The 53,949-nt window shown below is 52.2% G+C and carries 68 protein-coding genes and 2 pseudogenes (1 of these 70 only partly in view); 11 read left to right on the top strand and 59 right to left on the bottom strand.

What is annotated here, in order from left to right; all coding sequences use genetic code 11:
* From traH to traM, 28 genes are all read right to left on the bottom strand, one after another.
* Positions 1–584: the start of a conjugal transfer pilus assembly protein TraH gene (gene traH, locus NWP14_RS26725; protein WP_064361006.1), read on the bottom strand. It extends 787 nt beyond the left edge of the window; the window shows 584 of its 1,371 coding nt (coding positions 1–584); its start codon is at positions 582–584; its stop codon lies beyond the left edge, outside the window.
* The gene (locus NWP14_RS26720) at positions 571–999 is read right to left on the bottom strand and encodes a hypothetical protein (protein ID WP_064361005.1); all 429 of its coding nucleotides are present in this window, start codon (positions 997–999) and stop codon (positions 571–573) included. The genes traH and NWP14_RS26720 overlap by 14 nt, the downstream gene beginning before the upstream one ends.
* Entirely contained in the window at positions 992–1,558 is a 567-nt protein-coding gene (gene trbB / locus NWP14_RS26715) for a type-F conjugative transfer system pilin assembly thiol-disulfide isomerase TrbB (protein ID WP_064361004.1), read from the bottom strand. Before trbB ends, NWP14_RS26720 begins: the two co-directional genes overlap by 8 nt.
* Complete coding sequence (traQ, locus tag NWP14_RS26710) at positions 1,533–1,769, bottom strand: type-F conjugative transfer system pilin chaperone TraQ (protein WP_064361003.1); 237 nt, start codon at positions 1,767–1,769, stop codon at positions 1,533–1,535. The genes trbB and traQ overlap by 26 nt, the downstream gene beginning before the upstream one ends.
* A 10-nt stretch (positions 1,770–1,779) precedes the next feature.
* Entirely contained in the window at positions 1,780–2,532 is a 753-nt protein-coding gene (gene traF / locus NWP14_RS26705) for a type-F conjugative transfer system pilin assembly protein TraF (protein ID WP_064361002.1), read from the bottom strand.
* Between the two features lie 22 nt (positions 2,533–2,554).
* On the bottom strand, positions 2,555–2,881 hold the full coding sequence (locus NWP14_RS26700; RefSeq protein WP_064361001.1) for a hypothetical protein: 327 nt from the start codon (positions 2,879–2,881) through the stop codon (positions 2,555–2,557).
* Positions 2,882–2,893: 12 nt separating this feature from the next.
* Entirely contained in the window at positions 2,894–3,154 is a 261-nt protein-coding gene (gene trbE / locus NWP14_RS26695; RefSeq protein ID WP_227629323.1) for a conjugal transfer protein TrbE, read from the bottom strand.
* Positions 3,111–3,491 (bottom strand): hypothetical protein, encoded by a 381-nt coding sequence (locus NWP14_RS26690; RefSeq protein WP_064360999.1) that lies wholly within the window; start codon positions 3,489–3,491, stop codon positions 3,111–3,113. Before NWP14_RS26690 ends, trbE begins: the two co-directional genes overlap by 44 nt.
* Before the next feature lie 16 nt (positions 3,492–3,507).
* Positions 3,508–5,463, bottom strand: coding sequence for a type-F conjugative transfer system mating-pair stabilization protein TraN (gene traN, locus NWP14_RS26685; RefSeq protein WP_064360998.1), 1,956 nt, complete (start codon positions 5,461–5,463; stop codon positions 3,508–3,510).
* On the bottom strand, positions 5,463–6,092 hold the full coding sequence (gene trbC / locus NWP14_RS26680) for a type-F conjugative transfer system pilin assembly protein TrbC (protein ID WP_064360997.1): 630 nt from the start codon (positions 6,090–6,092) through the stop codon (positions 5,463–5,465). The genes traN and trbC overlap by 1 nt, the downstream gene beginning before the upstream one ends.
* A gap of 12 nt (positions 6,093–6,104) precedes the next feature.
* Positions 6,105–7,064, bottom strand: a complete 960-nt coding sequence (traU, locus tag NWP14_RS26675; protein WP_233428435.1) for a conjugal transfer pilus assembly protein TraU — start codon at positions 7,062–7,064, stop codon at positions 6,105–6,107.
* A 40-nt stretch (positions 7,065–7,104) separates the two neighbouring features.
* A complete protein-coding gene (gene traW / locus NWP14_RS26670; RefSeq protein WP_064360996.1) occupies positions 7,105–7,734 on the bottom strand; it encodes a type-F conjugative transfer system protein TraW in 630 nt (209 codons plus the stop codon).
* Positions 7,731–8,123 (bottom strand): type-F conjugative transfer system protein TrbI, encoded by a 393-nt coding sequence (gene trbI / locus NWP14_RS26665; RefSeq protein ID WP_064360995.1) that lies wholly within the window; start codon positions 8,121–8,123, stop codon positions 7,731–7,733. Before trbI ends, traW begins: the two co-directional genes overlap by 4 nt.
* Positions 8,123–10,762 (bottom strand): type IV secretion system protein TraC, encoded by a 2,640-nt coding sequence (traC, locus tag NWP14_RS26660; protein ID WP_064360994.1) that lies wholly within the window; start codon positions 10,760–10,762, stop codon positions 8,123–8,125. The genes trbI and traC overlap by 1 nt, the downstream gene beginning before the upstream one ends.
* 84 nt (positions 10,763–10,846) lie before the next feature.
* Positions 10,847–11,245, bottom strand: a complete 399-nt coding sequence (locus tag NWP14_RS26655) for a hypothetical protein (RefSeq protein WP_371823029.1) — start codon at positions 11,243–11,245, stop codon at positions 10,847–10,849.
* Positions 11,242–11,580 (bottom strand): hypothetical protein, encoded by a 339-nt coding sequence (locus tag NWP14_RS26650; protein ID WP_064360993.1) that lies wholly within the window; start codon positions 11,578–11,580, stop codon positions 11,242–11,244. The genes NWP14_RS26655 and NWP14_RS26650 overlap by 4 nt, the downstream gene beginning before the upstream one ends.
* Positions 11,577–11,981: a hypothetical protein gene (locus NWP14_RS26645; RefSeq protein WP_375216243.1), complete on the bottom strand. Its 405-nt coding sequence runs from the start codon at positions 11,979–11,981 to the stop codon at positions 11,577–11,579. The genes NWP14_RS26650 and NWP14_RS26645 overlap by 4 nt, the downstream gene beginning before the upstream one ends.
* Positions 11,978–12,199, bottom strand: coding sequence for a hypothetical protein (locus NWP14_RS26640; RefSeq protein WP_064360991.1), 222 nt, complete (start codon positions 12,197–12,199; stop codon positions 11,978–11,980). The genes NWP14_RS26645 and NWP14_RS26640 overlap by 4 nt, the downstream gene beginning before the upstream one ends.
* A 24-nt stretch (positions 12,200–12,223) precedes the next feature.
* Entirely contained in the window at positions 12,224–12,439 is a 216-nt protein-coding gene (locus tag NWP14_RS26635; RefSeq protein ID WP_241723817.1) for a hypothetical protein, read from the bottom strand.
* A 429-nt stretch (positions 12,440–12,868) separates the two neighbouring features.
* Entirely contained in the window at positions 12,869–13,438 is a 570-nt protein-coding gene (gene traV / locus NWP14_RS26630; protein WP_072351833.1) for a type IV conjugative transfer system lipoprotein TraV, read from the bottom strand.
* 62 nt (positions 13,439–13,500) lie between these two features.
* The gene (gene traB / locus NWP14_RS26625; RefSeq protein WP_064360990.1) at positions 13,501–14,925 is read right to left on the bottom strand and encodes an F-type conjugal transfer pilus assembly protein TraB; all 1,425 of its coding nucleotides are present in this window, start codon (positions 14,923–14,925) and stop codon (positions 13,501–13,503) included.
* The gene (traK, locus tag NWP14_RS26620; RefSeq protein WP_064360989.1) at positions 14,925–15,662 is read right to left on the bottom strand and encodes a type-F conjugative transfer system secretin TraK; all 738 of its coding nucleotides are present in this window, start codon (positions 15,660–15,662) and stop codon (positions 14,925–14,927) included. Before traK ends, traB begins: the two co-directional genes overlap by 1 nt.
* Positions 15,649–16,215: a type IV conjugative transfer system protein TraE gene (gene traE / locus NWP14_RS26615; RefSeq protein ID WP_064349707.1), complete on the bottom strand. Its 567-nt coding sequence runs from the start codon at positions 16,213–16,215 to the stop codon at positions 15,649–15,651. Before traE ends, traK begins: the two co-directional genes overlap by 14 nt.
* Before the next feature lie 17 nt (positions 16,216–16,232).
* Positions 16,233–16,538: a type IV conjugative transfer system protein TraL gene (gene traL, locus NWP14_RS26610; protein WP_064349709.1), complete on the bottom strand. Its 306-nt coding sequence runs from the start codon at positions 16,536–16,538 to the stop codon at positions 16,233–16,235.
* A 13-nt stretch (positions 16,539–16,551) separates the two neighbouring features.
* Positions 16,552–16,920, bottom strand: coding sequence for a type IV conjugative transfer system pilin TraA (gene traA / locus NWP14_RS26605; protein ID WP_064360988.1), 369 nt, complete (start codon positions 16,918–16,920; stop codon positions 16,552–16,554).
* A 74-nt stretch (positions 16,921–16,994) separates the two neighbouring features.
* Positions 16,995–17,354: a TraY domain-containing protein gene (locus tag NWP14_RS26600; protein WP_077266358.1), complete on the bottom strand. Its 360-nt coding sequence runs from the start codon at positions 17,352–17,354 to the stop codon at positions 16,995–16,997.
* A gap of 80 nt (positions 17,355–17,434) precedes the next feature.
* Positions 17,435–18,133: a conjugal transfer protein TraJ gene (locus NWP14_RS26595; protein WP_227629319.1), complete on the bottom strand. Its 699-nt coding sequence runs from the start codon at positions 18,131–18,133 to the stop codon at positions 17,435–17,437.
* Positions 18,134–18,331: 198 nt separating this feature from the next.
* Positions 18,332–18,733, bottom strand: a complete 402-nt coding sequence (gene traM / locus NWP14_RS26590; RefSeq protein WP_064360986.1) for a conjugal transfer relaxosome DNA-binding protein TraM — start codon at positions 18,731–18,733, stop codon at positions 18,332–18,334.
* A gap of 436 nt (positions 18,734–19,169) precedes the next feature.
* Between traM and NWP14_RS26585 the strand changes: the two genes are divergently transcribed.
* Positions 19,170–19,646: a transglycosylase SLT domain-containing protein gene (locus NWP14_RS26585; RefSeq protein WP_064349718.1), complete on the top strand. Its 477-nt coding sequence runs from the start codon at positions 19,170–19,172 to the stop codon at positions 19,644–19,646.
* 37 nt (positions 19,647–19,683) lie between these two features.
* On the opposite strand, the gene NWP14_RS26580 is transcribed toward NWP14_RS26585, so the two are convergent.
* From NWP14_RS26580 to NWP14_RS26560, 5 genes are all read right to left on the bottom strand, one after another.
* Positions 19,684–20,214, bottom strand: a complete 531-nt coding sequence (locus NWP14_RS26580) for an antirestriction protein (protein ID WP_064360985.1) — start codon at positions 20,212–20,214, stop codon at positions 19,684–19,686.
* Between the two features lie 776 nt (positions 20,215–20,990).
* Complete coding sequence (locus NWP14_RS26575) at positions 20,991–21,269, bottom strand: helix-turn-helix transcriptional regulator (protein WP_077265715.1); 279 nt, start codon at positions 21,267–21,269, stop codon at positions 20,991–20,993.
* The gene (locus NWP14_RS26570) at positions 21,259–21,579 is read right to left on the bottom strand and encodes a type II toxin-antitoxin system RelE/ParE family toxin (protein WP_064349725.1); all 321 of its coding nucleotides are present in this window, start codon (positions 21,577–21,579) and stop codon (positions 21,259–21,261) included. Before NWP14_RS26570 ends, NWP14_RS26575 begins: the two co-directional genes overlap by 11 nt.
* Positions 21,580–21,774: 195 nt before the next feature.
* Entirely contained in the window at positions 21,775–21,984 is a 210-nt protein-coding gene (locus tag NWP14_RS26565; RefSeq protein WP_064349726.1) for a hypothetical protein, read from the bottom strand.
* 126 nt (positions 21,985–22,110) lie between these two features.
* Positions 22,111–22,425 carry a hypothetical protein gene (locus tag NWP14_RS26560; protein WP_064349727.1) on the bottom strand — a complete coding sequence of 105 codons (315 nt, stop codon included), beginning with the start codon at positions 22,423–22,425 and terminating at the stop codon, positions 22,111–22,113.
* 643 nt (positions 22,426–23,068) lie between these two features.
* Here NWP14_RS26560 and NWP14_RS26555 point away from each other — a divergent pair.
* Positions 23,069–23,554 carry a cytoplasmic protein gene (locus NWP14_RS26555; RefSeq protein ID WP_115191621.1) on the top strand — a complete coding sequence of 162 codons (486 nt, stop codon included), beginning with the start codon at positions 23,069–23,071 and terminating at the stop codon, positions 23,552–23,554.
* A 273-nt stretch (positions 23,555–23,827) separates the two neighbouring features.
* Here NWP14_RS26555 and NWP14_RS26550 read toward each other — a convergent pair whose 3' ends face one another.
* From NWP14_RS26550 to NWP14_RS26495, 12 genes and pseudogenes are all read right to left on the bottom strand, one after another.
* Positions 23,828–23,986, bottom strand: coding sequence for a type I toxin-antitoxin system Hok family toxin (locus tag NWP14_RS26550; protein ID WP_115191630.1), 159 nt, complete (start codon positions 23,984–23,986; stop codon positions 23,828–23,830).
* A 242-nt stretch (positions 23,987–24,228) separates the two neighbouring features.
* Positions 24,229–24,468 (bottom strand): hypothetical protein, encoded by a 240-nt coding sequence (locus tag NWP14_RS26545; protein WP_187305456.1) that lies wholly within the window; start codon positions 24,466–24,468, stop codon positions 24,229–24,231.
* On the bottom strand, positions 24,465–24,695 hold the full coding sequence (locus tag NWP14_RS26540) for a hypothetical protein (protein WP_115191622.1): 231 nt from the start codon (positions 24,693–24,695) through the stop codon (positions 24,465–24,467). Before NWP14_RS26540 ends, NWP14_RS26545 begins: the two co-directional genes overlap by 4 nt.
* Positions 24,692–25,423: a plasmid SOS inhibition protein A gene (locus NWP14_RS26535; RefSeq protein ID WP_375216242.1), complete on the bottom strand. Its 732-nt coding sequence runs from the start codon at positions 25,421–25,423 to the stop codon at positions 24,692–24,694. The genes NWP14_RS26540 and NWP14_RS26535 overlap by 4 nt, the downstream gene beginning before the upstream one ends.
* Entirely contained in the window at positions 25,420–25,851 is a 432-nt protein-coding gene (psiB, locus tag NWP14_RS26530) for a conjugation system SOS inhibitor PsiB (protein ID WP_064349758.1), read from the bottom strand. The genes NWP14_RS26535 and psiB overlap by 4 nt, the downstream gene beginning before the upstream one ends.
* Positions 25,852–25,894: 43 nt before the next feature.
* The gene (locus tag NWP14_RS26525) at positions 25,895–27,889 is read right to left on the bottom strand and encodes a ParB/RepB/Spo0J family partition protein (protein WP_064349739.1); all 1,995 of its coding nucleotides are present in this window, start codon (positions 27,887–27,889) and stop codon (positions 25,895–25,897) included.
* Between the two features lie 67 nt (positions 27,890–27,956).
* Positions 27,957–28,199 carry a DUF905 domain-containing protein gene (locus tag NWP14_RS26520; RefSeq protein WP_064349741.1) on the bottom strand — a complete coding sequence of 81 codons (243 nt, stop codon included), beginning with the start codon at positions 28,197–28,199 and terminating at the stop codon, positions 27,957–27,959.
* 50 nt (positions 28,200–28,249) lie between these two features.
* Complete coding sequence (gene ssb / locus NWP14_RS26515; protein WP_115191624.1) at positions 28,250–28,807, bottom strand: single-stranded DNA-binding protein; 558 nt, start codon at positions 28,805–28,807, stop codon at positions 28,250–28,252.
* Between the two features lie 29 nt (positions 28,808–28,836).
* Positions 28,837–28,976, bottom strand: a pseudogene (locus NWP14_RS26510) (single-stranded DNA-binding protein).
* A 718-nt stretch (positions 28,977–29,694) separates the two neighbouring features.
* Positions 29,695–30,258: a trans-aconitate 2-methyltransferase gene (locus NWP14_RS26505; RefSeq protein ID WP_064360964.1), complete on the bottom strand. Its 564-nt coding sequence runs from the start codon at positions 30,256–30,258 to the stop codon at positions 29,695–29,697.
* 48 nt (positions 30,259–30,306) lie between these two features.
* Positions 30,307–31,689, bottom strand: coding sequence for a DUF3560 domain-containing protein (locus NWP14_RS26500; protein ID WP_375216241.1), 1,383 nt, complete (start codon positions 31,687–31,689; stop codon positions 30,307–30,309).
* Positions 31,690–31,739: 50 nt separating this feature from the next.
* On the bottom strand, positions 31,740–31,970 hold the full coding sequence (locus NWP14_RS26495) for a hypothetical protein (RefSeq protein WP_064360962.1): 231 nt from the start codon (positions 31,968–31,970) through the stop codon (positions 31,740–31,742).
* Positions 31,971–32,437: 467 nt separating this feature from the next.
* Here NWP14_RS26495 and NWP14_RS26490 point away from each other — a divergent pair.
* The 3 genes and pseudogenes from NWP14_RS26490 to NWP14_RS26480 form a co-directional block, all read left to right on the top strand.
* Positions 32,438–32,549: pseudogene (locus NWP14_RS26490) on the top strand (hypothetical protein); the annotation flags it as partial.
* A 461-nt stretch (positions 32,550–33,010) separates the two neighbouring features.
* A complete protein-coding gene (locus NWP14_RS26485; RefSeq protein ID WP_072351860.1) occupies positions 33,011–33,886 on the top strand; it encodes a Shedu anti-phage system protein SduA domain-containing protein in 876 nt (291 codons plus the stop codon).
* A 450-nt stretch (positions 33,887–34,336) separates the two neighbouring features.
* Positions 34,337–35,032: an SLATT domain-containing protein gene (locus NWP14_RS26480; RefSeq protein ID WP_064360960.1), complete on the top strand. Its 696-nt coding sequence runs from the start codon at positions 34,337–34,339 to the stop codon at positions 35,030–35,032.
* A gap of 229 nt (positions 35,033–35,261) precedes the next feature.
* Here NWP14_RS26480 and NWP14_RS26475 read toward each other — a convergent pair whose 3' ends face one another.
* The 9 genes from NWP14_RS26475 to NWP14_RS26435 all read right to left on the bottom strand — a co-directional run bounded on the left by NWP14_RS26475 (position 35,262) and on the right by NWP14_RS26435 (position 40,154).
* Positions 35,262–35,579: a hypothetical protein gene (locus NWP14_RS26475; RefSeq protein ID WP_064349935.1), complete on the bottom strand. Its 318-nt coding sequence runs from the start codon at positions 35,577–35,579 to the stop codon at positions 35,262–35,264.
* A 28-nt stretch (positions 35,580–35,607) separates the two neighbouring features.
* Positions 35,608–35,853, bottom strand: a complete 246-nt coding sequence (locus NWP14_RS26470; RefSeq protein WP_165370645.1) for a DNA polymerase III subunit theta — start codon at positions 35,851–35,853, stop codon at positions 35,608–35,610.
* Positions 35,854–36,037: 184 nt separating this feature from the next.
* Positions 36,038–36,229, bottom strand: coding sequence for a hypothetical protein (locus tag NWP14_RS26465; RefSeq protein WP_064360958.1), 192 nt, complete (start codon positions 36,227–36,229; stop codon positions 36,038–36,040).
* Positions 36,230–36,306: 77 nt separating this feature from the next.
* On the bottom strand, positions 36,307–36,732 hold the full coding sequence (locus NWP14_RS26460; RefSeq protein ID WP_064349942.1) for an antirestriction protein: 426 nt from the start codon (positions 36,730–36,732) through the stop codon (positions 36,307–36,309).
* A gap of 434 nt (positions 36,733–37,166) precedes the next feature.
* Positions 37,167–37,949, bottom strand: coding sequence for a hypothetical protein (locus NWP14_RS26455; RefSeq protein ID WP_064349928.1), 783 nt, complete (start codon positions 37,947–37,949; stop codon positions 37,167–37,169).
* 53 nt (positions 37,950–38,002) lie between these two features.
* Positions 38,003–38,422, bottom strand: a complete 420-nt coding sequence (locus NWP14_RS26450) for a DUF1380 family protein (RefSeq protein WP_064349927.1) — start codon at positions 38,420–38,422, stop codon at positions 38,003–38,005.
* A gap of 44 nt (positions 38,423–38,466) precedes the next feature.
* A complete protein-coding gene (locus NWP14_RS26445; protein ID WP_064349924.1) occupies positions 38,467–38,688 on the bottom strand; it encodes a hypothetical protein in 222 nt (73 codons plus the stop codon).
* Positions 38,688–39,368 carry a DNA methylase gene (locus NWP14_RS26440; RefSeq protein WP_064375853.1) on the bottom strand — a complete coding sequence of 227 codons (681 nt, stop codon included), beginning with the start codon at positions 39,366–39,368 and terminating at the stop codon, positions 38,688–38,690. Before NWP14_RS26440 ends, NWP14_RS26445 begins: the two co-directional genes overlap by 1 nt.
* Positions 39,369–39,923: 555 nt before the next feature.
* Positions 39,924–40,154 carry a hypothetical protein gene (locus NWP14_RS26435; RefSeq protein WP_064360969.1) on the bottom strand — a complete coding sequence of 77 codons (231 nt, stop codon included), beginning with the start codon at positions 40,152–40,154 and terminating at the stop codon, positions 39,924–39,926.
* Between the two features lie 184 nt (positions 40,155–40,338).
* On the opposite strand from NWP14_RS26435, the gene umuD reads away from it, so the two are divergent.
* From umuD to NWP14_RS26420, 3 genes are all read left to right on the top strand, one after another.
* Complete coding sequence (umuD, locus tag NWP14_RS26430) at positions 40,339–40,788, top strand: translesion error-prone DNA polymerase V autoproteolytic subunit (protein WP_064360957.1); 450 nt, start codon at positions 40,339–40,341, stop codon at positions 40,786–40,788.
* Positions 40,788–42,062 carry a Y-family DNA polymerase gene (locus NWP14_RS26425; protein WP_064349913.1) on the top strand — a complete coding sequence of 425 codons (1,275 nt, stop codon included), beginning with the start codon at positions 40,788–40,790 and terminating at the stop codon, positions 42,060–42,062. Before umuD ends, NWP14_RS26425 begins: the two co-directional genes overlap by 1 nt.
* Positions 42,063–42,251: 189 nt before the next feature.
* Positions 42,252–42,518, top strand: coding sequence for a hypothetical protein (locus NWP14_RS26420; protein ID WP_064349910.1), 267 nt, complete (start codon positions 42,252–42,254; stop codon positions 42,516–42,518).
* Positions 42,519–43,685: 1,167 nt separating this feature from the next.
* On the opposite strand, the gene NWP14_RS26415 is transcribed toward NWP14_RS26420, so the two are convergent.
* Both NWP14_RS26415 and sopA read right to left on the bottom strand, forming a co-directional pair.
* Positions 43,686–44,657 (bottom strand): ParB/RepB/Spo0J family plasmid partition protein, encoded by a 972-nt coding sequence (locus NWP14_RS26415; RefSeq protein ID WP_064349907.1) that lies wholly within the window; start codon positions 44,655–44,657, stop codon positions 43,686–43,688.
* Entirely contained in the window at positions 44,657–45,823 is a 1,167-nt protein-coding gene (gene sopA / locus NWP14_RS26410) for a plasmid-partitioning protein SopA (RefSeq protein WP_064349905.1), read from the bottom strand. Before sopA ends, NWP14_RS26415 begins: the two co-directional genes overlap by 1 nt.
* Positions 45,824–46,598: 775 nt before the next feature.
* On the opposite strand from sopA, the gene NWP14_RS26405 reads away from it, so the two are divergent.
* Positions 46,599–47,609 (top strand): RepB family plasmid replication initiator protein, encoded by a 1,011-nt coding sequence (locus NWP14_RS26405; RefSeq protein WP_064349902.1) that lies wholly within the window; start codon positions 46,599–46,601, stop codon positions 47,607–47,609.
* Positions 47,610–48,078: 469 nt separating this feature from the next.
* Here the strand turns inward: NWP14_RS26405 and NWP14_RS26400 are convergent, their stop codons facing one another.
* From NWP14_RS26400 to NWP14_RS26390, 3 genes are all read right to left on the bottom strand, one after another.
* Entirely contained in the window at positions 48,079–48,864 is a 786-nt protein-coding gene (locus NWP14_RS26400) for a site-specific integrase (protein ID WP_064360956.1), read from the bottom strand.
* Between the two features lie 51 nt (positions 48,865–48,915).
* Positions 48,916–49,266, bottom strand: coding sequence for a hypothetical protein (locus NWP14_RS26395; RefSeq protein ID WP_064360955.1), 351 nt, complete (start codon positions 49,264–49,266; stop codon positions 48,916–48,918).
* A 152-nt stretch (positions 49,267–49,418) separates the two neighbouring features.
* Entirely contained in the window at positions 49,419–50,357 is a 939-nt protein-coding gene (locus NWP14_RS26390; RefSeq protein ID WP_064360954.1) for a hypothetical protein, read from the bottom strand.
* A gap of 539 nt (positions 50,358–50,896) precedes the next feature.
* On the opposite strand from NWP14_RS26390, the gene NWP14_RS26385 reads away from it, so the two are divergent.
* Together NWP14_RS26385 and NWP14_RS26380 are read left to right on the top strand one after the other, a co-directional pair.
* Complete coding sequence (locus NWP14_RS26385; protein WP_057064681.1) at positions 50,897–51,982, top strand: hypothetical protein; 1,086 nt, start codon at positions 50,897–50,899, stop codon at positions 51,980–51,982.
* A 10-nt stretch (positions 51,983–51,992) separates the two neighbouring features.
* Positions 51,993–53,366, top strand: a complete 1,374-nt coding sequence (locus tag NWP14_RS26380) for a hypothetical protein (RefSeq protein WP_115191625.1) — start codon at positions 51,993–51,995, stop codon at positions 53,364–53,366.
* The last annotated feature ends 583 nt before the right edge of the window (positions 53,367–53,949 follow it).

Raw genomic sequence — 53,949 nt, 5'->3', positions numbered from 1 at the left:
ACCGAACAGCCCTGCCGGGAAGCCGCCCAGTCCGAAAAGATGTTGCTCTCGCCGGCAATGTCCTGGCATACCTTCTGCTGAGCGACCTGGGTTCGAGGAAACAGCCCGCCGACAATCCCCTGCGCGGCCTGGCAGCTGCTGAGATTCATGCTGTTGATGTCGCTGGCCATCTTCTGCAGAAAGTCTTTTGCCGTTTTGATCTCCGGCACGGTCGTCTGCAGTGCCAGGTCAAAGAAGTAGCCCGCGGCGTTGGACATGATTTGTTTGCCGAAGCGCTGCAGCTGTTCGCTGTTGATAAAAGAAAAGGCGCCGAGATAGGCATCGATGCCGCCGCAACCGGCGTTAATATCCGGCAGGGTCATGCTGACCAGCTGGATAGTTTTCACCTGCGTCCTCGCATAAAGCGAACCGCCGGAAGCGTAACCCGCCGCCTGTCCCTGCCAGACCTGAGGCTGACTGGTATTGGAAGCGAACCCCAGCTTATTGAAGAAGTTGTTCATGTCGCCGTTAACATCTGCGGCCGCCGTCAATGACACCCCTAGCAACATTCCACAAAGCACTGATAATGGTTTACGGATGAACATCAGACCCTCCTTCTTTCATGTTATTTTTCCGTCGGAGGTTGCGGTTTAAATATCGCTGGAAGCTTTTTTCAAAGGCATATTCAAACCAGAAAGCCAGTTCGGCCATCAGTACTCCCAGCAAAGCCGTTGCCAGACATCCAATGGAAAGTGAGAAAAGAATAAAGGGAACGAAATACATCAGAACATTCCACAGATTCATGATGTTCTTCGCCGCGCCGATATCTACCGCTGGGGTTAACAGCTCAGTTAACACACTGAAATACGCATGACTTCCCCACCACAGAACTAATCCGGCTGAACCAAACATAAAAGCGAGACAATAATAAATATCGAATCTCTTTTGCCGTGATAGCTTCAGGCGTTTATTTCTTTCCAGTACGGGTAACGAAGAATATATTTTGTTGAGACTATCCATTATCAGGTGCCCCCATCATTTGAAATACCGTATCCATTCTGGCCATAAATCCCGGAGCATCGGTGGCCCCCTGCAGAATCGGATACGCCGCCAGCGTATTCACATTCACCAGAAATGTGGTCGGGGTAGCTACCGGGATATTCGGGAAAAAAGTCTGCATCACGTCAGGCGGTACCGGCAGGGATTCAGGGAACGCCTCGTCCCCCTGCCCGTCGATCGTGTAAGAGAACACCGAGAATCCATATTGTCCGGACAGCTGCTTCAGAACCGGGTCAAACTTATGGCAGTACGGGCAGTGCCCCTGCATAAACAGCACCACTTTCCAGTCGCTGAGATTAACCTGTTGGCCGTTGCTGAGTCGGTACCAGCGGGCCTGAGAGACCGGCTTCACGGGTGCGGACACGCCAGCAGATGGCGCCGGCGTCGTGCCTGTTATGCCCTGTGGGTCCCAGAGGGATTTTACTTCATCGAGCGTACCAGCCCAGGTCACGGGAGAAAGCGCCAACAGCAAAGCAGCCGTTGTGATACCCGCCCTAATTGTCTTCAGGTTGCTTTTCACGGGCCTTCTCCTGTTTTTCAACTTCAGCAATCAGGGCATTGAGAATTCGGTATCCACCAAATATCACCATACCCAACCCCAGAACTTCCCCGGCCTGAATGGCCAGCTCAGGCTGTTTTCTGACGAGCCTGGCAATCAGGTGGAAAAACACGCCCACAGCCAGTACCCACATTCCCGTAATATCTAAATCGGGGAACCGAATCTTTCGCATGACACACTCCTTAAAAATTGGGTTTAAAGTCGCTGGAGACATAGAGGAACTGTTTCGCCAGGTCGTCCTGGCTGATAAAGCCGTAACTGAGGGGTTTAACCTGTCCGCTTTTGGGATTGACCAGCATCATTGCGGGGAAGTACTTCACCCCGAGCTGTTGTGCCTGCCCCTGGTCCATCCGGCTGTCGGGGAGCAAGGGATTCACCACGCCGTCGACGGAGACCGGTATCACGCTCAGACCGTAGGTTTCGCGGAAGTTTTTGATGACCTGGACCAGTTGCCCGTCGATGGCCTCCCGGCCGCGGTAGAAAAACATCACGCCATAGTGTTGGGCCAGGGAGGAGATAGCCTTGCGTTGTTCGGCGTAGTCGGCAGCCAGCTGGTTTTTCACCGTGCCGTTGTAGTGGCTGTACTGCAGGTTGTAATCGAGCTCCGGGTTTTCCAGCATGGCCTTCTTCGCGCTCATCGAGAACAGGCCAGCCTGCTGCGTCCAGTAGTTCTGTAGCCGAAAATACTTCACGAAATTATCAGATGAGGGGTAAAGAATAGCCTCGTAAAGCGAGCGTTTTGTGGCCGTCTGCAGCTGCGCCAGCTTCTCCAGGATGTCCTGCTTTGCCGGCGGTGGCGCAGGCGTGGCTGGCGTTTCCGGGTCTGTTTTTTTTAGCTGCTCGTTATACCACTGCCAGCCTGCATCTTTCGCCCAGGCCGGCATCAGGGTGCAACAAAGGCACCCCGCCAGTATGGCGGCATGTAGTTTTCCCATAATGAATACCTTTATGACTGAATTAATTCGGCAGGCGCGAAATATGTTGATAAACGGTGTATTTATCGAGGTTGACTGTTTTCGTTTCAGGGTCAGTGCGTCCCTCAAACCGGAAACCGTGGCAGTACAGTGTCATATTATTCATTTCTAATGCCGTACGCTCGCCGTTCCTGATAACCCACGCAGCCTGCGAGCTCCTGTCACACTGAATACCCCAGGCCCGGTTGGTGGCCATAAACGCATTAATCTGTTTATCCCGCCACAAGCTGTAAGACATGACGCTGGCCAGAAAAACGACAAACACCGCGACAAACGTCATAACCAGACCGTACGCTTTTTTCTCCTCCATGCTTTCCACTCCCTATTTCGTTTTTTTCAATGGCACCTTAAAGACCGATAAAAACAGATTAAGCAAAAACCAGATAAACCCCGTAGCAAAAATAAAAATGACACTCGCGATATAATCACTGGCCGTGGTCCCAATAACCGCGACCCAGGAAAAGTAAACCACGGGGGAAATAATAACGGCTGTCAGTAGCAACCTTACACAGAAGTCCACGCTAGGATGTTTAGCAAAGCTAACTATCACTTTTATCCTCCTTACCGACGTCGGCCTTTTCATCACTGAACCCCGTGATGAGGACGTAGATGACAATAGAAACGGCACCAAATCCAGCAGCCGCGGATAGGCTGTGCGCGGTAAACAGCGTGACCAGCATGGCGACGGTAACCTGGGTGACCAGCGCACCCAGGAAGAACATCAGCGCCCCACGTGTCATGGCCAGCAAGGCCATCATCAGCGGAGTCGCCAGGATAATAATAAAGAGCACGACGGGTTTTAACGTTGGCATCGCGCCGGTGCTCAGCCACGACATCGCACTTAATGCGATAAAGACCAGGATAAACGGATAAAGTACTTTTCCTTTACTCAACTTATTAAAAAGGTCATGTGTTTTCATGTTTACTTTCCTTTATTTATTTGGATGATGACTGCGTGAGAAGTTCTTTAATTCGCTGTTTTGTTTTCTCTGTCAGTTCCGCATTATCCGGGATTTTTTGGTTATTCATTAAATCCTCCATGAAGTTCGCAAAATCCAGCCGGTTAAAGTTAATGCCCTGGAGTTCAGCCATCGTGATCCCCCGGCAGTTCGGGCTGCTGGCGCCCCCGAAACTAATATGCAGTTGTCCGTTGCGGCCCTGTTCCTGAACGATCTGAGCCAGCTTGGAGTCAAACTGACAGTAGCTGCGTTTCTTCTCCAGGCAGATCCCCAATACCTTCTTCGAGCAAAACTCCCCCACGCTGACCGTCAGCTTGTTCGTTTTTGCTTTGGCCAGTGCCTTCTCTTCGCTGCTGCAGCGTGCCAGGCCAACGTCCTGCCCCCACCCACTGTCTTTGCAGCAGTTACTGAATCCGGCCGCGAATTTTTTGCAGTACTTCGCTTTACCGGTGAACGCCTTCACATCCACGCCGTTCAACTTAGCAACATCCTCCCCTGCCGCCGCCAGCGCCGCGAGCTCAGAAACCGCCTGTCCAAAGCTGTTGTTCGTGCCGCTGACCGCTTTATCGCACTCGCCATCGAGGCAGAACATATCGCCACCACAAACCATCTGCTTTCCGCTGGTCCGGGTTTCGCAGGAGAACGTGACATACTCGTGCAGACAGGTCCCGTCCTCCGCGCTGAACGCGCACTGGCGTGATGACAACGTGCATGCCGCATTACTCATCAGGTTTTCACAGGAGCCGTTATCCGCCGGCTGAGTCAGCCAGGTGTCTTTATATTTCCAGCAGGCCTCCGTAAAGGTGTACTCTTTCCCGCCGAGGTTGAGAGTTTTTGTCCCGCCCGGGCTGATACATTCTTCGCCAGTTTTCGTGCCCTCGTCCTTGCTGAACGGACAGCTTTCAACCCAGACCACCTCTGGTGCAAACACGGTTTCCGTCTCTTCCATAACCAGTATGACCGTCACCTGAATGGACTTAACATTCACTGACGGTTGGGTTTTCGACGTTTTGGTGACCGCAACGGTCTGTCCGGCAGCCACATTGCGGTCCATGCTGAAAGACTGATGAATTTTCCCGGTACCATCGTAGTAATGGTGGGTACAGTGCGTATTCTGACCGCCAGAACACGTCGTCATCGTGTTGGGCCAGGTCATCACGTCGACAGGGAACGTTTTATCAAAGAGGCTGATTTTTTCGCTGACAGCAATCTTGCAGCTATCTCTTACCGTTCCCTCGCTGTCACACTCGTCAATCCAGGGAATGGGAAGAGGTTCTCCATCAATGGAAACGCTTAACAGGCGTCCTGTAGACGGGATCGTCAGTTTCCCGTCCCATCGGTTGCTGTTTCGGGTGAAGGACAGCGGGACGGCCTGCTGATACGTGCGGTTCACCTTTTGCGTCGTGGCGTTGTCTTTCAGCGTCGCCTCCCGTGTGCAGAAGTTCTCTACCTGCAAATCCCGCTCGCACGTCTGGTTCGTAAACTCGCTGCGATTAACTACCTGTGCCTTACAGGCCTGACCGGTATTCCCCACAATCGAATCCGCTCTGGACTCGGTCTCTTTCGCCGCCTGAATGAACGGCGCGTCGGCCGAAATACTGTCCGGGGGACTGTTAGTAAACGACTCCGTGATGCTGTTCCCCACATCACTGTTGGCCCATTCGGCTGCAGAGTCGCTTTTCAGATTACTGTCACCACTGGCTGAGACACCGCCGTAATACTTCGTCTGCGCCGGTTTGCTGGTATACCCTGGCAGCGTGTCAGCACCGTTGAAGTTCTTCAGCGAGTCAGTCCCGCTTCCCTGTATCTGCTTCGCATAATCAGCGCCGGCTTTGTAATCGGACGTGCTGTCAGCGCAGGCTGGTACCGTAAACCAGATAAATGTCCCGAGCACAAACATATGCAGCATCAGGATCAGGGGGAGTGATCTCATCAGGCACCTCCCAGCAATTTTCGGGCTGTGTCTGCACAATCCCCTTTCTCAACGACCTTCTCCAGAGCCTGCTTCAGGCGGATGTTGCCCTGTATAACATCAAAGCCGGCTTTGCAGCGTACAACCAACGCGGGAACACTGCGGATGCCGTACTGTGAATAGAGCGTCGGATCGATTTGCACCCCTTCGGTGATCCCCGCTTTAACCAATCCCATCACCGCATCAGTGGTGGCTTTCATGTCGTTATTGACGAGCCCCCGGAGCGTGGCGGGAATACCGTAGCGGTGGGTTTCATGCAGCATCCGTTTTAACCCCTCGTCCGGTATTGAGAAGGAGATGAAATACACAGCACCTTCCGCTGGTTTATCCCGGGTCGACTCCCGCTGCTGGCTGGCCAGATTATCGATGAACTGCTGATCCGAACGGGTAAGAGGGTTACGGCTAATTTGAGCTTCAAGCTCCTGCTGCAGCGCCTTATCCGGTTGCCGGCGCAACTGCTCGCTGAAATCCTCCTGCTGCTTAAGCCACTGACGATCTGCCGCCATCGGGTCTGACGAGACTGCGCCCTCTGTCGCGGCGACGGTACGGGTCAGTAACAGCATCACCGTCAGTATGTTCAGTAATTTCACAGTAGACTCCTTTCAGTAGACACAGTTACGTTTTCGCCACATCAGATAGCCGAAGTTCTTTCGGGTAATCGGCGGGTTTTTCCCGACCTCCCAGCGCGTGACCGTTCGCCCCAGGGGATGGCACTGCGCGCTGTCGGGGTACATATTCACCATCTGGTACCGCCAGCGCTCCTTGGGAATAATCGGTGACGGGTATTCGTAACAGACCGCGACATCGGCACCAACGGTCTCCAGGATCTGCCCCTGCCGGTGGAGCTTGTAGGCCATGCGTTCACTCAGCAGCAGCGATGACTGCAGCGGACTGGATTCATTACTGACCCAGCCACTAAAGGGGTACATCGAGCCCTGAGAGCCGGCACACCAGAAGAGGATGTCCAGCGGCTTGTTGAATGCGCTGGCAATGGCGTCAGCGGCACAGGCGCCCTGGGCTATCGGGTTCGCAAACAATACGGCTTCGGGGTTCAGAATAGTGGTCAGGCTGCTGTCCACCCAGGTCGGGTCAATTTCCGAAAGGTAGGCAATGTCCATATCTCCGCCCTGCAGGCATCCTGCCGACGTAATGATGCTAAGCCAGCTGGTCAGCGGATATTTGTACCAGTGCACGTGATAGAAGGCCCCGTTGACCTGCTTATCGTCCTTTTTCGCGGTTCCCATCCCGGTTTTGCCCAGGTTTAGGCTAAACCCGCCCATATTCACCATGCAGCCCGGAGAGCGGCTGACATCCGTCATGGCCATTGGCTCCCAGTAACCGATCGCCATCCCGATACGGTAAAAAATGGGCGGCGGCATGGGGCAGGTTTGAATAGGGCTGGCCGGGTTCACCGTGTCCGGGCCGCCACCGGCCGCCACAGAGGCACTGCCGATAGACATCGGGAAAATGCACTGCCAGCACACATCTGAAATCGGATTAACAAAGCGGCCTTCGCAGGACGGGTCGGCAAAGGCATTCAGACTTTGCCCCCACAACAGCACGGCGGTGAAGAAAAGAAGTAAAGGTTTCACGTCAACATCCTTATTGATGAGCGGGGAACGTCTCGATGTTCATCCGCTCACCAGAGGGCGCCGGGGTAATGCGCACCGGCACACTGGTCAGGCCGAACCGTTTTGAAAGCACGCCGTTCTGGTCGAAATAAATTCGGGCATCGAGCGCCACTGACGTATCCGGTACGCTGCCTTTCACCAGAATAATTTTGCTTATCAGGGTGTCGGGGACCTGCCGTTTCATCCAGGCGACCTGGTCCGGATCGTCACCGTCGATAAAGTACAGCGTCTGCATAAAGGGGACCGTTTTCAGCGGATTCAGGACGTCGCCTTTGCGCGCGAATACCCGCCCGTTGTGATCTTTCAGGTCTTCAGTCAGCCGGATACTGGGGTCGAACCAGCGCTGCGCATACTTATCCGCTTTCCCTATCCCCTCAACCGGCGCCGGTCGCTGGCTGTGCTCAATCACGCGGCCTTTGAAAGACGCCATTTCCTGCGCCCATTTCCCCGACTTCTGTAACGCCTCAAGACGCTGAGTAATGAGCGTCAGCATGTCCTGCTCCTGAACCGGCCACAGATCACCCCAGGTTCCGAGGTCAGCCGCCGGCACCCCCGGTGACATCAGGCAGAACGCCAGCAAGGCAATACCGGTGCGTTTCATTCCCGCGCTCCCTTCATTCGGGTGGCAATGTCGGTCTGGATTTTCAGGGTCACATCGGGTGCGCCCTGAACCACGGCCGGTGAAACCAGGATCAGGACATGATTCTTTTTCTGATAGTCGGCCAGGCTTTCCTCCAGCGCAGCGTTAAAACGTTCTGAGAGCGCTTTCGACTGCGCCTCAGACAGCTGTTTCTGGCTGACGCTGTCCATAAAACTGTCCAGCGTTTTTTTCATGTTAAAAGCCACCACCCGCGGTGTGGTGTACGTCAGCATAAGCCGCGTCATGCCGGCGCTTATTGTCAGGACCAGGCTGACCAGCAGAATAAGCACTAGGCTCCGACGAAAAGTGAAGAACGTCGTGCCGGCTTGCTGCTCTGTGTTGTTTTCCATCAGGCTACTTTCCTTACGTTTTCATCAGAAATTCGGGCTTCCAGGATCGCCATCTCCTCCGGGAAATTCCTGCAGGCCAGGTCATACACCGCGTCGTGAATGTCGGTCCCCTCCTTTTTGCGCCCTTTGATGTACTCAAAGTCTTTACCGCTTGAGGAATACATTGCGCGGCTGAGGGGATCGACGAACAGACGATGCCAGGACGTATGTGCCTCCACCTGCAGCATGAAAGAGCTGAACCACTGATCTTTGGCTGAGCCAAAGCTGTTAATCATGTCCCGCTGCATCTGCGCAAACTGATCCGGGTAGAGCTGGTTATATTTGGCAAACTCTTTGGCAGACTGTTTAAGGATGACTTTGTACGAGGAGTTACCCCAGGCCGCGCGGGCCGCACTGGATGCGGTGGGTGAGTCGAAGTCGACGATGTTCTGGGTGATGGTGATATATGACCCCAGGTGGCGGCGCGCGGTGCGGTATCCCTTCTCAATAAAGGTGCCGACTTTTTCGTTTTTGAAGTCCAGCAATCGCCAGCCTTCATCAATCACGTTGAGTTTTTTCAGGCTGCGCGGGGACTGGTACATCCGGTTTTCGATATAGATAATCAGCGAGAACATCACCGCAACCAGCAGAGAAGGCCGCGATTCAAGGCCACCGAGCTCGAGGACCACCATCCGTGCATCATCGTGCAATGACGGTTCATCGGAGTTGAAGTAATCACCGTAAATCCCGCCGACTGTGTACTGGTCAAGCAGGATAATCATTTCATCCAGGCGACTGCGGATGGTCGGTGACTCGGCATACTCCTGACTCTCTTTCGCCGTTTTGAGAAAATCGACCACATCATCGATACGGGCCTTATTGCGCTTACTCAGCCAGGCCGCCTGCACCGCCTGCAGCAGCAGACCTTCATGCACCTCATCCAGGTTGCCGTTCGGGCTCGCCATCACCGACATCTGGTCGCGGATACGCTCTGCCGACAGGTCAAAATTGGCGTCATCCAGAATGTTGGCAAACGGGTTGAATTTCAGAGAGTCACCGTCGAGGTAAACCCCGCCCATGTTCTCGCACAAGGACTTATAGCCATCACCCATGTCGAATACCCAGGCAAAACCGCCTGAGTCCAGCACGCTGCGGATCAGTGGCTGAATAAGGCCGGTTTTACCCGCGCCGGAGGTACCGCAAACTGCCATATTGAAGTTGGTGTTGTTCATTCCCTCATAGAACAGGTCGATGAACGCCAGCTGGTTGCGATAGGTGGGCGCCAGTAATCCGGCTGGCGCTAACGGACTGTCCGCAACAACCGGCAGCAGGTTGGCCACATTAAAGGTTTCTGCCCGCTTGACGACGCCTGCGGCCTGAAGCTCTTTGAAAAGCCCCTCACCGGATTTAAACGGCAGCATGGCCAGGTAGTTTCGCAGGTGGTGGTAACGTGCGGGCAGCAGCTCAAAGCCGCCTTTACGATAACTGTTGAGGATCTGCTGCTCGGTAGCCAGAGAGGCCTCGGCGTTATCGTCGGTGTAAGCAGTGACATTAAAAAAGTAACTCACCAGCGAGGACTGATTGGTTGCCAGCCGCTGGCGGATGTCCCCCCATTCCTGAACCTCTTTTTCCACGGACGGGAAGTATTTCGCATAGGAGGTTTTGCTTTTTTTCTCCAGATCGAGGTACTTCAGGTTGGCCTCGTTCTGGGTCTTCACCTGGTCCTCCACCATTAACGTCAGCGTGATGACAAACGGGCAGGAAATGGAGAGCTCCGGGTTCAGCAGGTTGGCGTAGTTGTCCGCGTTGGTCCAGAGGAAGGCGATCTCCGGATCACGGGCCAGATGATAATTGGTGACCCGGGTGACTTTCTCTTTACCGTTGCGGTCCAGCAGGCCAATTTTCAGGTGGTTTGCGGTGACCTGCATATCAAAACTGTCATCCACACACTGATAATTCAGGTCCTGGTACGGGTCCAGCTTGTAAGGCTTACGGTACATTTCACCTGGATCAGGGTTCACCTGCTCGCGCACGATATCGACAAGCCCCTGGGCATCCAGTATCCGCGTTGGAATTTGCGCCCCCTGCAGGGAAGCCCGGATGATTTTTATCTGGTTCTCCAGCTCAACAATCTGCGCTTTCGAATGTTTCTTTCGGGGCACGCAGCAGGAGATAAATACCCGGTAATTACGCAGGGTCAACGGTAAATCCATACCCGGTGGCAGCGAGAACTGTTTTTCTGCCGCCTGAAGATAGTAAGCCCGGGTAATGGCATTGAATTTCTCTGCCTGTTTACCACTCCAGCTGAACTCCCGTAACCCATACTCAATATCGTCCCCGACCAGCTTGCTCGAGATAAGATTAATGGTCACAGGCACGCCGCGGGGAAGTTTGGTTCGCAGCAGGTTTTCCAGCGAGGCCACGATATGCGCGTTAGCGCCCGGTAAAGGCCGGGCCTCAAACATAAAACCGACGGTTTTAGCATTAATAAACAGTCCGGTCGCAGAGTCATAATCCTTATAGGGCAAAACCCGGCTGAACTGCGGGAAATTCATGCTGCCCAGCATGTCATTGGCTTTAGCGGATTCGTCGGGCAATTTAAGTGCAGACACAAGCGAATTCACGGCCTGAGCAACGGTATCCATCAGGTTATTACTCATGCGAGCGTTCCTTAATGAGGGTGTAAATTAACCATCTAAAATAGAAAACAGATTATCGTGAAAATATCAGCATTAACGATTTAATCACCGCAGAAAAAGGTAAGCAGGGATAAAAAACAGCAATAACATTGAGGCTCCCAATTGCCAGATGAAAATAACACCCCACAAAATCGCCCCTTGCCATAAACAGATAAGAAACGTAATAACTAACGCGGCCACATGAAAACCGATAATAGACCAGAAGAGTACTGCTGAGATTTCACTACCACTGCCTTTAATTCGTAAACAAGCAATATAAAAAACAATTAAACTACAGATAATAAACACACCATCATGACTAATGCTCTTAATGAAATCAGGCGCGTACTCTCCCGCCAGCCCATTATAAGCTAATCTGACGCCAAGATAGATGAGCCAGTACACTGTAGGAACAAGCAGAAACCTATTATTTTTGATAAACACCATTTTCATCCCCTCTTTCATTTAGTGATACCGTTCAGAGCTTTCAGCTGTTTTTCGCGGAATGTAGTCATTTCACCCTCACGGATTTTTTTGCTTTCCATTAGTCTTTCTTTTTCTTTACACCCTGACGCGAGTTCATTTGCGTAACCGAGAGTTAACGGTTCCGATGAATCATCATCGTTAGATTCAAGGGCCAATTGTAATACTTTACCCGCACAGGGTGTTTCTTTCGAAATTTCGCTCAGTTGTTCTGGAGTAGCTGGTTGTGTTTCAAGATAATCCTTGTAAAGGAGTAACGCACCAGGGATGCAAACTAATATAAAAATCAAGGGAAGCTTTAAAAAAAATATCTTCATTTATTTTTAACCTTATACAGCTCCCACTGGCGGATATACTCATCATACTGAATCCTCGGCACATTAATGATGATGCCGACACAGTCCAGTTTGTTTACAGAAGTAGGAGATGAACCTGTCTGGATGTTTACCTCCAGTAGCTTGCAGTCGTTTTTCCAGTGCCTTCCTGCCTCAAGCTCATCCATCGTGAATGACCTACTTAAGAAGACGATAAGCATGGCAAACGCAGCCAACGTTATAAGCACACTAAAGATAAATGTATTACCTCTGTTGACTCGCAAATTAATTTTTTCAGGAATAACAAACATGGCCAGTGCCCCGACAACCCCGATAAGGATAAGCAATAAGCACACACCATTAAGCCAGGCAATATTATTACCCTCCAGATAGTAGGCTCTCATTGCCTGCCTCCTTTTAGTGTATCCATCGCATCATTCAAAGGCTCACTGGTTTTGATTTCAATGCATTCGCCTTTATTGTCCCCTCCCCCACGCCCACCACGGGCCTCGACTGCCTTCAGCATTTTCATACAAACATCAGTATTGGGCATCGGAGTAATGGTCCAACTGCTATGGCCACCAGGCTGCATAATTAACAATAAAAAAATAAATGTATGCATTGTCATTTCCTTATAGAAGGTTATTTATTTTTCTTTATACCAAAGTCTAAATGCATTAAACATGCTAAACGTACTGGCCACACTCCCCCGAACAGTGACCATGGTTTCAACGGTGACCACTTCAATATCATTACTTCCAATCCATTCATTCATATTAACAAGTGCCTGACTTTCGCCATAATCCCAATACCGCCGATCTTTTTCATCTCTGTCGTGTTCAAAGTCTTTAAATTTAACCATTCTTCACCTCTACTATTTTGATTTGTTATAAGCGGATACTGCACTGTCATACTTATCTGTCATCACATTTACAATGACCCCGGAGCAGTCCAGTCGATTAATGTTACTGGTTAAAAACCCGGTAGGAATGTCAACCTCCTTCAGAATGCAGTCAGTCGACCAGTATTTACCCTCCTTAATTAAATCTTCATTGCCAGATTGAGATCCTTGGTAAACAAACAATGCCATTATCAACAACCCTGACAGCCCAGATAATAAATATATAATTTTATCGGACATACCTTGCTTACCAAACCCCTCTATTAAGCCATTTAAGTTCAATAACCGTGCCAGAAAACACGCTACCGCCCATCCCTTTCAACGCACAGGGCACTCGTTTTAAATCCGGTATTCATTCAGTATTCACAGCGCCTTTAACGGCGCTGTTGATTAGTTAATGCGGGGCTGGCCCCATGCCGGTGGCGTAACCACAAATACAACCGTTGTGGGTTGGTGATAGACATCATCGGAATCAACGTAAGGCGCTATCCATAATGACGCTGTTTGCTCACCCTTTCTTAATGGCCTTGGATAATTACCGGGCACTGTAGACGGAGAGGTATAAGTACTGGGACTAACCGGCCTGATATATACCGGAGCGGTCCGCGTTCTCAGGACGTCATCATGATTGACCGGTACCGTATTCAGGAACCCGGATTTATTACTCACCGTCACAGATGGCGCTGTATTACGCCCTGGATTAATTACTGGCTGCGGCGGCAGCGGGTATGAGTTTGGCGACGTCGTTCTAAAATTTCCGTCAGCCAGTCGTGGCAACCCGGCCGCAGCCGGCTTTGCTGACGAGTTTTCCTCCTGGGCCTTCGCTTTCTCATTCGCCTGCTCCATCGTCATGCAGGTATCGGATGTTGTGGCATTACATTCAAAATCTGACTCTGTTCCCGCGCACCCAGTTAAGAGCAAAGCGCTGCCCAGAGGAATTAACAGTATTAATTCCTTCATATATTCCCCTTTATATTCTTTGTGGGTTATTTACGGTGATTAACCCTTGTTCATGCCCTGACTTACTGACCTGAGTTTTCGCCCCCCGACATTGCGCCCGGCGAGAACTGATGCGGGTCGAGCTTGCCCAGTTTCTTCAGCATCTCATCGGTATTAAAACCATTCAGGTTCCCGCCGGATTGCTGTGACCTGCTCTCAGGTTGTTCGGGTTGCTCCTGGTTCTGCGCCTGCTGCTGGCCATTCTTCTCCGCTTCGAGCTCCTCAATGGTTTTCAGCTGGAAACCGTCCTGAAACACTATGGTGACTTCGTTGCCCGCGCCGATCGGGATCACCGCGTGATACTGCTCAGCTCGTTTGATGTAGTAATCGCCTAACGTCTGTGCAGCTTTCGATGATCCGCCGCCAATCCCCATTTTCAGGACATCACCGGCGCCAACGGAGGCTGTGGCACCCAGACCAACAGCTGGCTGCGAAGCTCGCTCAATCCCCTGACCAATCCCGTCAATAAACCCAGCCCCCCAGGCCCAGCCGAGGATTTTTCCGTTACGCATCACCACTTCCCCTTTTATGCCGTTTTTGCCCATGAACGAAACATGGCCGTTAATGGGTTGGTCGATGGTTTTGTCGCCTTTGATACAGCTGATATTGCGGGTGCGAACGATGGCGCGCTCACTCGATACGTCCCCCCAGGCTTCGAGGCCGACAAAGCAACCAGTCAGGTCATAGGTTTTGCTGTTCGGCATTTCCACATGCCCAATGATTCTCAGCGACATCGGTACGGTTGATTCATTCCCGGTAACGGAAGCGTTGGCATCAGCACCTTCGATCAGCTTGCTTTTGGCAAAGCTGCCTGACGGAATGTACGGCAGTGACTTCGTTTTCTTACCGCGGTCATAGCTGAACGTTTTGCGCTGTATCTGATTCGGTACCGGCACGGACTGATAGCTGACCTGTGGAGCCTGCACGGTGCCATTGCCAGGATAAAACGCCGTTGGCGGAGGTACTGCGCCACCAGACTGCGCGGGGAAATTTGCCGGCTGCGGCTCACCTTCGGGGCCAGGGGCCGGTGACGGGGGAACCGGGGCAGGTTCTCCGCCGGAGGTCGCGGGTTTGACGCCCAATACCTTCAGCTGTTCCAGCATGGCCGCATTTTCATTGGTGAGTTTTTCGAGACGGACCTGATCGCTGGCACGGCCCTTACTCAGCAAATCCACTTCCCCCTGCAGGTCTCCAAATCGCTTATTCAGATCCGCTGCAGTGGCCTGCATTTCTGTGGTCGCATGTTGCTCCACTTTAGTGTTGAATTCGCTGTTAACCACCCCGGTCATATCCGGTGCCGGCTCTCCCTGCGCGGGGGCTTCTTCTTCTGAACTCATATTCAGGTCGGACAGATACATCCCGCCAGCAATCGCACATGCACCACCGACAAGAATGAGGGCCAGCCAGAGGTACTGTTTACGTTTGATTAGCGTATTAAAGTTGGCCATCAACGTGACTCCTCTGCCGTAGTGACCCAGACCTGCAGGCGGCCACCGCCAACCAGCTGGCCCACGGAGCCACTGAGCATGATGGCCCGCGTTCCCGCCTGCCAGAAATCGCTTTCCCGGATGGCGCGTGCCGAGAGCGTCACGTTTTCAACGTCATACCGGACAACTTTCAGGTGGTGACCGGTCCAGACCCGGGCGGCCGTGGCGCGAAGGCCGGCAGGCACGGATAACACTTCTGATGTGACAGGGATAGACTGGTATTCATCAGGGATCTGCCCCTGGCGAACAGCGCGGTTCAGCGAAACCAGGACGCTTTCATACGGGTTGGATTCCTCCCACGATTTTGCCGGCCCGGGTGTACCAATGAGCTCGGATACCAGCTGGATAGTCCTGCCCACTCCGGCGCGCGGCACAGCACGGATAGAAAAGTTCAGGCCGCGCTCAGTTTCCACAATAAACGTGAACGGTTTTTTGCTGACCGTAGCAAGGATCGCTCCGCCACTGTCGGTTTGCTCCTGGTTCGTCAGCCCGCCATCCAGACTGTTAATGGCAGTGATCCGATCGCCAGGTACCGTGAAGAGGTTTGGGTCAGTATTGCTAACAGCGATGTTCGCCTGTCCGCCGTTGGCCAGGGGTACAACAGTCGGTGCCAGCGTACCGCTCAGTGTTGCAGATATCGCCGGCGCCATAAAAAAAACGCATCCGGAAATAAATAATAACGGCTTAATTTTTTTCATTATTTATCTCCCCGAAGCGGGATAACCAGCTGATGCCATCCATACGGTAAAACTGCAGAACATAGTGACGGATTTCAGTATATGGAGATGAATCGCCGATCCATGTTTTCAGTTCCCCCCGGATATCGACACGATTTTCGGCCGGGTACGATCGAATTGACGTCATATAAAAGGTGGCGTTCACATTGTTATCTTTTATCCGTTTCGCATCTTCAGCCAGCTGAACCTTCAGGCTGTTCTGTGAGGCGGGATAAACGTATTTCATCAGCTGTGCATGCTGCGCATCCACAGTTTCAGGTGTAACGTTCAGGCGTAAAGCAATAAAGCTGAGGGACAGTTGTTCAAGATAGGATGCATCCGCCTGGTTCTGAGAAACAGCGAAAGGCGCATTGAACAGCATGGGAGTAATAGCCACCTTCTGTTCGTTCTGCAGGCGGTAGTTATTAATCCCCTGAATGATATTCGTCGTCAGGCTAAGAGCGGCGACCGCTCCCAGGCACACATATCCTATTGCGATAACACGGGTAGTACTGAGTCGTGCGCCGTGTTCCATAATTATTTCCCCACCGTTTACTTGATCCACTGCCGGAAACAGGAGTCCGGAATATCGTGAAAAAATCCTTTAAGAAGGGAGGTCGGCAGATACCAGTAAATAAGGTCACGTAACCAGGTACTGCCCCGTCCTTTTTTCAGTTTCTTAATACCCCAGAAAACCAGTGCCGCTGCAGCCATACCAAATATGAACTTACTGGACCAAAAACCCCAGCCGAGGCAAATGACGGCCGGGATAAGTTCATCGAGGTATAAACCAAACCAGCGGGACTGGTTTGTCAGTGTTTCCGGGAAACGGTATTTTTTTAATTCGTCTCCCGTCATCACCTTTACCCTGTTAGTAACCTGCGACCGACATACCGATGGTAATAAAGGTCGAAATGATGGCAAAACCGAACAGGAACTTCACGTTTTTGGTCATCATGTACATGATGCCGCCCGCGATAACTTCTGCCAGAACAACCCATTTGACCACGCTGGATGATTTACCGAAGGTACCTTTAACTGTGGTATCACCGGATTTCATCAGGTCTGTTGCGGTGGTGGTGGCCATAGCAACGTCCGGGAAGAACGACGCCAGAACAGCCAACGGCAGCGCAGCCTTGGTCACTTTCAGAGCTGTCTTTTTATTGAAAACGCGTGAGATAAAAGACGGCTTAGCTTCTTCAAATACAGCAGTACCCTGTAAACTTAATACAGCATTCATGATTATTTCCTTTAAATAGAATGGTTGATTCGAACTACCTGTCTTAACTTGATGTTAAATTTTAAATATCTGGTCTACTTACCTCCTGGTTCAATTGATTCTGAGTTATAAAAATCCGGAAACTGTTCAAGATGGTCCTGCAACCGTAGAAACACCTCATGCGATTTGCTTCGGTTGCTTTTATTCTTGGCTGCGATAAGTTTTTTATTTGTCTCATCATCAAATCGAGCCATGACAACAGGACCAAAGCTTACATTTTGATACGTCACCGTAGGATAAAAGTCTGGATATCGTGAAAGATGATCCCTGATTCTTAATACAACCTCCCCAGCTTTACTTCGTCCACTTCGTTCTTTTGCATTTAGCAGCTTTTGGTGAGTATCCTCATCGACTTTTAGACTTACACACGGCCCTAATGCTGGACGAGTATTCATTCTCCTCACATACACCTCCATTCGAAATTTCAATAGTAATAGTCTCACAAAATATTCGTGATATTACAATATCCTAAAAGTCACCGTTTATTTAACAGCTTATTAACACGCTTTGAAATTATTTCATTTGTAACTTTGAAAAATGAATAGGCCATGCCGCTTGCATAAATCAAATAGAATACATCTTCTTTAGATTGGATAGGTAACCTGGCGTATATTCTGTTTATTCTGTTTTTTGAAGTTCCCTCAGCAATATTCAATATTTCTGATATGTGATGATGAGACGCACCAAAAGAATATAAGGCAAGTGTTTCAAGTTGAACCTCACTCAATAAACCAATTGCATTTTTGAATGCATTTATTTTTTTCACAAAATTAGAACGAACAGGAGAAAGTAAGAACCCTCCCCTTTGAAAATGGCAAAATTTCCATAAAGAAAACTCAATATTTCCAAATGTCATTCTTTCAATAATAAAATCCCAGCTTTCTCCATTGATTGATAAATTCTCCTCAATGAATACTTGTTGCCCTACCGAGTAGATTTCAGCATCAAGCGCTGAAAGACGTAAAGAAGAAGCAATTTCAATATTTTTAAACCAAGTGTTAACTTCAATATTTGGAAGAAAAGTTGTAGAAAAGGAATGATTGCAATGAGAGAAAGAACCATCACGCAGCCTGATACAGGCAGGATGACTGGAAAGATCGACAGTCGACTGCAATTCTCGAAAGAAATCCAATTGACTACGAGGGGTGTTTTCAATACGATCCATCGAACACATAGGAGCCTCCTTAACAGGATTCTATGGACAGCTGATGTGAAGGGGGCCAACCCTTCACATCAGCGCTTCTCAAATTTTGTGAGACCACTGGTCTCTCAAACAATGATAAATGCAGCCCACTTCCCTGTCACTAAAAAAACGCAGATCATTCCGCTCTTATTTATTATATTTTAGATTAATCAACTTCATTATCGATAATTAACTATCATTATCTTCATTCGATTCATCTAAGTCAGGAAAGAACGCCTGTACTGCCTGCTGAGTATCTTCACGTATGTTCTCAATCATATACCGCCATTCGAATTTTTGATTTCCTATGATGTGCGGGCTTTGTGAAGAGATACCTAATATTTTGTTTGTGGCAAATTGAGTCTTCATCACGGACTCTAAAAGTGCTTTATTAAAAGCCATCTGATTAAAGGCACTCTCTTTTCTCTCCATCTGAACCTCATAGACTCTCAAACCTAATTCCAGAAGCATAGTAGAAACACTGGAGAAACTAACATCCTTCTCCTTAGCTCCCTCCGTTTTCCGTTTCTCCACGATGGCATTAATCTTCTCAGCGACCTCATCGCTAACATATGCCTGTATCTTTGCCATGATAAATCCTTATTCTAGAATGGATGTCTAGCTTTAATTTTATAACTGAAGACATGACGATTCACTGACGATTCAATTCGTGAGCCAACCCTAGATTCATCTAATAAAATTGCAATTCATGTAGCGAATCACATCACGAATTGAATCTAGAGTCAATCCGCCATTAAAGTCAGGTTTCAACTAGCTTGATTCATTACTGACTCACGCATAAGTCACTAGTGAATCGATTATGAATCGTCTCTGAATCGCTTTAATATTACATAATGAAACATAGTGAAATTTAATAAGAACTAACCACATGGTTTAAAAGATAAATCTGCAAAATTTTAATTTTGCGTGGGGTGTGGTGATTTTGTGGTGAGGAGTGCATATTTGTTGAGTCCGTGTCTGGGATGGGTTAACGTATTTCCAGGAATCGACCCTGGAGGGGAAAAGGATGCGGAACATCATCATTGCCGTTTTTTTTGTATTCTCGTTTACCGCCCACGCTGCTGATTGTTTTACCCTTGCCGGACGCGATTACAAAATCGACCCGGATCTGCTCAGGGCTATATCCTGGCAGGAATCAAAATTCAAAATTGACGCTATCGGAAAGAATCCTGTCTCCGGCTACGGTTCAGGACTGATGCAAATTGACTCACAGCATTTTGAAAAACTGTCGAGCTTTGGAATAAAACCGGATCACCTGTTGACGGACGCCTGCCTGAACATTTACACCGGCGCCTATTACCTGGCACTGGCGTTTAAAAAATGGGGAGTGAGCTGGGAGGCTGTCGGAGCTTACAATGCGGGGTTTAGCAGAACGGACAAGCAGGCCATGAGACGTCTGCAGTATGCCAGGAAGATCGAGGCCATTTACCGGGCTATTAAGGCGAATAACAAAGCGGGCCAGGTTCAGCCGACACAACGATAAAGACCTCAATCAAGAGGTCTTTATGTTAAGATTGAAATCAATCAATTGCTCGCAAGATTAAATGACTCTCCGGATGATGAATAATGCTGAGATAACTTTTCAGCGCATCCTGTCGGGCAATGAGATGTTTACATACATGGGTATATCCCGCCCCCATATCCGCAACCTGCCAGGACAACCAGTTCATTATCATCAGCGTGGAGATGATCCCGGCAGCATCTGCACTCACGTCGCTATCAAAATTATTTTCGGGTATCACCATTCTGTAATACTGTTCACCTGCCGGCGCAATATATCCCGTCTGTGTTGTAATGAACTGAATCCGGTTCGGTGCCACATTCCCACCGACACCCTGCGGAATAATCCAGTAATCCCATGCGCCGTTACTGTAATCCGAATACTGGCGTAACCAGCTGGCTGCCATATTTATTGCAGACGGGGTAAAAAAAAGTGCCTGGATAAAATCCTCTCGCTCTTCACTGTCAGTCACACAGTAGCGATGATATTTATCTGTTTTAAATTGTTCGGCTGATTCTCGAGTGGCGGTGTTGACGTTTTGTGTGTGCATTCTGGTTTACTCCTTAGCGGTTTATTGTTTCGTTCGACTTCATCACTGAGCGGCAAAGGGCAATGAGCAGCGGGCGATGAATAAATACAGGGGCGCTTTGCGTTCATTTACCCCTGTATTTATTTAGCGGTTGATGCTAGAAGCAGCCCTCCGCGAAATGATGAAAACGGACGAGATACAGCTGATGAGAATGCACACAACCCGTAACGGAAATTGGTCGCCAGACGAATTATCGTTACGGTCTTCAGAGTAGCGAATATTTTCGCTACGGTGAAAGCGGCGTATCCGTTTACGGATACAGCAAGCGTGCCATTGACGTTAGCCATCAGACCCTAGCGTTAGCCCGAAACCGCCCCGCGGGTTCGGCGGAGACTGACAGGTGCGCAGCAGCTGTCTGGCGGAGTGGGGCTGACGACTGAGCAGCGTAGCTGATCGGGAGCCGAAGGTGGCCATATTCAGTACGCCCAGGGAAATAAGCATTATTTTCAGCAAAGCGAAATAAATACCGAGAAAGAAAAACAGCAGGAAGAAGATGGCCAGAAAGCGGCGGTAAGAAAATAAAAGAGAGGAGATAAAAACGCGCGATATTAATACCGGCGGCGCGTCAGCGCAGCCGGTATTATTTTGCGCCGCAGGCGCGCGGCCTTTTTCAGCGGTCGGGCAGGTCAACGGAATAAGAGTATTGCACCGGGCAGAGTGTCTGGTGCAGAAACAGGAACCCACCAGGGCGAGTCAGATTGCCATCATAGGGCACCTGGAATTCCCGCCCTTTATCGTTAAACCTGCTGAATTTTGAAGTTAACGCCGCAGGCTCTGGCATAACGAATCAGCGTCTGGATGCTCATCCGTGAAGCGTTCTTCTCTATACGCGAGATAGTGGGTGCTTTGATACCCATACGCTCTGCAACCTGTGCCGACGTCAGCCCGGCCTCTTTTCGCCATGTTGCTAATGTTTCCTGAAGCTGCTCTGAGGATTCTTCGGCCTCATATGCCGCACTGTATTCAGGATCGCTCATCGATTCGGCATGTATCTGGCTAAGGGTTTTATATTTCATTCTGCATCTCCTCTAATCTGCGAAGTGCCTGCTCTATCTCTCCCGGAGGAGTTTTGGGCGATTTTTTGATGAAAATCCGGAGCAGAAAAATGCGTTCTCCGCTCTGATACACCCAAAGTCCACGCGCGATATCAGTACCCATTGTCCGTATTTCGAAAAGACCGTTCCCAAGCGGCTTTGTGTCTGGCTCACGAAGCTGGCGAGGGTTTGCTTCCAGCTTCATGAGTATGCGCGACATTTTTGCACGGATCGCAGCAGGCAGGGCAACAAACTCTTTTTCAGCTTCATCATGAAAAATGATAGTAAACATTTAATTCGTTCCCTGATTAACTCTCAATATATTAGCTTAAAAGCTAACTTAGCTCAAGAGCTAACTTAGCTTTTAAGCTAAGTTAGCTCTTATCAGGCGTAAGCACCGGATTTGCTCTTCAGATTAAAGGCTGAAAATCAACGCCAAAAACGCAACTTCAGGTAATACAGTGTTCAGTGCGTCGATGTTTATGATTCAGAATTTTTTAAAAAATTCAGACAGTACGCTACGAATGAAGCACAGAAAGGCATCGGTACGTGTGAACTTCTCGCCGTAGTGTGCATGAGCTTCCTGCGAACAGGCCATGTTGTAGTGTCCACGATCGATAATCCGTGCAATTTTTTTCCCCAACTTCCGGGAAGATTCTGGTGCGGCGGGTTTGATGTTGGTGTTTCGTGTACTCATCCTGTTTTTCCTCTTGTCTGGTTTTCAGTCTTTTACAACCCTCCCCCGTTGAGCTGCCAGGGGTGCGGTTCACCGAGTGTCATTGACACGATCACTCTCCCGCACCGATACAAATGAACTGATGTCCTAGATATCGAAGCCTGTTCGCTCAATCAGGCGCACAAACTGTTTGAAGTGATCAGCTTCTGCCACGTTGATATGACGGAACTGCTTATCAATGCCGCTGCTGAGCGCGTAGAAATAGCTGAAGCCCATTTTTTCTGGATAGCTTCTCCGATATTTTTTCAGCGCCATCAGGCTGCTGAATTCCATGACATCATGTTCTTCCTCTACGTTTTTTTTCGTCTCCGCAATGAGGATCGTGTATGACACGGGTTTTCCCCCCATCTTCCTGGAAGATTCTTGAGCGGCGGTTTTGACGTTGACGTTTCGTGTGTGCATTCTGGTTTTCTCCTAAGTGGTGATGGTTGTCCATCTCCCTGGTGAGTTCTCTCGCGGCAAAGGGCAAAGGAGCAACGGCGGGGTGGCAGGAGAAGGGCGCAGACAAAAGTTTTTGCGGTCCCAGGCAAAAAGTTTTGGCGGCGTTCACTTTACCCTTCGGATGACAACACGACGGTGCTACGACCAGCCCTCCGCGTGAGAACGGACAGGGAGATGGCCTCACCGGGGGAACAGGATGCACACACCCGACACGGCGGAACGGCGTGGCGCCATCAGAGTGCCGGCAGCTTTATCGCCGGCACGGTGAAAGCGGCGCGACCGGAACGGACGCAGCAAGCGCTGCCGTTGACCTTGACGTCAGACATCAGACACTAGCCGTCAGGCCCGAAACCGCCCCGCGGGTTCGGCGGAGCCCGGCAGGTGCGCAGCAGCTGCCCTGGCGGAGTGTGGCTCGACGACTGGACAGCGCAGCTGGTCAGGAGCCGAAGGGGTCCATTGCCCTGCCTTTGGTTATGGTTCAGCCCCTCTTTGCTAAGCCCTTGAGAAGCAAAACGGAGATGAGAAACGAGCCCGTTATCTGTCGCAAAGCACAATAATTAATGCTAACGTACGCATACATTAGCGTTAATTAACGGAGTGTCCTGTGGCAAATGACTCATCAACAGAGCTGGCACGCGCCCATTTTTTCAGTCATTTTTCTTACACACGTAACGACCTGGCCGGAGATTATGACACCGAGTTGCTCCGCTATCGTGACGATACCTGGGACTACCCGCAGCGTGCAGCCCGCCTGAGTGCAGCAGTGAAGCGATACAAAACTTACCGGATGCTGTCCTTCATTTTTGAGATTGCGGAGAGTGTCGATCTGGACTTCACGCCCCTTGTGGTGAAACGCCTGTGTACCGCCCTTTTTGGTCGTTCAGGAAGTCAGAATATTATTGTGGCGACCTTTGGCCAGAAAGGTCGCATTCACCGCAGCCGTGACAGTTCGCCCTCTGTCATAAGTGAAGTGGCAGAGCGCTACCGACTGGCAGCACACTCCTGCTGGGCCTCTACCCTCAGCGATATTGAAAGCGTCAGGAAGCACTATCAGGCCGGTATTCGCACAGCCAGAAAGCAGGAGGAATAAGTCCCCGAAATTAATGCTAACGGACGCGTACATTAGCATTACCATATATCACATTTGTCGCACGGGCAGGGAAGAGAGCGGCCGAGCCGGAGGCACTGCCGCCCTGCCCCGTTCCCCGAAGGGGAACTGCCCTTCTGCGGTTCATGCATGCGGTTGCTCAGAAGGGGAAAAAGGGGCTACCGGCGAACCGGCAACCCCTTCATAAAGGCGCTTCAGGCCTGTCCAGACAGTCTCAGCCCCTGAATGGCGGGAGTTTCCCCCCGCCGGGGTTGGCTACTTAGCGGATTCGTAAGCCATAAAAGCCGCCACCTCCCTGCTCGTGTCTCTGTACCGGATTTCGCAGAGCGATTTACGGGTCAGGTAAGTGAATATCAGCAGTGTGAGGCACACTATTAATACACACCATAGCAGGGTACTTCGTGGCAGTTTCATAGCCTTCATCTCCTTGCCTTGCGGCTGCTAAGAGGCTATTCTGTTGGTGTCTAGTCAAGCAGATGGCCTCGTGTGGTTGGTTAATGAAAATTAACTTCCTACGGGGCTTTCTTCTTTCTGCCGCACAACACGGTAACAAACCACCTGCACGTCGTGAGGCAAAAAGCCTCAAGCGCCGTCGCCATTATACCGTGTAGTCCATTATGTACCCAGGACTAACCATCTGAAAAAAGGCTATATCCTCATACTTTTTTCTGTTCGTTCTCCGCCGTATACCCCAGAGCTTCCCTTATCTCTGCAGCCCGCTGTTCACTGCCGGTACTCATGCCTGCCCGGTACACCAGACTGAGCAAACCGTGTAACAGCATCCAGTCATCCCGCGTCAGCTTTGCATCAAGCCGACATAACAGTTTTCCTGATACTGCATGGCGAAACACGGTACCGGCTTCCTTTTTATCGAATTGCCTGCTGACAATACTCATTCAACCTCCCTGTCACTGCGCCCGTTGCGCCAGTCCCGGATTTGCTCATCCAGCGCCTGAATATGTTGATCGATACTCTCAACCAGTCGCTCGCTTTCGGTCTCCAGCCAGCCACTGAGTCCGTCCCATTCGCAGGTCATCTCTGTCAGGCGGGCAGACATGGTTTGCAGCTTGTTGCGTTGACTGCGGGCCACTTTCAACTCTGTTTTCCAGGGATTGTTTCTCATACCGCTCGCCTCTGCAGCGCCAGTTTGTTGGGTACCTGCCAGCGTTCCGCCTGACGGACAGCCTCCGGGGAGTCACTCACGATGAAGCCGATTTCATGAATGACCCCGTACAGTGGCTCCTTCGCGTCACGCAGCCAGTCCAGGGAGGCCAGCGAGGCAAACCGCGACCGCCAGTGCCAGAAAGCAGGCTCCAGCTCCCGCGCGTCAAACTCGTCGGTCCACCGGCGATACCAGTTGCTGACCGTCTCCGGCGACTGAAAATTCAGCTCCGTGACTGCCTGTCCCAACAGGTTCTGCCGTAACCGCCAGTGATGCGCCAGCGCCCGTTCTTCCCGGCGCATCTTACGGGTAAACGAGATGTTTCTGCGTTGCAACCGGCGTTCTGTCCGTGTGTGCTGCACCTCCGGAAACAATTCGGCCTGAACATCCACCGGCAGCGGCAGCGGGCAGCATTCCCCGTGGCTGGCAATCAGTTCATCGAGCGCCTCCTCCACCTGTTTGAGGCTGCTCAGGCGATGCTTCGGGTCCCAGTTCAGGCCGGGAATGCGCTGCGCCACTGCCGTGTTCATGCGGCTGTTCCTGGTCAAAATTCGCAAAAATGTCCGGACATGGGGCATTGAGGGCAAACGCGCCCCCCGTAACTGAGCGTCTTCCACGAACATGATGGCCTGCAAAGCAGCCTGTCGTGCCGGTTTTAGGGTCACAATGGCATGGGATGAGGGGATCATTGTGCGCCCTCCTGTGCCAGGGTACTGATGATGCTGGCAAACGAATAACCGTCAGTATCGAGACACGCTATCAATGCCAGCGTGTGGGAGATCAACTCCGGGTTAAATACTTCCATGCTACGAACAACGGAGAACGGCTGGCCGCCACGGGTCACAAAGACGACAATCCAGCGCGCACTCAGCTCTCCCGGACTGCAGACCGCCACATCAAAATGACCGTGGGAGGGGGAAAAACGGATCTGTACCGGAAAGAATCCGCCGAACTCGCTTTTATATTCTCCGTTGACGTCCCAGCTCGCCGGACAGGACAGGTCCCGCATCACGGCATGGGTGAGTTCACGGCGAAAATCTTCACCGGCGGCGCGGTAGTCTTCCAGCTCTCCGGCGAACATGGTTTTCAGGACATCGGTAGTAATGATCGTGTTCATATTCTTCTCCTTATGGCCGCCCCGCAGGGCGGCGTCTCCGTTATCAGGCTGCGTGAGCCGTATGATCATCAGCGTCTGCTGCATCATCAGTGATGACGGGTTTCACTGTGGCCGGTGGCAGCATCCATTCAGGAACCCATCGGGTCTCCGCGAGGGCATGCTCTGCATGCTCAGCAGCGTCTTTTTTCTTCATTTTCCCGGCATCAGCTGCTGCACCTGTTCTTCCTGCCTCGTTAAGCGCATTAACAATCTGCTGTTTGCTGAGCATACTGAGGAAATTGTCTGCGGTCGGTGTCCACCAGTCCCTCATATCGAAGCCGATCGCTGTTTCCACACCATCAAGGTAACTACGGGTGGTATGCCCCATTGTTCGGGTCTGCACGCCATACACTGAACTGGCGGTACAGAACGCCATCAGGGACATCAGGGTTTCCCCGTCGAGGGTGAAAAACGTGGTGAAATCCTTCGACCAGCCCTCCGGTAACAGTGCCTGCAGGCGTGCTTTTTCCTGCATCAGCGTCTGCCAGGCTTTTCCGGTTTTTCCGGCAGGAGATTCGCTGACAAGGGATGTATGATGCTCAGTGACTTTCATGTCGAAGGGATGACTGGCTGACATGCCACCGTAGTCAAACACGCAGGAACACAGTCGCCAGACCATCATCGCCACGGCTTTTTGTGGTTGCAGCATCAGCGCAGCCTGAACGGCAAGGGTGCGCTCGGAAGACATTTTTTTCAGCAGTGGTTCGCTGATGCTGTCCACGGGTTCCTCAATTTTTTTAGTGATGACGGTGTTTTTTTTCCGGTCAGCCTGTTCATCCTCCTCCCGCTCCGGGGCAATCTGGCGGACACCGCGCTGAATGTTCACTTCCGCGCCCCAGAAGCTGACCACCACGCCACATTCTGCTTTCTGGTCCGGCGTCCATTCACGGTTGATGGCCGCGCTCTCCATTTCGTCAATCAGTGCCTGAATAGCGTATTCATCATCGTGTGTTTCGGTCGCTGCCTGTGTGGCATAAAGCTCATCGAGACGCTGCTGCTCATCAGTGGTGAAATTTGCTTCGGGGACGGAGCTCAGCTGGAAATGCTTCGTGTCATCTCCCCATGCCCGCAGGGGAGCGCTACGGGCCTGTGACCACGCCCAGCCTTCGCTTTGCTGTATTTCGACGGCCAGCGAGGTCAATTTTGTCTGGATCAGGCGCTCAATCAGCACCTTGTCCGCTGTACCCTCCCCCTCTTCCGCACTGAACAGATCCTCACGTACGATACCGCCCGCAGCTTCGTAGGTTTCACGCCCGACATACTCAAAATCAGGACTGGTTAATGAAATTTCCCGATCTGTCACCGCACTTTTCAGCAGATATGGCGCGGTATGGCCATAGGCGGATTTGACGTTTTCATAGACCTGCAGCTGACGGGTCGGATCATTTTCCAGAGCCAGCGCCTGACACTGCTCAATCGTGACTTCATCCTTTGCCAGTTGAGCCAAAAGCTCCGGTGCCAGCCCGGCGAGTTTGAGCATGCGCTTAACGTGGCGGCCACCGTAACCCAGCTGGGCACCGATCTGCTCAGGTGTCATCCCCTGAGCTGAAAGGTCGCGAAAGGCGTAGATTTGCTCAGCCGGATGCATCGCGAGGTGTTCATCGTTCTCGATAAAAGAAACAAGCCGCGCCACCTCGTCGCTGACACGCTTAACCGGCACCAGATACTCGCTGTCAATTTCCTTTTCGCTGGCGAGCAGGTTGAGCCCTTCGCGCCGACGACCTCCTGCCGCTACGCCAGATTTTCCGTCCGGCAACGTGTGGACAACCAGATTTTGCAACAGCCCCACAGCTTTGATGGAGGTGGCCATGCTGCGTACGCTGGCCTCCGGGTAAGGGATCACACGGACATTCAGCGGCGATTTGACCAGGCCGGACAGGGGCACATATTCAAGCGTAGCGGCTTCCAGTGCGGCTTTAAGGGTTTCAGCGGCTGCAGCCTGAGCCGCTTTTTTGCTGGTTTTTGCCGGTGTTTTTGCTTTAGACTCGGTGACTGACATAATTGATACCTCTCTGATATTGATGATTGTCTGCCGGACAGCCCACCTGTCCGGCACCTCTTACTGCTTATTGCGTTTTACGTTTCCCGTAGTTCTGGATATAACGATTCATCCAGTACTCACCGCCGGGTTCAAAATTCCAGACGCGCCAGATCATCTCGCCGTCCCGACGAACAACCAGACGAAAGTGGGTACCCTCATCGTCTTCAATCGCCACATTCTGATACTGCGATGCCACCTCTGACGCCTGTTCACGGGTGAACGTGCCGTCTGGCAGGGATTTCAGAGGGGGCATAACGTTGTGGTTCATGTGCATCTCCTTTTTCTGCCCCGCCGTTAACGGGGCGTATTCATCATGATTCAGAAGGGGGCATTGTCATCCATCGGCGGGTAATCATCCGGGGACGGCTGCGGGGGTTGCTGAGACGGTGCGGCACTCTGTGGGGCTTTTTTACCGCCCTTCGTTTTCGGGGATTTAACAGGAGCCTCAGCAGGTTGTGCCGGGGCGGCAGGACTCTGCGGCTGCGCGGGTTGCTGAGGGGCGGTGCTCTCAGACGGATTACCCTCACGACGGCCACCCAGCACCTGCAGGGTGCCGTTCTGCCCGACCAGCACCTCGGTGACATAGCGGGTGATCCCGGCATCGTCCTGCCAGTGGCGGGTACGCAGCTGGCCCTCGATGTAGACCTGCGCGCCTTTACGCAGGTATTCGCCCGCCACTTCCGCGAGCTTGCCGAATATGACAACACGATGCCATTCGGTGTTTTCGCGCAGTTCCCCGCTCTGTTTGTCACGCCATGTTTCAGACGTGGCCAGCGTCAGGTTTGCCACCGCGCCGCCGTTGGGCATATAACGCACGTCCGGGTCCTGCCCCAGATGCCCAACCAGAATGACTTTATTCACGCCTCGAGCTGCCATGATGAATCTCCTTAATCCGTTGTTTGCTTTTAAAAACCATCACCCGTTGAGTTTCGGGAGCCGCGGTTTTGACGTTTGCGGGAACCTGCTGTTTTGTTCCCGATGGTATGACCTTCACCCGTTTGAGAACCTTCGCCGCAAGGGCGTAAACGAGCACGGCCCGGTGCAGATGTCCGGGGTGAGCGGGAAATTTTTATCGGTCTAATGGCGCGAAGCGGAATGGCCGGAAAAAATTTATTGCGAAAGGCCACGCCGTCCCTGGACAGCCAGGCGGGTTGTGCTTGTCTCAGCCCAGGCGAAAGGGGCTTAAACGGGTGAACGACACCAGGAAATGAAATGAGCAGGGACCCGCCGCAACGTCGGAGCGCGGCACGCGAAACGGCGTTGCCCCTTACAGCCCGGCGGCCGTTGGTTTTCGCCGGGGTGCAGGGAGCGCAGGCTACGGCGCGACAGGGCGGCGCATCCGGAACGGAGGCTGCAAGCCTGCCGTTGACGTTGCGTCATGGGATGGAAACCCGCTGCCCCGAAGGGGCCGGGCAGAGACAGCGCAGCTGGCTCTGTGCGGAGCATGACAGCCCGCCCGGACGCCCGGAGTCGGCTCACACAACAGAATGGCGGTCAGCAATCAGGACCAGAAATACGCGAGAAACGAAGAAGGAAAGCCGGCGGAAACAGGTGTATTACCACTCATCATCAGCTGCTCAGCCGGAACAGGAGAAAAGGAGTCACCGTTAACCGTCATACTGTAAGGAAGAGAGGGACAGGATGAACGCGAAGAGGAAGCGCCGGCGGCGCGTCAGCGCGGGCCGTTCTTCCTGCGCCGCAGGCGCGCGGCCTTTCCGGCGCGGCCAGACGGGGGCTCACTCCCCGCCGGACTAACCGGGCTTTCAGACGGCGATCCTGAGCAGCACAGTTGAAACGTCGGTATACGTGAAGGTGCCTCGCGGCAATGGCTCCCAGACATCAGAAAGCGGCTTCAATATGGATTGTTGCCGCGGCCCGTTCAGACAGACCGCCGTCACAACGCCGCCGGGCGCCAGCAGCGTCACTGCTCGCTGTATATGCCGGATATCCTGCGCATGGTTAAACGGCGGATTCATGATAATTTTGCTGTAGCGGTTTTCCGGCCGGTACGCCAGAAAATCCCCCTGCCAGACGCTGACGCCCGGGAAATTTTCCCGCAGATGGCGGACCAAATCCGCGTTCAGCTCCACGGCGTCACACTGTGCCCGTGGCGCGGCTTCCCTGACCGCCCGCAGAATGGCGCCGGTTCCCGCTTCCGGCTCGAGAATGTGATCAGAATCCACAACCTCCGCCAGACTGACCAGACGACGGCAAACCGGATCGGGCGAGACAAACAGCTGAGAGCCTGCCCGGATTTCTGTCACCGGTGTTCGGCCATCCAGCCTGGCCCGCATCGTCATGATGCGAACCCTGAGTTCGCTGCGCATAAGTCAACCTCCCTGAGCTCCCCGGCACTCTGCCGGGGAGTCTGTTTGCTATTTTTGCGGAATTTGTACCGTTTTCATGTCGGTGATATAGACATTCACCAGCGTACAACCGTGAGTCATACAGCGGCGGAAGCGGTACGCGCCGTGTGTCTCATTTTCGGCCATGCCCCGGACAGCCTTATAATCCCCCGGCATTTTGGCCCATTCGGCTTTTGTCATCTCCCGGAAACCCTCCCCCGGATAGTTGACGATCGGTGGACGTTTTGCGGCCTGTTTCGCAGTGCTGACCTCTTCGGCTGACGGCGCTTTATAGTCGGTGATGCGATCCGGGGTCAGTTTCATGGTTCCCCCATACCCGAGAAAGCGGTAACACGGCGTTTCCACCGAGCTCACCTGACCATGACTCGTGTTGATGCGGATGATGGTTAACCACTCGCCCCGGCTTTTCACCTGACCGCCAGGCGCAAATTCCTGTGTCCGTGTGACGACGCCGCCGCTTTCATTGAGCATCGCGCGTTCGTAGGCCAGGCGGTTCTGGTAATGATTAACCCAGCGTTGCTGATGGCGGATCGAGCGTTCGTGACAACGAACCGCTATATCGCGGGCCTGTTCAAAGGAAATGATTTCCTCTGCCAGCGCGGAATGCAGGGACATCCGGCCTTCATACTGGCTTCTCTGTGCCGGGCGGGGGTATTTATCGAGCGAGAAACAGGCCGAAATGTGGTCATAGTTACTGATAAGCCGCGCCTTGTTCAGATCGAGCGTTTCGCCACGCCACATCGTCATAAATTTCTGCTCCCCGGCGATGTTCTTTTCTGCCTTGCGTAATTCCGCCTCGAGCTTTTTGATACGCCGGTAACGTACATCCGGACGCTCTTTGTATTTCGCGTGACGTAGTGAGGCCTCTGCGCGTTCCTCCCAGTATTCCGCGCGTTCAAACAGCATCACCGCGCGCTTCATGCCGTTTTCGATGCGTTGCGCATCACGACGCGCCCGACGTTCGCTGTGATGGCCAACCAGAATCGGCTGGCCGAAGGGGATCGAGGATGCCAGCGCATCGACATGTGAAAGCACCTGCTCAGATTCACCGGCGCGTTTATCGCTGTAGTCGTTAAAGCGTTCCGCGCGTTGCTCCTGACGGTCAAAAAGCGTGCTGTCTTCGTCCTCGATATAGCCGGCGAGGGACAGTAATACATCCTCGCGACCCGGCGTCCAGGCTGGCGCAACAAACAACCCCTGTTTCGGCGCCCACCGGAACCCCGCATCGTGCACTTTCTTATAGGTTTCTTCATCGAGGCGCAGCGAGGCATAAAGCCGTAGCTTGTTATCATCCGGGGAATAGGTCCCCCGGTACGCCTGGCCGATACCTTCTTCAGCATCGGTTTGCGGGATGGTTTCGGCACTAAGTGCCTGTGCTAAAGCCTGAGTCATGATTTTTCTCCTTCCTGCAGTTGCCGCCCCTCGCGGGGCGGCTCACCTCATCAGTTAAATGCGCGTTTCAGTTCAAGGGTGCGGAGCAGCTGTCCGAAAGCGGCGTTTTTCATCGCGGGGATATGAACGCCGCGCCCCTTGCGGTGACTTCTGGCGATATGGCGGCCAAAAGCTTTTAACGCGGGGTCAATCTCCGGCGCGGGGATCTCGGCACGGGAAATGCGCGGATGCCGACGGGGCTTTACAGCCTCTGCGGAAGGTGAAAGAATGGTCATGTTCATTACGTTAACTCCTTCTGGTAGTTAATGAAGCCGTAAAAACCGTTAGCGCGATTTGTACGGCGTGGATCAAGCAGGGGCTCCCCTGCTTTTTTCATTTCTGCGGTTCGTTGTCTGCTTCTCCTGCCTCCTTTAACCAGCCTCGTTTTTTCCTGATTTTTAAAGAACATCACCCGTTGAGTTTCGGGAGCCGCGGTTTTGACGTTTGCGGGAACCGGCTGCGATATTCCCGATGGTATAAACTTCACCCGTTTGAGAACCTTCGCCGCAAGGGCGTCAACGAGCACGGCCCGGTGCAGATGTCCGGGGTGAGCGGGAAATTTTTTTCGGTCTAATGGCGCGAAGCGGAATGGCCGGGAAAAATTTATTGCGAAAGGCCACGCCGTCCCTGGACAGCCAGGCGGGTTGTGGTTGTCTCAGCCCAGGCGAAAGGGGCTTAAAGGGGTGATGCACCAGGAGCGGAACAGAGCAGGGACCCGCCGCAACGTCGGAGCGCGGCACGCGAAACGGCGGTGCCCCTTACAGCCCGGCGGCCGTTGGTTTTCGCCGGGGTGCAGGGAGCGCAGGCTACGGCGCGACAGGGCGACGCCTCCGGCACGGAGGCTGTAAGCCGCCGTTGATGTTGCGTCATGGGATGGAAACCCGCTGCCCCGGAGGGGCCGGGCAGAGACAGCGCAGCTGGCTCTGTGCGAAGCATGACAGCCCGCCCGGACGCCCGTTGCGAAAACGGGTGGGTATTTGCATTCACTTGACCACCCGTTTGCATTTTATTTGTCCATCGCCAACAAAAAATCGCCACTGATGCTGAGGGGGAGTCATGGCATTGCGTGACCGGCAGCTGTGTGCCAAAAGCGGAAGTAGATCTTGTTTGCTAGGAGCCATTTTTGCTATCTGTAGTTGTAAACTCCTGAAAGGTTACAGGGTCATCATACAAGATTTATGCTAGTAATCTTAAACAGAAAAAAAGATTCACATCTATTGACAAAAGTATTGCCTCAGCATAAGAATAGGTGAAATTAAATACTTTTAAGAGTTGTCATTAAGTGAAACATATTCCTTGGGCCCAAGTTAATGGCAGCAATGTTTTAGCAGAAATAAAAAAAGAATGGATTTCATTATTAAATGACAGCAGTGCGGATGAAAGGCATTATCAGTCATTCTTACACAACCATGCCGGTTTTTTCTTTCCCGCATCCTCCAATAATGAATCTCTAGTAGTCTCTGAATTAGTCTTAGGTTCGGATTACCGTGTAGACTTTATGGTTGCGTCATGTGAACGAAGCTACGGTTTTGTCTACACTTTAATTGAAATTGAGACGCCTCATGAGTCAGCATTCACCAATAATGGACAACCTCGCGCCAGACTCACTCATGCCCTTCAACAAATACGTGACTGGAAAGCATGGCTGGAAAATAATAGAGATCAAGCTGGACGTTTGTTCCCATCTAAGCGAAATACAACAACTGGAGTACAACATTTCGAATATATTGTTGTTATGGGAAGACGTACTGATTTGACAACGAAATTTGATGATAAACGCAACCAGTTGGCTAAAGATTTAGGTGTAACCATCCGATCCTTTGATTGGTTTACTGATATTTTATTAGCAAGGAGATTTAATTCATTTAATTGTTATTCTTCGGACTTGATAGGACCAACAATAGACCAGGATAATGATTTCTCCAACCCTTTCTTATGCTGTTACTCTTCTAAAAATTGGCGGTCATTTATAAATGACCATCAAATTCGGCTAAGTCATATGATAGGCCACAATATAACATCACTTTTGTCGCTGCGCATGGTTAATGAGAAAAGGCTAAATGATTTCAACTCTTATTTACAAGGATTACCCCCGCATGAACAAGAACCATCAAGTTTAGAATATCGTTGGTTAAACATGCGCACCAGTATTTGTTAAGGAATTGATAAAGCAGTTTCTCACGATTTAATATATGGGAATGATAATCAATCATAATAAATATAAGTTGCTCTTAAGATACCTCCCTCGCACTCCTGTTCATGCCATCCGATTTGTCGGTGATTCATCTGCTGATGTGGTCGCGTTTTTTCATCTTATGCCTGACACTAACCCTTCGGAAGGCAGTTCGCATCAAGCCCAGATTGTATACGCGCTCCCCATTCAGTTCAGGTATTGCATTTCATCCGGTGATTATTATGAAGGATAGGTTGGAAAATACCTATTTCAGCTTCTATTAGTATTGATTTAGAAGGGGGAGTATTGAAGTTGTGTGCCGATTAATGCATACTGCGAGAGTTGACTTGACCACTGCTCTGTTCATAAACTAGCTACGCGCATTGAAAGATATAAACTCAAAAAACGAACTCACATTATGGACTAGGATAGATAATGGAAAAAATAAAAAACGCATTTATTTGGGTTTTCAGTCGATATCCTGAAGAACGAGTGAAAACCAGCCAGACAGAAAAATTAATAGACAGCATGAGAATAACTTCAAAGTGTAGATTCAATGCATCAAATAGATTGGCGCTTAGAAGTAAAACATCGTTTTTTATAACTACAATACTATCCCTTGGTTTAATACTCATTCCATTACTCCAAAACTCCGGTGTGAAATTAAACTTCACAGCCAGTGTTTTAAATATGCTCCAAATATTTCTTGCTGTATCAGTTCTTATTTATTCGGTGACAATAGGAACAGCACGATATGATTTAAGATCGAGAGAGCTTGATGAGTGCGGACAGAAAATTAAAAGATTAATACGTGACGTTAGGACATTAAATGAAAAAAATCCGGAACAAACCAAAATTGATCTAGATAAAATAAACTCAGAGTATAACCAGGTATTGAAAGAGTCAGAAAATCATTCCAGGTCTGATTACAAATTATCTAAATTGGAAATGACGGGTGACTATAATATAACCGGATTAAAAAGAATCTTTTTATTGTTCACGGCTTTAGTTCAGTGTTACTTTCCATATCTTCTTCCAGCAATTTTTTTGGGCGCTGAAATTATATTCATAACGGATATGTTATCTATAACAAAAATACTCTCACCTTTTTTGAATGCGGAAATAAAATAGAATTAAAATGAAAAATATCAGGATAAATAACTTTCAAAATCCTTTCGGTTTTTTGCGCCTATGACCAGTTACCTGTTGTTCTCCATATGGCAGCTTTAATAAGACATTTTTGTTCGAACTTCTGCTTTTCGCTCTTAGCTGCCTGTCAACCTGGTTGCATTTTGTTGGCGAAGGTCAAGTAAAATGCAAACGGGTAGTGAGGTCACATACAATTACGCAAACGGGCACGTCAGGAACGAAAATGTTTTTCTTTTCTGTACAGCGCAACGCTGTACCAGGCTGAACTCAGGAAAGCAAAAACGTTAATCACCATTCTTAATTCGTTACCCGGTTCTTTCCCCTTCAGCATCATCGTCATGACGATGCCGGCAACGATAATCCATGCCACGCCAGTCCAGAGACGCATTTTATCTGCCACTACGTTTATCAGGACAAAAGCAACGGCCAGGGTTGCCCCCCATAATGCGGGGACAGGCTGAAACGGGTTATACAAAAGGTTAATCCCGGTAAACAGAGCAACGACAGCAAACATGACTGACATACGCATACTTTTTCCCTCCACTGGCCCACTCTCCTTAACCTTCTTCTGGCTTCTGATATTCAGGTGCATTTGCGCGCGGCAGCTGCTGGCTGTTCAGCCTGTGAATACGCAATCTCTCCTGGAAATATTCACGGAGATGCTCTGGCTGTTCACGCGCCGCGAGCTCGGGCACAACAGGCTTGTTCATACGCTCCTGCCATGCGACGGCAGCGGCCGCTTTATCGACGGAGACTTTGTCCTGATCTTCTTTTGAGAAAGAGGCGATATTCCACTTTGACATCGGCATTACCGGGTAAGAAACAACTTAGCGGAGAGTATACCCTTTCGCCGATCCTGTCGCCTGGTAACGGAGAGCGCGAGTGCGGCGCCGCAGGCGCGGCGAGACGCCTCGCCGGCAGGCGCAGCCTGCCCGGGTTTTCGCGCGGGCTGACAGGCGCCCTCCTGCCCGACGCCTGGCATCCAGTCTACTGTTCTTTTCCACCCTGTAAGATGAAATGACCGCCGAGATACACGGCACACTGACAGGTCATATATTCGCAGATTTCATCCATGACCTGCGCGGTTGTCAGTTCCCGCTGGCCGGAATCACGGCGGCGGGCATTGTTCAGGGCTTTGTACTGTCGCAGTATTTCGCGGGATTCTGGCGCAATATTCATCCGTATCATCCTTAACCGGCGGGATTCCCCCGCCGTGTATTATGCAGTCTCTGAAAACATGCCATCCAGGTCGTTAATCATTCCAGCGCGGCGTAAATGGCGTTGCATTCCGGGTGAAAGGTAATGTGATTCCAGAGCTGGGCATCACGCAGCATGTAAAGGTGGGTCAGGGCCGGGTTATTGCAATCATGCCAGGCCGCCAGACGACGGTTAACAGCCATGCTGGTCAGGATAATGCCCGCCGCGTCTGCACTGACGGTACGATCGAACCAGTTTTCCGTGTGAACCAGATGTACTCGCCCACAATCCGGCATCATGTAGCCACCGCCTTCCGGCAGCCGAATGAAGTACCAGAAACAACCTTCATACTCCGGCATCAGTTTTTTCGCCAGGGCGTACACCTGTAACTCCGCGATCATAAAATCATTGCCGAACATGTACGGCAGGAAGGAAAGTCGATCGGACTCTTCAACATTCAGGACCGCGCGCGTTTTCAACTGCATGGTAAAAACCTCCGTAATCACATGGACTGCGACACCGGGCGGTGCCGTGCCTCCATAACAGACGGGCGGTCAGTCGGGAATGCAGGGGCGCAAGGGAAGCCGCAGCCTGACGCACACGGCAGGCGGGAGCTGAAGGGTGAGTCCGTGAAAACTGAGCGGGCGAACGACCGGAAGAACCCGGCTGACGGGAAGGAGGGACCGGGTGAACGCCGCGGCGAAGCGCACCCTTGCATTCGCGACAGCCCGGCTACGATGGAGGCACGGCACAGCCCGCATACGCCACAGTGATATCAGAGAGTGGTTTTCACCGATAAGGCCCGGAAACCGGGCCGGGTGAACGCGGAGCCGGCACGGGGACATCCTTTTAACACTGGTCCTCTTACGCCGGCAGGCAAAAAAGGGAAGGACTCCCCTTTCCTCCCCCCGGCGGTTCCTTACACTGATCGGATTGTTGAAAATGCATTGCAGACAAGGGTGATTTCTGCGCGCGCTTCTGCCATGACCTCATGTAGCAGGGTTAAATCCATCCACCGGTGCGGAGGCTCTCCCGGAGTACGTAACACATCGCACATCTGCCCACACGCCAGGATCTGATCCACTTTGTCGCTGATAACAAAGAACTCAACGGCACTGTAGCGCGCGCCTTTGTTGAGGATGGCATCAAGCACCACCGGTACATTGTCGTCATCCTCGTCCAGCCAGCAGGGCATATCATTTTCTTTCACAACCAGACGGAAATTTCGTGTCTGGCGGTAAAACAGCGTTTCCCCGCGAGTGGTCAGCGCGGCCTCTATCCGGCGAGCATCCTCCCGAACCTGCCGGGAGATATTCCGGACGGCATGAAACAGACAATCGGTTACAGCGTGAATTTCCGGCTCCGTCAGCCATTCCCCGGCCCAGGGAAAGGATATTTGTGTCCCGTCCTCCGGAAGCTGTGGTGCGTCTGCATAACGGCTGCCGGATAAAATAATCTGCGCGGGCGTCCCGGCTATTTTTGTCATGGCAGTTTGCAGCTCTGCGGGTACGCCACCGGTACAAAGCAAAGGAAGCAGATGAACCATATTTGCCGCATCCAGACGGACATACATGCTTATCCATCCGGGTTTGTTTACCGGATCACGCTGATCAACATCGGTATGGTCAGGCCATCCATAATCAGCTATCAGATCACGCGCGCGGCGCATCACCAGGGCGTTTAGTGTGGTGGTTTCCTGCATGGTATCGTCCTCGAAACAGGTTAATGACACGCCGCCCGGGCGGCGTGCAGATTTCAGTTTTTCAGTAATGCGCGCACTTTCGCCGTATCAGAAAGGCGACGGGTCACGCTTTCCGGCACCGGATGGTTATCATCCCGGGCGGCCCATTCCCTGTGCCATAACGCCTGTTCGGCGGTCGTCAGCAGGGTTTCGAGCAGGTCAGCCGGCACCAGGACTCCCGCAACGGCCTCTTTCACTTCCTCGATCAGGCTCATCACCGCACCGGCAGACACACCCGACTCAAGCCGCTGGTCTTCCGGTATGGCGTCCATGCGCTCCAGCACCGCCTTTATGTCCTGTTCAGAAACGACACATTCCATCCCGCCGGCCAGCGCTTCGATATCCTCCGGGGACCAGACAATCAGGTTCAGCGGGGTTTCTGCGGGATAGTGCTCATTCAGCAACCGGCAGAGGGTTTCACAGGTTCCGTACATATTTTTTCTCCGTTGATTCTGTGGGGCGGCACCGCCGCCCGCTGTCAGTCCTGAAAACTTTCATCCAGCATCAGGGCGATATTGAATGCCTTGTCCAGCAGTTCGCTGATACGCCGCAGACTCATGCCAGCCAGCCGTTCAGGCAGCCCGTCATGCCGGTAGTGATACTTTTCTTCCAGCACAGTGAGGGTGGTTTTCAGGTCGCACAGGTTGTTCGCCAGCCCTGCCATATCGCGGCGCAGGGTTTCGTGTCCGCCGTAGTTCATTACGCGGCCTCCGGATAAAAGACGTCGTTGGCGGCCGGGCGCTGCATGGCGCGCTGTACCGCTGACAGGCGGGCAATCCCCGCTTTGTGGTACTGCTCCATCAGTTCAATGCCGATGTAACGGCGCCCAGACTGGAGGGCTGCCACGCAGGTGGAGCCTGAGCCGGCAAACGGATCGAGAACAATGGCGTTCGGGTGTGTGAAGCTCTCGATCAGAGGTTGCAGGCTGGTAACGGGTTTTTCGGTCGGGTGGTGGCGGTTGCCGCTGTATTTCCAGCTCAGCACGTCCGGCAGCGGGTCCTGCGGCAGCGGCGGGCGCCCTTTCGCCAGGATATAGGCGCATTCATGGCGGTAGCCGACAAACGCGGATTTGGACGAGTACGTTTTGGTGAACACCAGATGCCCGACCACGCTGAACCCGGCGCTTTTCCATGCGGCCATAAAACGATCGACGCGGTTCCAGCCGTAAAAACTGACCATCAGCGCGTCTTTTTTGAGTACGCGATACATCTGATTGCAGGCAGGCTGGAGCCACTCGTCGGTTTTGTCCCCGGCAAGGGTGCGGCCGGCGCGGTCACGGAAGCCGACCAGGTACGGGGGATCGGTCAGAATGAAATCGACGGCGCGATCGGGAAAGCCGCCCATAATATCGATACAGTTACCCAGGATAAAACGGGACATAAGGATACCTCGTGGTGACAGGGGGCACCCAGGAGGACGTCGGTACGACGTCCGTTCCCTGCTGCCCGGAGCCTGTACGCCGCGACCGGTAACGGGTCAAGCTGACCGTGGAATACCGCAGCCGTCAGGCTTTCCGACGGCAAGGCTATGCCGCGAAAGCGGCTTGAAGGGCGCTCCTCAAAAGGCGAGTGGATGGCGTAAAATCACAACAACGCCGGACAGGAGCGGAAAAGCCGCCCGTCCCGTGTCCGCCCGGGCGCGGCACACTGGCTCCGGGCAGTGACTATTCCCGCGCCAGGCGCGGCATCGATGCGGAGCAGCGCGACATCATTATTTTCTGAAGTACCGGGCAGGAGAGGTAAAGGCGCCCACACAGGCACCGTGCGGCAGCGGACGCACAGGTGAACGGGTGAACGGCGGAAGAAACTTTCGGGAACCCGCTATCCACAGAGCGTCTGTTTAACTCTGTGGATAACCTGGAGGCAGCTGGCGGAGAAGAGCCATAAGGCAGGCGTCGCGTTAACTGTTCTTTTTTTGAGCAGAGTGAAAAGAATATCAGCGTGGCCGGGGCTTGTCTCCGACCAGGGACAGGCCGATATAAACCCCCGCCCCCCAGATAACCTGTGACAACACGAAGATCCACAGCGGGACGTCGAACACCAGAAGCGGAAGCAGGCACACGGTGACAATGCCAATCAGTTGACTGCCGTATTTTCTGCGTACAGGTTCACTGCTGTCGACCGGGACGCCGGCAAACCGGAGAACATTTCTGAAGCCGGGTGACATAAAGACCTCTTCGGGAATGAAATGCATTTGATATTAGTATATTACAGGATAACGGGGTCAGTGCCGTCCTGGCATGCGTTTTTGTTACATGACACTTTTTTTCGCCATCACAGCAGGGAGTTAGCGTGGGGAGGCGTAAAGAGGCTTGCAAAAACAAGCAGCCGGTAAAATAATTACTGTATATATGTACAGTAAAGGGAATAAAACGGTGAAATTCACATCTGCAGCACTCAACCCCGGAATACTTACTCTTCCGCTTTTCACTGAACGATGCGCGGCAGGCTTCCCCTCCCCTGCAGCCGATTACACCGAATCAGAACTGGACCTCAACGAGTATTGTATTCGCCGGCGCCACTCGACCTATTTCGTCAGGGCCATCGGAAACTCGATGACGGACATCGGTCTGTATTCCGGCGATCTGATGGTCGTCGATAAAGCGGAAAAACCCCGGCATGGCGATATCGTTATTGCCGAGATTGAAGGGGAGTTTACCGTCAAGCGGCTTCTGCTGACCCCCCGCCCTGCCCTGCAGGCGATGAACCCGGCTTATCCTAACCTGTACCCGGACCCGGAAACGCTGCAGATATTTGGCGTGGTGACCGCGTTTATTCATAAAACACGGGATACGGACTGATGTACGCCCTGGCCGACGTGAATTCGTTCTATGCCAGCTGCGAGAAGGTGTTTCGCCCTGATTTGCGAGGAAAACCAGTGGTTTGCCTTAGTAATAACGATGGCTGTGTAATCGCCCGAAGCGCGGAAGCCAAACGCCGACTGGGCATCAAGATGGGCACCCCGTGGTTCCAGCTGAAGGACACACAGTTCCCTGAGAAGCTGCACGTGTTCTCCAGTAATTATGAGCTTTATGCGAGCCTCAGTAACCGCGTGGTTGCGCTGCTGGAAGAGTTATCTCCCCGCGTTGAGCAGTACTCCATCGACGAATGCTTCCTGGACGTCAGCGGTATCAACCACTGTATAGACCTGGAAGCCTTCGGCACGCAGCTGCGTGAGCACGTTCGCAATGGCACCGGCCTGACGATCGGAGTCGGTATCGGCGCCACAAAAACGCTGGCGAAGTCGGCGCAGTGGGCATCAAAAGAGTGGCCGCAATTCCGCGGCGTGCTGGCGCTGACTCCGGCCAATCCGCGGCGAACGGCAAAGCTGCTATCCCTGCAGCCGGTTGAAGAAATATGGGGGGTTGGAAACCGGATAGCGAAGAAACTGAAAGTGATGGGGATCACCACGGCGCTGCAGCTGTCCCTGACTAACCCGACGTTCATCCGGAAAAACTTTAACGTGGTACTCGAGCGAACGGTCCGGGAGCTGAACGGAGAGAGCTGCATTTCGCTGGAGGAAGCAACGCCGCCCAAACAGCAGATCGTCTGCAGTCGCAGCTTCGGGCAGCGGATCACCACCTATGATGAGCTCCGCCAGGCCATATGTCAGTACGCTGAGCGGGCAGCTGAAAAACTGCGCGGTGAGCGCCAGTACTGCCGGCACATTTCCGCATTCATCAAAACCTCGCCGTTCGCCGTCAAAGAGCCGTACTACGGAAATATCTCGACGGAAAAACTGAGTACGCCAACGCGCGATACCCGGGACATTATCGCTGCTGCGGTTAACGCGCTGGACAGGATCTGGGTACCTGGCCATCGCTACGCAAAAGCCGGCGTCATGCTGAACGATTTCAGTCCAAATGGAGTCTCTCAGCTGAACCTGTTCGATGAGATACAGCCGCGGCCGCACAGTGATGAACTGATGAAAGTCCTCGATGGCATTAATCACTCAGGGCTTGGTAAGATCTGGTTTGCCGGCAGAGGTATTGCTCCTGAGTGGCAGATGAAGCGGGAGATGTTGTCGCCGGCATATACAACCCGCTGGAAAGAGTTACCGGTTGCCAGGTTTTAACCCGGCATGGCTCAGCCCGGGTCTGGCTTGCATGGCCACCAGGATGGGAACATGCAAAACAGGAAAAGTTATTCATCGATGAGCTATGGACAGCTCATCCAGCTTTCCATGAGAAGAAAAATAACTTATCGTTTAAAAAACCGGGTATCACTCTTTTATCAATAACTCTGGCAAATTAAAGGAATGCAAATGATAACTTTGGTAACTCTGGCCATCATCTCCATACCTGTGATCTATATTCTATGGGATAAGTATATTCGAATATACCCACTCTCCTACTTCGGCATCGGAGACGTGCAGCGTGTTGCCAACTGGGAAAATCCTGAATGGCGAGTGCGGGTTTTTTCTCGAGGCGGTATGACCAGCCATGAGTGGATAAAAATCAACACCTGTCAGCTTGAGGCGTTCAAATCAGAGCTGCAACGCAGAAAAGCTAAGTTTCCCTCCTCAGATTGAAAACGTCATAGCTTCTTCATGATGGATACTCAGGTAATTGCGATCAGTTATACAGCCCTCTCCCGGTTTTATCCTCCGTTTTTACGGATAATCAATATAGCTACCTCCGCCTATTAGATGGTTGGCATATACTGTGTCGGTCATGCCATCGTAGCCCCTTTCCTAACCCGTAGCTCTGAAATACTGTACGTAACGGGCCAGATACTCCTGAGACCGATCGGCCTGGAGGGATAGCCGCCGAGGAAATTATTTGTTTCCTGCCGAGCAATATCTTTTCACTCACTGCCGGCCTGCAGATGCGGAGTGCTTCCATATCCTTCGTTTATTTGACGGTGAGTGTAGGCCGGCAGGGTAATGTGAGCAGCATTATGTTCAAATGGGACCACGGTCCCAGCAGGCTGGCCGACGGTAGGAACATTGATTATGTAGGACCACGGTCCGAGCTGACCGACTGGCAGTGGGATCATTGATTAAATGGGACCACGGTAGCAGCATTGATTATGTGGGACCACGGTCCCAGCAGGCTGACCGACGGTGGATGCATTGACTAGGTGGGACCGCGATCCCAGCTGGCTGACCGCCGATGGGTGCATTAACTAAGTGGGCCACGGTCCCAGCTGGCTGACCGCCGCTCGGTGCATTAACTAAGTGGGACCACGGTCCCAGCTGGCTGACCGCCGCTCGGTGCATTAACTAAGTGGGACCACGGTCCCAGCTGGCTGACCGCCGCTCGGTGCATTAACTAAGTGGGACCACGGTCCCAGCTGGCTGACCGCCGATGGGTGCATTAACTAAGTGGGACCACGGTCCCAGTTGGCTGACCGCCGCTCGGTGCATTAACTAAGTGGGACCACGGTCCCAGCTGACTGACCGCCGGTGGGTGTATTGATTAAGTGGGGCCACGGTGCCAGCTGGCTGACCGCCGATGGGTGCTTTAACTAAGTGGGACCACGGTGTCAGCTGGCTGACTGCCGGTGGGTGCATTGATAAAGGTGGGACCGCGATCCCAGCGGGCTGAGCGCCGATGGGTACATTGACTAAGTGGGACCGCGGTCCCAGATAACTGATGGCGGATGATTAGGGAAATATAGAAAGGGTAACCAATAAAGAATAAGGGTCGTTATGGTGAAGAACTTCTGAAATTAAAATTCTCCACCGTTCGGTATGTTATGAAGCTGTAGATCCCAGTTCTTTTAAAATGGCTTCAATTCTTTCAATACATTCTGCAGGCAAGCGCGTTCTGTCGAGGTTCAGTATAACTTTATCCCCCTTGTAGAGAGCAGATGCACCTGGTGCGTATTGATGCCGCGAGCTCAGATTAGATCTAACCGCAGGTGTATTTTTCAGAACAGCGGTCAGTAAAGTAATAACCTCATCGGCTTCAAAAATCACTCCCGCTTTCTTTTGCCCATGCAGGTTAGCAGCCTGTTTTATCAGTAATTCCTCTTTATCGGCAAAAGCTTTAAAGAGGGTTTCACCTGCCCGGGCTGAAAGTTCCCCAGGATGAGAGAAGAGGGCAACAACCGATTTTGGCAATCTGGATGTATTGATACAGCGACTGATAATCTTGCGCGAGATGTTTTCGGCATCGGCAAGCGCAGAGATATTGCCGGCAAATTCATTCTGCAGGCGAGTTGCATAACGATGCCCTCGTTCATAGGCGCTGGTTGGACGATAGTCATTACCTAGCCGTGACAGCGCCGCCATTTGTTCATCATCAAGGTCGCCGACAAGGATCCGATAGTCACTGGATGTCAGGATGGCAGCTTTTCGTCGACGACTACCATCCGCAATCTCAATAACACCTGAAACCCGACGCCCGAAAGCAGGTGTTTGCTGGCCTGCCAGTAAGAAGGATGGTATCAGGTCGTCCAGAGCGTCTTCTGTCAGAAGCTCCTGATCACGTTCATTACCTGACCAGACTCTGGAGTTACCTTCAACCGAGCTACCTGGGATAACTTCCAGTGTAAATTTGACTTCTCGCCCACATACAGGCAGAGCGATTGCATTTCCACGGGCCATTGCCCCAACACGAGCAATCAACGAATCAACCATTGGCGCGGCCGGAGCGGGGGACGTTGCCACTTCCGCAGGTGCGGTACTCGCAGAATGTTTTGGAATGACGGGGGCGCGTTTCATTATCTAATCTCCCAACGTGGTTTAATCAGGCGATCAAAAATTTCGTTGCAAACAGGCTCCCAGATAGACAGTGCATTACGCCAGGCGCCAGTGGAGGAACGCTGATCGATAGCCTGTTCGAAAACCGTTCTCATACGGATCTGACCTTTACCGACTTCATCCGTTTCGCGGACAACATTCTTCAAAACCATACTTCCCCAGGCATCTCGGATCTGCTCTTCCATCCAGGGAGACTGCGAACCATTGTTGTTAGAGTATTTAGTTAACAGGATGCGGACATCCGGCTCAAATCCTTTCAGATCAACGTTCTTCAATAAGTCACGCAGCATGTCAAAAAACTGCAGAGCGGAGGTGTAATCGAATAATTCTGCAGGCGTTGGTACAATCAGCACGTCGGCCGCACAAACCACATTGATAGTACCTATACCCAGGTTGGGTGCGCTGTCGATCACGATGACATCATAGTCATGAGCCACTGTTTCAATGGCTAAACGCAGCATCAGATGCGGATCGGTTGGCAGTTTTCCTTCATCAAACTTACCCATCAGTTCGGTTTCAATCCGATGTAATGCCAGGCAGGATGGAATGATATCGAGACCTGGCCAGCAGGTAGGTTTTACCGCATAGCTGGCATCATCTTTTTCGCCAAGATAGAAGGGGAGTAACGTGTCTTCAGCATGAATATGGAGATCGGGTACCCATCCGTGATACATCGATGCTGTTCCTTGCGGGTCGTTGCCTTCAACAAGCAAAACACGTAACCCTTTCAGAGCAAGATCCTGAGCAAGGTGAACAGAAACCGACGTTTTATAAACGCCACCTTTGTGAGCGGCGACGCCGATAACCGGTGGGAAGGCATCCTCTGAACGCCGCAGACGGGTACCAAAAACATCCCGCATGTGATTGATTTGTTCGATGGTATAGCCGACACGTTGTTCAACTCTGCCGCGGGTTTCAAGATCGGGGTGTGGCAGACGGCCTGCTTTCTCTGCATCCCTGATGGCCTGAGACGATACCCCAACTAAATCAGCGGCTTCACCAATCCTCCAGCGGCGGGTAATTTTGCGAGCCTCAGGGCTGTCATCATTGAATTGGGCAATCGCAATTGCTTTAGTCATTTCGTGGCCAGCGGTTATGCACTGGTTAAGTGTATCCATTAGTCCCATATTGAGCATCCTTTAATCATCACTTTGCATTATTTTATTAAATCTTGGAATTTAATGCAAAGCAACAATAAAAACGCAAAGTGAACTAAAACATGCAAAGTTGCTCACGAAATAGGCAGTTATCGATCTAGATCAGATGAGATTTCACGGATACTGCATACCGCAGTCAATAATAGTTACTACCGCTCGCCGCAGAACGCTTTCGCGCTCCGTGAGAAAGCGTTGAGGAAGCGGAAAAGAGCTGAACTTACTGAAAGCACTGACGCGCTGATGCCAATTACGCACACTAAATCTTTCCTGCTGTGAATATTCACTGTGGCATGCAATATATTGACTGTGGTATGCGATTCTATTATTCAGAGTGGCCAAAAGAGCCGATGAAGGTTACGTACTACAGTCAAGATTTGATCTGGTCGGGGAGTAGTGCGACATCATGACGATGAACTCATCGCGAGGTGTATTAAAAATATCACACCAGGTGACGGACTTACGTCAATTTTGATGTGAACTGGTCTGGCAGAGTTATTCATAGTGTCGATCCAATAAATGATCCTATAGAGATCATAGTGAGATCATAAAGAGATCCCCGGATCGTTTGAGCCCCCGTGTTGACTGGTCTTAAGGGGGCTCAGCATTGACTATAGCGTGTTAAATGTTGACTGACGTATGCATTATCTAATACTGTGATATGCAACGGTATTTACTGAGGTATGTATTTCCGTTGACTGAGATATGCATTTATACTTGCCCTTGTGGATAACCGTTGGGATCAAAGATGACGAGCGAAAATAATAGCTTACCTCTGAATCTGCAGGAGGTTGATAAGAAAACCGGTGAAGTTGTTAAGCTGGATGTCAACAGCACCAGTACCGTTCAACCCGTTGCGCTCATGAGGCTTGGTCTCTTTGTTCCTACGCTGAAATCGACAGGAAGGAGTAAGGCTAACCGTAAAAACGTCACAGATGCGACTGAGGAGCTTGTACAGCTGTCTATCGCGAAGAGTGAAGGGTACACCGACGTCAGGATCACAGGATCGCGTCTGGACATGGACACGGACTTTAAAGTCTGGCTTGGGATCATTCGCTCCATGTCAGAGTATGGCGTAAAAAAAGACACGCTAGAATTGTCTTTTGTTGAGTTCGTTAAGATGTGTGGTTTCGATTCGCGGCGTTCAAACAAAAAAATGCGCGACCGTATCAGCAACTCCCTGTTCAAACTGGCGACCGTCACGTTGAAGTTCCAGAATGACACCAAGGGCTGGACCACACACTTGGTGCAGTCGGCTTACTATGATATCAACGAAGATATCGTGGAAATCAAGGCCGAGCCCAAACTCTTCGAGCTCTACCACATGGACCGGCGGGTGCTGCTGCGGTTGAAGGCGATCGACGCCCTGCAGCGTAAAGAGTCTGCTCAAGCCCTGTATACCTACATCGAAAGCCTGCCTCAGAACCCGGCGCCAATCTCCATGAAACGTATGCGCGATCGGCTGAATCTTACCTCAAACGTGTACACGCAGAACCATACCGTTCGCAAAGCGATGGAGCAACTGCGGGATATTGGGTATCTGGATTACACCGAATTCAAACGCGGACGGGCAGCCTATTTCAGCGTGCATTATCGCAACCCGAAACTGATCAGCAGTACTGTGAAGTCGCCTCGCAAAGAGGAAGAGGCGCAGTCTCCTGAGCAGAACTATGATGAGGTCATTAAGGCTTTGAAAGCCGCGGGTATCGATCCTCAGAAGCTGGCCGAAGCGCTCACCAGTATGAAGCCTGAAAATTGACTGTAGTACGCAAAAATTCACTGCGGTATGCTCTTATTCTTCGTTATTGACTGTGATACGCATCACGCATAGCGCAGTCAATTTAACTCTCTTTATCCTTCATGCTTCCACGCATTAAATTGACTGTTGTATGGGATGTTATACGAAAAAACACTGATATTGACTGCGGCATGCACTTTAGGCGAGTAACGCGTTCCATGTATTGACTGAGAGATGATGCCCTGCACACCACAGTCAATTTTTAGGCCGCCGGTGATAGCGCATTTATGTGATATAGCGGATGCGGCGTCACAGTAATCGATAAATATACCCCATCGGGCCCAGACCGGCTCACCGTTTGTTTCTGCGAATTAGGCTTCATAAGTCCCCATAATCGCTCCCGCCGATGAGCGCAGGGAGCCATAAAAATGTTCACTATTGCGAAAGCCACAGCATAACTTGAGTTATTTTCCATAGCACGGCGCTCGCGTTATCGTTGGGGGAGCTGTTTCATCAGGGCCACCGCTTCAGTTTCCGGCATCGCAAACTGCACGCGGTGCCGTGCCGCGATGTCGAGCGCAAACACTTTCGTGTAGATCTCCGTTGAACTCACTGACTTGTGACCCATCAGCGACTGCAGCACCTTCAGGGGAATACCGGCATAGAGCATGTGCATGGCGTAGGAGTGGCGGAACGTGTGCGGTGTTACTGGCACAGAAAACGTCACACCGTCGGCCGCAGCGGTATCCACGGCTTCATTCAGCCACGTGCGGACCGTCCGGTCGGTGATCTCCCAGATACGCGCTTTTTCAGTTCTGCCGCTTCGCTTATTGCGCCGCTCGAGCGGAATTTTCAGCGTGGCCACCATCATCTGCAGCTGGCTGACGTACTGGGTGTCCGATAACGGCACCAGTCGGTGAGGCAACGTGCCTGCCGGCAACCGCCCGGCCGTCCGAGTGGATTTTTCGGCGCGCTGCTTAAGGGTGGCCAGCTGCACAAACGGATACGGTGGCGCCAGCGAAAAATCCCCTCTTGTCAGCGCCAGCGCTTCGTTAATGCGGGCACCAGTATTCCACAGCGTGGCCAGCAGCATCTTGCGGTGCAGATCCGGGACGTAGTGGAGCAGGGCGCTCACTTCCGGCGCCAGCAGATATTTCGGCAGTTCGTCCTGAACGAGAGCCATCTGGCGCAGGGCCAGGGCAGCAGGGTAATCGATGGCCACCGGCAGCTGCGCAGCTGAAAACGAAATGCCCTGACCTGATAATGCCGGCATCATTGATTGTTATCCTCCGTGTCCGCGTATTGCTGTTTAAGTCGCACCAGTGCTTTATTTGCCAAACAGCGCTGGCATTTCATCAAACATCATCACATGGCGGGTCCGCTTCCCGCGAAAAATGCGCCGCATCATCGGCGTAAAATCACCGGGCTCCCAGCCATAAGGCCAGGTATAGTAAATCCCGTCCTTCAGCGTGCTGTCGCGTCGCTCAGGTCCCGCAACGATACGTCTGACCTCCCTGCTCAGCGCCTCACCGCGCAGGCCATACTGCCCCAGGTAGCGGCGCAGCCGCGTTCTCGGCATCCGCGGGTCGGATTTCACGTAAGCATTAATATCCATATGCTGAGTGGCGGTGATGATAGTCATGCCGTACTTGCGCATGGTGTGGAAGGCGACGTTCATCACGTCTGTGCCTGTCTGTCTTTCGTCACTGATTCTGTCCATATTGTTTCCTGTCAGCCTGTTGAATTTCACCTTCGGCCTCAGCAGTTCCCCGGGTTCTTAATTCTGGCCAGTAAGCCCAAAACATCCCAACCCGTGACGGTTGTACCGGATCATTCATCCTGGTGGTCAGTATGTCCGGAAGCCGTATCCGGCCCGGTGGCCGCAGCCACTTCCTTCAGTATCGGTGTCCAGCCGCCCTGAAACCATTCTCCAGGATCTTCACCGTTGAGTACCTGCTGCAGCCAGCGGGCCGATGAACGGCGGGGCGAGTCCTGGAAATAGACGTGATGATGCTGGCCGATGACCGTCCAGAAATCAAAATCCGGGTGCTCCGGCGTCCAGTCATAAGTGTTGATGGACAGCCGTGCACCTTCTGTTTTGAGAAAGAGGAGAAACCTTTTGAGGTTGCCGTATCCGCCGCTTCCCATGCCGCTGCGCAGGTAAAAACTCTCCGTGACAACGCCGGGTGTGACCCGCTTCGTCTGTATATCCTGACGCAGGATGATCAGGGTGCCGTCATGCCTGCCGCCGGCTATTCTGAGAAACTCAAACGTGTGGTCGCCTGTACTGCCGACGGGAAAGAAAAACTCCCTGTACCCCGCAGAGCCCAGGCGGACAAACGGAAAAGGTTGCCCGCTTTCACCCAGAAGCCAGTCCGCCGAGGCATCAAAATTCCGGGCGATCGTATCTGCCAGCGTAAAGGACAGCTCCTGGCGTCCTTCCATGATATCCATCAGCACACCCGGCGAGGTATCCAGTTGCCTGCCGAAGCGGACCAGGTCAAACGTGTCCGGCGGTCTGGCTCCGGAAAATTCCCGGAAGTAATTGTCCGCCATGAGCCGGTTGAACAACCACTTCAGCCGCTTGCCCGTTTCATGCTGCCAGCGCTCCCTGTCAGACATCGCGGGCCCGGCCTGAACCACGGGCTGATAATACTCCCGGAGGGCAATCCGGATCTCCCCCTCGAGGGAACGTTCATTTTTCATTGCTGACTGCTCAATGCGCGCAAACAGCGCATCGTCAACATTTCTGGCCTGGATTTTCGCCATGACTCTTTCCTTGTGCAAAACGTATTCAGATTCGGTAAATAGTCAGGATAGTAAACATGAAGCCTGATTTACCGTAAAAAGAATAAATGTATACGTAATGATTCATTTTGTACACAAACAAAGAAAACTGCACATAATAAGCAGAGAAACAGTCACGCCAATAAATTACCGGACTACTCTTTTCAGGTGATCCGATTTTTTGCCTATACACGACTATCCGGAAGTGTACCACGCACACGGAATAATCATATTGCTGTTTTCCGGTGCCGCGCGCCGGGTGATGGGGCAGGGGAGGAACACAACATCTAGCGTCATCGGCAGCTGAAAATACCGCTACATCTTGTGTTACCGGGCCGCTGCGCGCCGGGGCGTCTGAAGCAGATCCGGAACTTGGGGTTTTCGGATCTCAGGTGTGGAGATGAAGTAAAAGAGACTTTTATAGTCACAAATGACATCATGTCATTTAAGTAATTGAGTGCAAATTACATTAAACTCGTGCATTCTGATTCAGAAAAATACCACCGAGAGAAAACAGCATCATGCTCAGCCAGCTGACATTACGGTTTCCAAAAAAACTGATTGAGGGTCTCAAGTCCCGTGCCTCTGCGGAAGACACCTCGGTAAACGCCCTGACAGAAAAGCTCCTCAATGGGGCGCTCAGAACCACTTCACCCGATGACACCTATTTTGCCCTGCAGGCCGATCCCTGTGGCACACGGGAGTCACTCTACAGGAAGGTGATCCGGGGAGAAACCTTCGGGCGTCAGTCCCTGAAAACCGCCGAGCTGCGCTGGTTGTTTACCCAGGTGCATGCCGCCTGCCAGACGGGCAGTGCGTTTATGAGCTGGCCGGTCATGGAGGCGCTGCTGAACATCACCTTCGGGGCGCTGGTTTACGCCGCAGAAAACGGGATTGCCGTGGACACGCACTATATCAACCGGGCCTTTGACCTCACTGGGAAGAACTACCGGGAAGAGACGGAAAGGTTCATGGCAACCATGCCGCACAACGTGGACTCGGCCTGGGCTGAATTCCTGCTGCGCCCCCTCGCTTCCGGCGCGCTGAACCTCACAGCCTTCCCGGATGAGGCGCTGTCCCGGATTTGCACGCCGGCACGACTGAAACTCATTTTCCCGCTGGTTATCCGGGCGCAGAACCCGGACCAGAACGCGATGAAAGAGTGGGCGACCGCAACCGGACTGGTGACGGATGATCTCAGCCGGACAGCAACGGTGGAGGACATCTGTCTGCATCTGCAGGTCCGGGGCAACCGCTATCCGCAACTGTCAGGTACCCCCTGGCAGGCACCGGCATTCAGCCTGTTCGTGAGCGCCGGCCGGGTATCACTCGCGCTGGGCTGGGACGTATTCAGTGCTCTGGTTCGCTATATGCAGGCCCGTGCATGGCTTGGGGCCACGCACGAGTGGAGCGCCCGGGACAGTCTGGTGTCGCTGCATATTTCAGCTGGAGAAGAGGACAGGGTTATACTTGGGCTCGACGGAACCCACGTCTCCATGACGCTGGACGAATACCTGCTGCTGGAGGCGGCTCTGCTGGCAGTGGTGGCCACACCTGACACGGCACTGGTGCTCGCAGAACTTCGCGCCCTGTACGGGGATCTGTGAGGAGACACGTATGTACAATAATCTCCCGGCCCTGACGGGAAGCATTCTCTGGGATGAAAGACTTCTGTTCGCGGATTATGCTGCACTGAGTGAGGACGCGCTGCGGGGCGCCCTGCAGGAATATCTTCAGGCGGTTAACGCGCTTCGCCGTGAGTGGCATGCCCCGGACGATTCGCCCCTCAGCCTGTGGATTTCCCGTCACGATCAACTGTCACTTTACCGCCCGGGATTACTGTCTGCCGAACGCATTATTCTGACCGATTCCCTGGAAGAAGCGGCGTTACGGCTGGACAGTGCGGGTATGGCCACCGCTACTGACCTTCTGGTACAGAACCGTGCGACCGACAGGCTGCAGGACATCAGAGTGGGGGTGGCGCAGTTTGTGCGCTTCGTGAGAGAACATTTTCACCTGATCCAGGCCGGCTTCATTGTTTTCTCCCCCTGTCAATCAGCCCGGGAGGAACAGGTGCGTAAGCTGCAACTGCTGGAAGATAATGCCGCTCGTCACTTTCTCAGCGGGGTGATGCCCCCGGCTGTGGTCAGGCTCTATGAGCGCAGTCTGACAATACGGGGCGTTGAGCGCGTCAGTGACGAAGGCCACATGCGTTTCGTTTCAGAAAAAAACCTGCCGGGCGAAATCCTGCTGGAACTCCGGGACTGTCTGAGTCCCTATGCGAACGGTCATATTTTCCAGGAAATCCGGCCCCTCTCGGAAAATGAGGACGGTACACTGGCGGTGGAAATCACCCGGAGCAGACCGAACAGCCGGAGCCGCTATAACCGGTGGATTCAGGGTGCCGCTAACCGCAGCATTTATTTTCATTACCGCGGCCTTCTGACCGATCTCAGCCAGTCAGCGCAGGCCGGCGCGTCGCTGGTCACACGCTGTCCGCTTCAGGGGAAAATACTGGCGAAGCTTGATGCGCCGGGACAGCTATCACGCCGGATGCTGGAAATTGACATTCCGTTTCTGCAGAACCTGTCGCTTGCGGACATCTTCCGGATCCGAACAGATTACGAGCCGAGTGTGACCGCGTTCAGACGCTCGCTGCGCGACGCCGCTCTGGAAATGGAGCAGGCGTCCGGAGCTGAAGCCATCCGCCTGCTGCAACTGCGTTTCCGGGAACGTATCGCGGATGAGGGACTGGAGGATCTGCGACAGAAACTGAGCGCCTGGAAACGGCAGAGCATGCAGGATACAGTCCTTCTCGCCTTACCTGCCGTACTCGGGTACACAGGAGCGCCGGCGATTTCAACACTGGCCACCGGAGCGGTCAGCCTGCTACAGGCTGCGCTGGGGGCGTACCGTAATCACAGGGAGATCACACGTCACCCTTCCTGGTTTCTGTTTCGTACTTCAGAAAGTAAACGCCTGAGGCGGTAGATGCCTCAGGCCACTTAGATTAAATCATCATAAATAGTGATAAATGCCAGTTAAATCCTACGCAGTTCAGGGTGATTTCACAATTACACGAGTGCAGTCAATTCCCCTGTCTGCCAAAGCCCTGTCAGAACGGGCTATCTGTAATTTCTGATACCGTTCGTTACGCTCAGTAGATAACAGTCTGTACAAAAAACAGTCTTAACGTAGGATATTTTCCGTTTTCCAAGCGGACCCCAACCGTATTTTGCAATAACTAACTCACTGATTTATATGTAAACCTAACGACATTGCATAAACGAACGTTTGTGCGTGAAGGTGGAACGAGAAAAGTTGGCAGTTATCGCAGCGACCCGGTCACTACCCCTTCCCGCAGGACCACCCTCAGTAGGGAACATCGTCCTGAAAAGGCGTGTCATCCCATAGGACATTGTCCGGTTCTTCATTACGGAATGAAGGTTTGAATCGCCACGGGTTTAACAGACACCTCAGAGTCATTTAAGATGGCTTAAAGAGAGGTGCCCATGAGCGGTAAGCGTTATCCCGAAGAGTTTAAAACTGAAGCAGTCAAACAGGTTGTTGATCG

Origin of the sequence: Klebsiella sp. C349492, from assembly GCF_042055345.1 — a bacterium.
Lineage (GTDB): Bacteria > Pseudomonadota > Gammaproteobacteria > Enterobacterales > Enterobacteriaceae > Klebsiella > Klebsiella scottii.
This window is presented reverse-complemented; position numbering and strand designations above follow the sequence as displayed.

What these genes read in the sequence shown, in the direction of transcription:
- NWP14_RS26720 (WP_064361005.1), bottom strand. Translation starts at nt 999, where the DNA reads ATGGATAGTCTCAACAAAATATATTCTTCGTTACCCGTACTGGAAAGA.
- traQ (WP_064361003.1), bottom strand. Translation starts at nt 1,769, where the DNA reads ATGCGAAAGATTCGGTTCCCCGATTTAGATATTACGGGAATGTGGGTA.
- traF (WP_064361002.1), bottom strand. Translation starts at nt 2,532, where the DNA reads ATGGGAAAACTACATGCCGCCATACTGGCGGGGTGCCTTTGTTGCACC.
- NWP14_RS26700 (WP_064361001.1), bottom strand. Translation starts at nt 2,881, where the DNA reads ATGGAGGAGAAAAAAGCGTACGGTCTGGTTATGACGTTTGTCGCGGTG.
- trbE (WP_227629323.1), bottom strand. Translation starts at nt 3,154, where the DNA reads ATGAAAAGGCCGACGTCGGTAAGGAGGATAAAAGTGATAGTTAGCTTT.
- NWP14_RS26690 (WP_064360999.1), bottom strand. Translation starts at nt 3,491, where the DNA reads ATGAAAACACATGACCTTTTTAATAAGTTGAGTAAAGGAAAAGTACTT.
- traN (WP_064360998.1), bottom strand. Translation starts at nt 5,463, where the DNA reads ATGAGATCACTCCCCCTGATCCTGATGCTGCATATGTTTGTGCTCGGG.
- traW (WP_064360996.1), bottom strand. Translation starts at nt 7,734, where the DNA reads ATGAAACGCACCGGTATTGCCTTGCTGGCGTTCTGCCTGATGTCACCG.
- trbI (WP_064360995.1), bottom strand. Translation starts at nt 8,123, where the DNA reads ATGGAAAACAACACAGAGCAGCAAGCCGGCACGACGTTCTTCACTTTT.
- traC (WP_064360994.1), bottom strand. Translation starts at nt 10,762, where the DNA reads ATGAGTAATAACCTGATGGATACCGTTGCTCAGGCCGTGAATTCGCTT.
- NWP14_RS26655 (WP_371823029.1), bottom strand. Translation starts at nt 11,245, where the DNA reads ATGAAAGAGGGGATGAAAATGGTGTTTATCAAAAATAATAGGTTTCTG.
- NWP14_RS26650 (WP_064360993.1), bottom strand. Translation starts at nt 11,580, where the DNA reads ATGAAGATATTTTTTTTAAAGCTTCCCTTGATTTTTATATTAGTTTGC.
- NWP14_RS26645 (WP_375216243.1), bottom strand. Translation starts at nt 11,981, where the DNA reads ATGAGAGCCTACTATCTGGAGGGTAATAATATTGCCTGGCTTAATGGT.
- NWP14_RS26640 (WP_064360991.1), bottom strand. Translation starts at nt 12,199, where the DNA reads ATGCATACATTTATTTTTTTATTGTTAATTATGCAGCCTGGTGGCCAT.
- NWP14_RS26635 (WP_241723817.1), bottom strand. Translation starts at nt 12,439, where the DNA reads ATGGTTAAATTTAAAGACTTTGAACACGACAGAGATGAAAAAGATCGG.
- traV (WP_072351833.1), bottom strand. Translation starts at nt 13,438, where the DNA reads ATGAAGGAATTAATACTGTTAATTCCTCTGGGCAGCGCTTTGCTCTTA.
- traB (WP_064360990.1), bottom strand. Translation starts at nt 14,925, where the DNA reads ATGGCCAACTTTAATACGCTAATCAAACGTAAACAGTACCTCTGGCTG.
- traK (WP_064360989.1), bottom strand. Translation starts at nt 15,662, where the DNA reads ATGAAAAAAATTAAGCCGTTATTATTTATTTCCGGATGCGTTTTTTTT.
- traE (WP_064349707.1), bottom strand. Translation starts at nt 16,215, where the DNA reads ATGGAACACGGCGCACGACTCAGTACTACCCGTGTTATCGCAATAGGA.
- traL (WP_064349709.1), bottom strand. Translation starts at nt 16,538, where the DNA reads ATGACGGGAGACGAATTAAAAAAATACCGTTTCCCGGAAACACTGACA.
- traA (WP_064360988.1), bottom strand. Translation starts at nt 16,920, where the DNA reads ATGAATGCTGTATTAAGTTTACAGGGTACTGCTGTATTTGAAGAAGCT.
- NWP14_RS26600 (WP_077266358.1), bottom strand. Translation starts at nt 17,354, where the DNA reads ATGAATACTCGTCCAGCATTAGGGCCGTGTGTAAGTCTAAAAGTCGAT.
- NWP14_RS26595 (WP_227629319.1), bottom strand. Translation starts at nt 18,133, where the DNA reads ATGTGTTCGATGGATCGTATTGAAAACACCCCTCGTAGTCAATTGGAT.
- traM (WP_064360986.1), bottom strand. Translation starts at nt 18,733, where the DNA reads ATGGCAAAGATACAGGCATATGTTAGCGATGAGGTCGCTGAGAAGATT.
- NWP14_RS26585 (WP_064349718.1), top strand. Translation starts at nt 19,170, where the DNA reads ATGCGGAACATCATCATTGCCGTTTTTTTTGTATTCTCGTTTACCGCC.
- NWP14_RS26580 (WP_064360985.1), bottom strand. Translation starts at nt 20,214, where the DNA reads ATGCACACACAAAACGTCAACACCGCCACTCGAGAATCAGCCGAACAA.
- NWP14_RS26575 (WP_077265715.1), bottom strand. Translation starts at nt 21,269, where the DNA reads ATGAAATATAAAACCCTTAGCCAGATACATGCCGAATCGATGAGCGAT.
- NWP14_RS26570 (WP_064349725.1), bottom strand. Translation starts at nt 21,579, where the DNA reads ATGTTTACTATCATTTTTCATGATGAAGCTGAAAAAGAGTTTGTTGCC.
- NWP14_RS26565 (WP_064349726.1), bottom strand. Translation starts at nt 21,984, where the DNA reads ATGAGTACACGAAACACCAACATCAAACCCGCCGCACCAGAATCTTCC.
- NWP14_RS26560 (WP_064349727.1), bottom strand. Translation starts at nt 22,425, where the DNA reads ATGCACACACGAAACGTCAACGTCAAAACCGCCGCTCAAGAATCTTCC.
- NWP14_RS26550 (WP_115191630.1), bottom strand. Translation starts at nt 23,986, where the DNA reads ATGAAACTGCCACGAAGTACCCTGCTATGGTGTGTATTAATAGTGTGC.
- NWP14_RS26545 (WP_187305456.1), bottom strand. Translation starts at nt 24,468, where the DNA reads ATGAGTATTGTCAGCAGGCAATTCGATAAAAAGGAAGCCGGTACCGTG.
- NWP14_RS26540 (WP_115191622.1), bottom strand. Translation starts at nt 24,695, where the DNA reads ATGAGAAACAATCCCTGGAAAACAGAGTTGAAAGTGGCCCGCAGTCAA.
- NWP14_RS26535 (WP_375216242.1), bottom strand. Translation starts at nt 25,423, where the DNA reads ATGATCCCCTCATCCCATGCCATTGTGACCCTAAAACCGGCACGACAG.
- psiB (WP_064349758.1), bottom strand. Translation starts at nt 25,851, where the DNA reads ATGAACACGATCATTACTACCGATGTCCTGAAAACCATGTTCGCCGGA.
- NWP14_RS26525 (WP_064349739.1), bottom strand. Translation starts at nt 27,889, where the DNA reads ATGTCAGTCACCGAGTCTAAAGCAAAAACACCGGCAAAAACCAGCAAA.
- NWP14_RS26520 (WP_064349741.1), bottom strand. Translation starts at nt 28,199, where the DNA reads ATGAACCACAACGTTATGCCCCCTCTGAAATCCCTGCCAGACGGCACG.
- ssb (WP_115191624.1), bottom strand. Translation starts at nt 28,807, where the DNA reads ATGGCAGCTCGAGGCGTGAATAAAGTCATTCTGGTTGGGCATCTGGGG.
- NWP14_RS26505 (WP_064360964.1), bottom strand. Translation starts at nt 30,258, where the DNA reads ATGCGCAGCGAACTCAGGGTTCGCATCATGACGATGCGGGCCAGGCTG.
- NWP14_RS26500 (WP_375216241.1), bottom strand. Translation starts at nt 31,689, where the DNA reads ATGACTCAGGCTTTAGCACAGGCACTTAGTGCCGAAACCATCCCGCAA.
- NWP14_RS26495 (WP_064360962.1), bottom strand. Translation starts at nt 31,970, where the DNA reads ATGAACATGACCATTCTTTCACCTTCCGCAGAGGCTGTAAAGCCCCGT.
- NWP14_RS26480 (WP_064360960.1), top strand. Translation starts at nt 34,337, where the DNA reads ATGGAAAAAATAAAAAACGCATTTATTTGGGTTTTCAGTCGATATCCT.
- NWP14_RS26475 (WP_064349935.1), bottom strand. Translation starts at nt 35,579, where the DNA reads ATGCGTATGTCAGTCATGTTTGCTGTCGTTGCTCTGTTTACCGGGATT.
- NWP14_RS26470 (WP_165370645.1), bottom strand. Translation starts at nt 35,853, where the DNA reads ATGTCAAAGTGGAATATCGCCTCTTTCTCAAAAGAAGATCAGGACAAA.
- NWP14_RS26465 (WP_064360958.1), bottom strand. Translation starts at nt 36,229, where the DNA reads ATGAATATTGCGCCAGAATCCCGCGAAATACTGCGACAGTACAAAGCC.
- NWP14_RS26460 (WP_064349942.1), bottom strand. Translation starts at nt 36,732, where the DNA reads ATGCAGTTGAAAACGCGCGCGGTCCTGAATGTTGAAGAGTCCGATCGA.
- NWP14_RS26455 (WP_064349928.1), bottom strand. Translation starts at nt 37,949, where the DNA reads ATGCAGGAAACCACCACACTAAACGCCCTGGTGATGCGCCGCGCGCGT.
- NWP14_RS26450 (WP_064349927.1), bottom strand. Translation starts at nt 38,422, where the DNA reads ATGTACGGAACCTGTGAAACCCTCTGCCGGTTGCTGAATGAGCACTAT.
- NWP14_RS26445 (WP_064349924.1), bottom strand. Translation starts at nt 38,688, where the DNA reads ATGAACTACGGCGGACACGAAACCCTGCGCCGCGATATGGCAGGGCTG.
- NWP14_RS26440 (WP_064375853.1), bottom strand. Translation starts at nt 39,368, where the DNA reads ATGTCCCGTTTTATCCTGGGTAACTGTATCGATATTATGGGCGGCTTT.
- NWP14_RS26435 (WP_064360969.1), bottom strand. Translation starts at nt 40,154, where the DNA reads ATGTCACCCGGCTTCAGAAATGTTCTCCGGTTTGCCGGCGTCCCGGTC.
- umuD (WP_064360957.1), top strand. Translation starts at nt 40,339, where the DNA reads ATGTACAGTAAAGGGAATAAAACGGTGAAATTCACATCTGCAGCACTC.
- NWP14_RS26425 (WP_064349913.1), top strand. Translation starts at nt 40,788, where the DNA reads ATGTACGCCCTGGCCGACGTGAATTCGTTCTATGCCAGCTGCGAGAAG.
- NWP14_RS26420 (WP_064349910.1), top strand. Translation starts at nt 42,252, where the DNA reads ATGATAACTTTGGTAACTCTGGCCATCATCTCCATACCTGTGATCTAT.
- NWP14_RS26415 (WP_064349907.1), bottom strand. Translation starts at nt 44,657, where the DNA reads ATGAAACGCGCCCCCGTCATTCCAAAACATTCTGCGAGTACCGCACCT.
- sopA (WP_064349905.1), bottom strand. Translation starts at nt 45,823, where the DNA reads ATGGGACTAATGGATACACTTAACCAGTGCATAACCGCTGGCCACGAA.
- NWP14_RS26405 (WP_064349902.1), top strand. Translation starts at nt 46,599, where the DNA reads ATGACGAGCGAAAATAATAGCTTACCTCTGAATCTGCAGGAGGTTGAT.
- NWP14_RS26400 (WP_064360956.1), bottom strand. Translation starts at nt 48,864, where the DNA reads ATGATGCCGGCATTATCAGGTCAGGGCATTTCGTTTTCAGCTGCGCAG.
- NWP14_RS26395 (WP_064360955.1), bottom strand. Translation starts at nt 49,266, where the DNA reads ATGAACGTCGCCTTCCACACCATGCGCAAGTACGGCATGACTATCATC.
- NWP14_RS26390 (WP_064360954.1), bottom strand. Translation starts at nt 50,357, where the DNA reads ATGGCGAAAATCCAGGCCAGAAATGTTGACGATGCGCTGTTTGCGCGC.
- NWP14_RS26385 (WP_057064681.1), top strand. Translation starts at nt 50,897, where the DNA reads ATGCTCAGCCAGCTGACATTACGGTTTCCAAAAAAACTGATTGAGGGT.
- NWP14_RS26380 (WP_115191625.1), top strand. Translation starts at nt 51,993, where the DNA reads ATGTACAATAATCTCCCGGCCCTGACGGGAAGCATTCTCTGGGATGAA.